The 56965-nt window shown below is 38.4% G+C and carries 50 protein-coding genes and 1 pseudogene; 12 read left to right on the forward strand and 39 right to left on the reverse strand.

Going from position 1 to position 56965, the window contains the following annotated elements:
- The first annotated feature begins 56 nt into the window (after nt 1-56).
- On the forward strand, nt 57-1826 hold the full coding sequence (locus CVT15_RS09525; protein WP_103577177.1) for an aryl-sulfate sulfotransferase: 1770 nt from the start codon (nt 57-59) through the stop codon (nt 1824-1826).
- A 35-nt stretch (nt 1827-1861) separates the two neighbouring features.
- On the opposite strand, the gene CVT15_RS09530 is transcribed toward CVT15_RS09525, so the two are convergent.
- A complete protein-coding gene (locus tag CVT15_RS09530) occupies nt 1862-2212 on the reverse strand; it encodes a hypothetical protein (protein ID WP_103577176.1) in 351 nt (116 codons plus the stop codon).
- 75 nt (nt 2213-2287) lie between these two features.
- Nucleotides 2288-2491 carry a hypothetical protein gene (locus tag CVT15_RS09535; RefSeq protein ID WP_141089757.1) on the reverse strand — a complete coding sequence of 68 codons (204 nt, stop codon included), beginning with the start codon at nt 2489-2491 and terminating at the stop codon, nt 2288-2290.
- 243 nt (nt 2492-2734) lie between these two features.
- Between CVT15_RS09535 and ilvD the strand changes: the two genes are divergently transcribed.
- Together ilvD and rmuC are read left to right on the forward strand one after the other, a co-directional pair.
- The gene (gene ilvD, locus CVT15_RS09540) at nt 2735-4408 is read left to right on the forward strand and encodes a dihydroxy-acid dehydratase (RefSeq protein ID WP_103577175.1); all 1674 of its coding nucleotides are present in this window, start codon (nt 2735-2737) and stop codon (nt 4406-4408) included.
- 79 nt (nt 4409-4487) lie between these two features.
- Nucleotides 4488-6056 carry a DNA recombination protein RmuC gene (gene rmuC, locus CVT15_RS09545; RefSeq protein WP_103577174.1) on the forward strand — a complete coding sequence of 523 codons (1569 nt, stop codon included), beginning with the start codon at nt 4488-4490 and terminating at the stop codon, nt 6054-6056.
- A gap of 30 nt (nt 6057-6086) precedes the next feature.
- Here the strand turns inward: rmuC and CVT15_RS09550 are convergent, their stop codons facing one another.
- From CVT15_RS09550 to CVT15_RS09610, 12 genes and pseudogenes are all read right to left on the reverse strand, one after another.
- Nucleotides 6087-6377: a DUF5339 domain-containing protein gene (locus tag CVT15_RS09550; RefSeq protein WP_002940734.1), complete on the reverse strand. Its 291-nt coding sequence runs from the start codon at nt 6375-6377 to the stop codon at nt 6087-6089.
- Between the two features lie 107 nt (nt 6378-6484).
- The gene (locus CVT15_RS09555) at nt 6485-7129 is read right to left on the reverse strand and encodes a ferritin family protein (protein ID WP_002940712.1); all 645 of its coding nucleotides are present in this window, start codon (nt 7127-7129) and stop codon (nt 6485-6487) included.
- Between the two features lie 93 nt (nt 7130-7222).
- Complete coding sequence (locus CVT15_RS09560; protein ID WP_316343201.1) at nt 7223-7405, reverse strand: DUF2798 domain-containing protein; 183 nt, start codon at nt 7403-7405, stop codon at nt 7223-7225.
- Nucleotides 7406-7443: 38 nt separating this feature from the next.
- On the reverse strand, nt 7444-8004 hold the full coding sequence (locus tag CVT15_RS09565) for an NAD(P)H-dependent oxidoreductase (protein WP_103577172.1): 561 nt from the start codon (nt 8002-8004) through the stop codon (nt 7444-7446).
- Nucleotides 8005-8143: 139 nt separating this feature from the next.
- A complete protein-coding gene (locus CVT15_RS10200; RefSeq protein ID WP_258033312.1) occupies nt 8144-8269 on the reverse strand; it encodes a hypothetical protein in 126 nt (41 codons plus the stop codon).
- A 41-nt stretch (nt 8270-8310) separates the two neighbouring features.
- Nucleotides 8311-8991 carry a putative quinol monooxygenase gene (locus tag CVT15_RS09575; RefSeq protein WP_107898107.1) on the reverse strand — a complete coding sequence of 227 codons (681 nt, stop codon included), beginning with the start codon at nt 8989-8991 and terminating at the stop codon, nt 8311-8313.
- A 16-nt stretch (nt 8992-9007) separates the two neighbouring features.
- Entirely contained in the window at nt 9008-10444 is a 1437-nt protein-coding gene (locus CVT15_RS09580) for a subtype B tannase (protein WP_103577170.1), read from the reverse strand.
- A gap of 71 nt (nt 10445-10515) precedes the next feature.
- The gene (locus CVT15_RS09585) at nt 10516-11286 is read right to left on the reverse strand and encodes an SDR family NAD(P)-dependent oxidoreductase (RefSeq protein WP_103577169.1); all 771 of its coding nucleotides are present in this window, start codon (nt 11284-11286) and stop codon (nt 10516-10518) included.
- The gene (locus tag CVT15_RS09590) at nt 11283-11924 is read right to left on the reverse strand and encodes an NAD(P)H-binding protein (RefSeq protein WP_103577168.1); all 642 of its coding nucleotides are present in this window, start codon (nt 11922-11924) and stop codon (nt 11283-11285) included. The genes CVT15_RS09585 and CVT15_RS09590 overlap by 4 nt, the downstream gene beginning before the upstream one ends.
- Before the next feature lie 29 nt (nt 11925-11953).
- Nucleotides 11954-13099 carry an iron-containing alcohol dehydrogenase gene (locus tag CVT15_RS09595; protein ID WP_103577167.1) on the reverse strand — a complete coding sequence of 382 codons (1146 nt, stop codon included), beginning with the start codon at nt 13097-13099 and terminating at the stop codon, nt 11954-11956.
- A 74-nt stretch (nt 13100-13173) separates the two neighbouring features.
- Nucleotides 13174-13848, reverse strand: a complete 675-nt coding sequence (locus CVT15_RS09600) for an anaerobic ribonucleoside-triphosphate reductase activating protein (RefSeq protein WP_107898108.1) — start codon at nt 13846-13848, stop codon at nt 13174-13176.
- Nucleotides 13849-13933: 85 nt separating this feature from the next.
- A pseudogene (locus CVT15_RS09610) lies at nt 13934-16216 on the reverse strand (ribonucleoside triphosphate reductase).
- A gap of 331 nt (nt 16217-16547) precedes the next feature.
- Between CVT15_RS09610 and CVT15_RS09615 the strand changes: the two are divergent.
- Nucleotides 16548-16955 carry a hypothetical protein gene (locus CVT15_RS09615; protein WP_087586535.1) on the forward strand — a complete coding sequence of 136 codons (408 nt, stop codon included), beginning with the start codon at nt 16548-16550 and terminating at the stop codon, nt 16953-16955.
- Between the two features lie 67 nt (nt 16956-17022).
- Here the strand turns inward: CVT15_RS09615 and CVT15_RS09620 are convergent, their stop codons facing one another.
- Nucleotides 17023-19398, reverse strand: coding sequence for a ribonucleoside-diphosphate reductase subunit alpha (locus CVT15_RS09620; RefSeq protein WP_103577164.1), 2376 nt, complete (start codon nt 19396-19398; stop codon nt 17023-17025).
- A gap of 218 nt (nt 19399-19616) precedes the next feature.
- Nucleotides 19617-20948 (reverse strand): adenylosuccinate lyase, encoded by a 1332-nt coding sequence (gene purB / locus CVT15_RS09625; RefSeq protein WP_103576764.1) that lies wholly within the window; start codon nt 20946-20948, stop codon nt 19617-19619.
- A 182-nt stretch (nt 20949-21130) separates the two neighbouring features.
- Between purB and CVT15_RS09630 the strand changes: the two genes are divergently transcribed.
- Nucleotides 21131-22045, forward strand: a complete 915-nt coding sequence (locus tag CVT15_RS09630) for a pseudouridine synthase family protein (protein WP_087586525.1) — start codon at nt 21131-21133, stop codon at nt 22043-22045.
- A gap of 272 nt (nt 22046-22317) precedes the next feature.
- Here the strand turns inward: CVT15_RS09630 and rlmN are convergent, their stop codons facing one another.
- The 4 genes from rlmN to CVT15_RS09650 are packed head-to-tail and all read right to left on the reverse strand — an operon-like array spanning nt 22318 to nt 28167.
- On the reverse strand, nt 22318-23454 hold the full coding sequence (gene rlmN, locus CVT15_RS09635) for a 23S rRNA (adenine(2503)-C(2))-methyltransferase RlmN (RefSeq protein ID WP_107898109.1): 1137 nt from the start codon (nt 23452-23454) through the stop codon (nt 22318-22320).
- A complete protein-coding gene (locus tag CVT15_RS09640; RefSeq protein WP_107898110.1) occupies nt 23451-24131 on the reverse strand; it encodes a purine-nucleoside phosphorylase in 681 nt (226 codons plus the stop codon). The genes rlmN and CVT15_RS09640 overlap by 4 nt, the downstream gene beginning before the upstream one ends.
- Complete coding sequence (gene hisF / locus CVT15_RS09645; protein ID WP_103576766.1) at nt 24131-24886, reverse strand: imidazole glycerol phosphate synthase subunit HisF; 756 nt, start codon at nt 24884-24886, stop codon at nt 24131-24133. The genes CVT15_RS09640 and hisF overlap by 1 nt, the downstream gene beginning before the upstream one ends.
- Entirely contained in the window at nt 24883-28167 is a 3285-nt protein-coding gene (locus CVT15_RS09650) for a DEAD/DEAH box helicase (RefSeq protein ID WP_103576767.1), read from the reverse strand. Before CVT15_RS09650 ends, hisF begins: the two co-directional genes overlap by 4 nt.
- 106 nt (nt 28168-28273) lie before the next feature.
- Here CVT15_RS09650 and rsmA point away from each other — a divergent pair, with 106 nt between their 5' ends.
- From rsmA to CVT15_RS09670, 4 genes are read left to right on the forward strand one after another with little or no spacing between them, the layout of a single operon-like run.
- Nucleotides 28274-29116 carry a 16S rRNA (adenine(1518)-N(6)/adenine(1519)-N(6))-dimethyltransferase RsmA gene (rsmA, locus tag CVT15_RS09655; protein ID WP_103576785.1) on the forward strand — a complete coding sequence of 281 codons (843 nt, stop codon included), beginning with the start codon at nt 28274-28276 and terminating at the stop codon, nt 29114-29116.
- Nucleotides 29082-31238 (forward strand): ribonuclease J, encoded by a 2157-nt coding sequence (locus CVT15_RS09660; protein WP_180998535.1) that lies wholly within the window; start codon nt 29082-29084, stop codon nt 31236-31238. The genes rsmA and CVT15_RS09660 overlap by 35 nt, the downstream gene beginning before the upstream one ends.
- A 9-nt stretch (nt 31239-31247) precedes the next feature.
- Nucleotides 31248-32201 carry a KpsF/GutQ family sugar-phosphate isomerase gene (locus CVT15_RS09665; RefSeq protein WP_103576768.1) on the forward strand — a complete coding sequence of 318 codons (954 nt, stop codon included), beginning with the start codon at nt 31248-31250 and terminating at the stop codon, nt 32199-32201.
- A gap of 2 nt (nt 32202-32203) precedes the next feature.
- Nucleotides 32204-32977 (forward strand): pseudouridine synthase, encoded by a 774-nt coding sequence (locus CVT15_RS09670; RefSeq protein WP_087586519.1) that lies wholly within the window; start codon nt 32204-32206, stop codon nt 32975-32977.
- Between the two features lie 398 nt (nt 32978-33375).
- On the opposite strand, the gene CVT15_RS09675 is transcribed toward CVT15_RS09670, so the two are convergent.
- The 15 genes from CVT15_RS09675 to pyrE form a co-directional block, all read right to left on the reverse strand.
- A complete protein-coding gene (locus CVT15_RS09675) occupies nt 33376-33855 on the reverse strand; it encodes a hypothetical protein (protein WP_230853936.1) in 480 nt (159 codons plus the stop codon).
- Between the two features lie 26 nt (nt 33856-33881).
- Complete coding sequence (locus CVT15_RS09680; RefSeq protein ID WP_103576769.1) at nt 33882-34835, reverse strand: hypothetical protein; 954 nt, start codon at nt 34833-34835, stop codon at nt 33882-33884.
- Nucleotides 34832-35500: an ABC transporter ATP-binding protein gene (locus tag CVT15_RS09685; protein ID WP_103576770.1), complete on the reverse strand. Its 669-nt coding sequence runs from the start codon at nt 35498-35500 to the stop codon at nt 34832-34834. The genes CVT15_RS09680 and CVT15_RS09685 overlap by 4 nt, the downstream gene beginning before the upstream one ends.
- Entirely contained in the window at nt 35497-36606 is a 1110-nt protein-coding gene (locus CVT15_RS09690) for an ABC transporter permease (protein WP_103576771.1), read from the reverse strand. Before CVT15_RS09690 ends, CVT15_RS09685 begins: the two co-directional genes overlap by 4 nt.
- The gene (locus CVT15_RS09695) at nt 36596-36781 is read right to left on the reverse strand and encodes a hypothetical protein (RefSeq protein WP_054197437.1); all 186 of its coding nucleotides are present in this window, start codon (nt 36779-36781) and stop codon (nt 36596-36598) included. The genes CVT15_RS09690 and CVT15_RS09695 overlap by 11 nt, the downstream gene beginning before the upstream one ends.
- A 1-nt stretch (nt 36782) precedes the next feature.
- Nucleotides 36783-37904, reverse strand: coding sequence for a nitrous oxide reductase accessory protein NosL (locus CVT15_RS09700; RefSeq protein ID WP_103576772.1), 1122 nt, complete (start codon nt 37902-37904; stop codon nt 36783-36785).
- 73 nt (nt 37905-37977) lie between these two features.
- Nucleotides 37978-38802 carry a tetratricopeptide repeat protein gene (locus CVT15_RS09705; RefSeq protein WP_103576773.1) on the reverse strand — a complete coding sequence of 275 codons (825 nt, stop codon included), beginning with the start codon at nt 38800-38802 and terminating at the stop codon, nt 37978-37980.
- A gap of 8 nt (nt 38803-38810) precedes the next feature.
- Complete coding sequence (gene ccsA / locus CVT15_RS09710) at nt 38811-41426, reverse strand: cytochrome c biogenesis protein (protein WP_103576774.1); 2616 nt, start codon at nt 41424-41426, stop codon at nt 38811-38813.
- Between the two features lie 14 nt (nt 41427-41440).
- Nucleotides 41441-42406, reverse strand: a complete 966-nt coding sequence (gene nrfD, locus CVT15_RS09715) for an NrfD/PsrC family molybdoenzyme membrane anchor subunit (protein ID WP_103576775.1) — start codon at nt 42404-42406, stop codon at nt 41441-41443.
- A gap of 1 nt (nt 42407) precedes the next feature.
- Entirely contained in the window at nt 42408-43079 is a 672-nt protein-coding gene (locus tag CVT15_RS09720) for a 4Fe-4S dicluster domain-containing protein (protein ID WP_021090331.1), read from the reverse strand.
- A gap of 20 nt (nt 43080-43099) precedes the next feature.
- Complete coding sequence (locus tag CVT15_RS09725) at nt 43100-43858, reverse strand: FKBP-type peptidyl-prolyl cis-trans isomerase (protein WP_021090397.1); 759 nt, start codon at nt 43856-43858, stop codon at nt 43100-43102.
- 44 nt (nt 43859-43902) lie between these two features.
- Nucleotides 43903-45969, reverse strand: a complete 2067-nt coding sequence (locus CVT15_RS09730; RefSeq protein ID WP_021090404.1) for a multiheme c-type cytochrome — start codon at nt 45967-45969, stop codon at nt 43903-43905.
- 96 nt (nt 45970-46065) lie between these two features.
- The gene (locus tag CVT15_RS09735; RefSeq protein WP_084041977.1) at nt 46066-47493 is read right to left on the reverse strand and encodes a c-type heme family protein; all 1428 of its coding nucleotides are present in this window, start codon (nt 47491-47493) and stop codon (nt 46066-46068) included.
- Nucleotides 47483-48172, reverse strand: a complete 690-nt coding sequence (locus CVT15_RS09740; protein WP_072595294.1) for a response regulator transcription factor — start codon at nt 48170-48172, stop codon at nt 47483-47485. Before CVT15_RS09740 ends, CVT15_RS09735 begins: the two co-directional genes overlap by 11 nt.
- 243 nt (nt 48173-48415) lie before the next feature.
- Nucleotides 48416-49024, reverse strand: a complete 609-nt coding sequence (gene pyrE, locus CVT15_RS09745; protein WP_103576776.1) for an orotate phosphoribosyltransferase — start codon at nt 49022-49024, stop codon at nt 48416-48418.
- A 119-nt stretch (nt 49025-49143) separates the two neighbouring features.
- On the opposite strand from pyrE, the gene CVT15_RS09750 reads away from it, so the two are divergent.
- The 3 genes from CVT15_RS09750 (at nt 49144) to thyX (ending at nt 53847) form a co-directional block, all read left to right on the forward strand.
- Nucleotides 49144-50511, forward strand: coding sequence for a Na+/H+ antiporter NhaC family protein (locus CVT15_RS09750; RefSeq protein WP_103576777.1), 1368 nt, complete (start codon nt 49144-49146; stop codon nt 50509-50511).
- 119 nt (nt 50512-50630) lie between these two features.
- The gene (gene flgE / locus CVT15_RS09755) at nt 50631-53099 is read left to right on the forward strand and encodes a flagellar hook protein FlgE (RefSeq protein ID WP_103576778.1); all 2469 of its coding nucleotides are present in this window, start codon (nt 50631-50633) and stop codon (nt 53097-53099) included.
- Nucleotides 53100-53217: 118 nt separating this feature from the next.
- Nucleotides 53218-53847: an FAD-dependent thymidylate synthase gene (gene thyX / locus CVT15_RS09760; protein ID WP_103576779.1), complete on the forward strand. Its 630-nt coding sequence runs from the start codon at nt 53218-53220 to the stop codon at nt 53845-53847.
- A 49-nt stretch (nt 53848-53896) separates the two neighbouring features.
- Here thyX and CVT15_RS09765 read toward each other — a convergent pair whose 3' ends face one another.
- The 4 genes from CVT15_RS09765 to ruvC all read right to left on the reverse strand — a co-directional run bounded on the left by CVT15_RS09765 (nt 53897) and on the right by ruvC (nt 56843).
- Complete coding sequence (locus tag CVT15_RS09765; protein ID WP_103576780.1) at nt 53897-55003, reverse strand: DNA adenine methylase; 1107 nt, start codon at nt 55001-55003, stop codon at nt 53897-53899.
- A 1-nt stretch (nt 55004) separates the two neighbouring features.
- Nucleotides 55005-55520 carry an S-ribosylhomocysteine lyase gene (luxS, locus tag CVT15_RS09770; RefSeq protein WP_103576781.1) on the reverse strand — a complete coding sequence of 172 codons (516 nt, stop codon included), beginning with the start codon at nt 55518-55520 and terminating at the stop codon, nt 55005-55007.
- 135 nt (nt 55521-55655) lie between these two features.
- Entirely contained in the window at nt 55656-56345 is a 690-nt protein-coding gene (locus CVT15_RS09775; RefSeq protein ID WP_103576782.1) for an MOSC domain-containing protein, read from the reverse strand.
- Between the two features lie 18 nt (nt 56346-56363).
- Entirely contained in the window at nt 56364-56843 is a 480-nt protein-coding gene (gene ruvC / locus CVT15_RS09780; RefSeq protein ID WP_087578096.1) for a crossover junction endodeoxyribonuclease RuvC, read from the reverse strand.
- Between the last annotated feature and the right edge of the window lie 122 nt (nt 56844-56965).

Below are 56965 nucleotides of genomic sequence, written 5' to 3' on the forward strand. Positions count from 1 at the left end.
GTTCTGTGTGAAATTTAGGTAGTAAGATATCATTAAATTTTATTAAAGGAGCGAAAATGAGCAAGAATTTCTTAGGTTCTGTTGCCCTTGCGGCTGTTTTGGTTAGTGGTCTTAGTGTAGGCATCACGCCACTAGAGGCTGGAGTCCTGGCTCATCACGTAAAGGTTCAAGGCGAACTTGGATCAGTCTTTATAAATCCTTACGACGTATCTCCGCTAACTGCGATCATCGATAGAGCTGGCAAAGATATCAAAGATATCCACGTCAAAGTAAAAGGCAAGCCAGATGGTGGTATCGATATCGACTACAATGTCTCAGAGCATGCCCTGCTTACGCATGATGGTGTGCCTATTTGGGGACTTTATCCTGACTATCTAAACGAGGTCGTGCTTAGTTATACATTTAACGGAGCTAAAAAGGTAGAAATATATAAAATTTACGCCCAGCCTATCGTCACATATAGCCGTGATTTTAGATTTTCTCACATGCAAAAGACTCGCGTCAAAAAGGTCGATCCTGCCTTTAAAAACAGGCTCTATCTCATAAATAACACGATCACAAGCGTCTATAAACCACTTGATTGGAAAAATGGCGGAGCTGCTAGCTGGAACGACTTTACCGAAAACTACATCGTAGATACCAAAGGCGAAGTCAGATGGTATCTTGACTATCAAAAATTTTACGACCGCAGCGAGCGCAGAGTGATGGATGGAGGCATGATGATGGGCTTTCATCAGCTAAAAAATGGCGATATCAGCTTTGGTATGGCTCAAAGATATCTAAGATATGACCTTATGGGAAAAGAAATTTATAACCGCCCGCTTCCAAGAGGCTACATCGATCTAAGCCATGAAGTTATGCCATTAAAGGATGATCACGCACTTCTTAGGGTTGGCAAATACAACTACCACCACAAAGATGGCAAAATTTCTCACACTATAAGAGACCACATCATCGAGGTCGATAGCACCGGTAAGGTGGTCGAAGAGTGGGATCTAAATGAAATTTTTGGTAACAACGTCTACCGCAGCAACCTCATAAAAGCGCTTGATGCTAGAGCTGTTTGCCTAAACATCGACATGGACGCAAAGGAGATAAAGATAAGTAATGATCTACCATTTGGCGACATCACCTCTACTGGCACAGGTAGAAACTGGGCTCACGTAAATTCTATCTCATACGATGAGAGCGACGATAGCATTATCCTCTCACTTCGCCACCAAGGTATCGTTAAAATCGGCCGCGATAAAAAAGTAAAATGGATACTAGCTTCGCCTGAGGGCTGGAGTGAAGAATTTAAAGCCAAAGTACTAACTCCAGTTGACAGCAAAGGCAATAAGATAAAATGCGAAAACTCAAAATGCGAGGGCGAATTTGACTGGTCATGGACTCAGCACACTGCATGGCTAACACCAAGATATGATAACAAAGGCAGTGTAAAACACCTAAGCGTCTTTGACAATGGCGATGCAAGAGGCATGGAGCAGCCAGCCTTTAAAGAGGATAAATATTCACGTGCGGTTGAGTACAAGATAGATGAGAAAAAGGGCACGGTTGAGCAAACTTGGCAGTTTGGTAAGGAGCGTGGCTTTGACTTTTATAGCGCAGTCACTAGCAACGTCGAGTGGCAAAAGGATAAAAATACCTACTTCATCTCAAGCTCAAATGTAAATTTGCTCCGTCCTGATAAGACTATCAAAATGGTCTTAGTTGAGATCGATCCAAAGACAAATGAGATCAAATTTGAGATGGACGTGGACTCTGCTTCAAGAGATGATGTTGCTTATAGGGCGATGGTTATTGATCCGGAGGTATTTAGTTATTAGCAGTATCTGGTGTGAGATTTTTCTCTCACCAGCTTTTAGTTGTTGTTTTGAAATTTATAGATTGCTTCTTTGATTCTAGTAAGGTTAAAATTTATCGCTCGCTCTAGCTCTGGCAAGTCTATATCTTTATCAGCTTCAAATGCTTTTACCATATCGCTTAGCTCTTTTGTTTCATCACTTGCAAGAACTGTGCTTTTAAAATCATCATCGTCTATCTGGTCAAATTTTAAAAAGATCGATGCAAATTTATCTTTTAAAATTTCTTTATTTAGCTTTCTATTTTCCAAAGCTTTCTTTGTTCCACCATTTTTATTACAGGTTCTAAATATAGAATCTATTGTTTCATTCACTTCATCAAGTAAAATTTCTGTTTTTTCACTTTGCATATAAAACTCTCTTAACTATAAATTAAATTTAAAATAAAAGCTAAATCGCTCTTGTTTTGGAGATTAGAAGTTGTTTTACTTCTTCGCGTAAAAAGGAAAAATTAAAGTTATATTTATGAAGTTATTTTCATAAAAGTTTGCGCCAGAATTTAAAATTTTAGTTTGCATTGGCATCACTTTTATGCCCTCTCTTTTTGCGATCATTTTCTCATCCTTGTTAAAAAATTTTATCGCATTGTATAAATTTTCATAAGTCTTGTAAATTGTACCAAGGTACAATAAAGCCCTATAAATCAATATTTATAACACATTGATAATATTTTTACGTTATTATTTTGCATACTGCTTTGATTAAAATTACCGAAATTTCGTAGCTATTTAGCTCATCCTTTTTGGATAAATTTTACAAATTTAATGTGTTATTTATGTAATAAAAAAATTTTTAAATTTGCAAAAATTTTTTAAAATCTTTGATACTTTATATGTGATAAAATCCTCTCAAATTTTAAAAAAGGATCAAATTTGAGAAGCGACATAATCAAAAAAGGCTACACAAGAGCCCCACACCGCTCACTTTTACGTGCGACTGGGCTAAAAGACAAAGACTTTGCCAAGCCATTTATCGGCGTTGCAAACAGCTTTATAGAGATCATTCCAGGCCACTTTTTCTTAAACAAATACGCTCAAATTTTAAAAGAAGAAATTCGCAAAAATGGCTGTATTCCATTTGAGTTTAACTGCATCGGCGTGGATGATGGCATCGCGATGGGGCATGGCGGCATGCTATATAGCTTGCCTAGCCGCGAGATCATCGCAAACTCGATAGAAACCGTGATGAACGCTCATGCACTTGACGCACTTGTTTGTATGCCAAACTGCGACAAGATCGTCCCTGGCATGGTTATGGGCGCTTTAAGAGTAAATGTACCGACCGTATTTGTAAGCGGTGGCCCAATGAAAAAGGGCTACACAAAAGATGGCAAGCCAATTGATCTTGCGACTGCGTTTGAGGCGGTTGGTAAATTTGAGACAAAAGAGATAGATGAGGCTGAGCTAAAAGATATTGAGTGCAACGCATGTCCAAGTGGTGGTAGTTGCAGCGGTATGTTTACAGCAAATTCTATGAACACACTTTGTGAAGCGATGGGCATAGCACTACCTGGCAACGGCACTATCCTTGCACTAACTCCGGAGCGTGAGGAGCTCATCAGGCAGGCTGCTCGCAGGATCTGCGAGATCGCCCTTGATGAGAAATTTAAGATAAGAAACATACTAAATGAAAAGGCGATCCGCAACGCGCTTGTCGTTGATATGGCAATGGGTGGTAGCAGCAACACCGTTCTTCACATGCTAGCCATCTCAAGAGAGGCTGGCGTAAATTTAGATATTAAAGAGCTAAATAAAATCAGCCAAAACATCGCTCACATCGCTAAGATCAGCCCAAGCTTGCCAAATGTGCACATGGAGGACATCGGCAGAGCTGGTGGTATGAATGCAGTTATAAAAGAAATTTCACGCAGAGATAATGGCATGCTAAATTTGGATAATCTCACAGTTAGTGGAGAAACTCTGGGAGAGCGCGTAGAGGTAAGTGACATCAAAGATGAAAGTATCATTCACAAAGTAGAAAACGCCTATTCACAAGTTGGCGGACTTGCCATTTTATTTGGAAATTTAGCCGAGCAAGGCTGTGTCATCAAGACAGCTGGCATAGTTGGCGAGCGTAAATTTAGCGGCAAAGCGGTCTGCTTTAACTCACAAGATGAAGCAATAGCTGGCATTTCAAGTGGTAAAGTAGATAAAGGCGATGTCGTCGTCATCCGCTACGAAGGTCCACGCGGAGGCCCTGGCATGCAAGAGATGCTAAGCCCTACTTCACTCATCATGGGACGAGGCCTTGGCGCAGACGTGGCGCTCATCACAGATGGTCGCTTTAGCGGGGCGACAAGGGGTCTAAGTATCGGTCACGTAAGCCCAGAAGCGGCTGAAGGCGGCATGATAGGCTTGCTGCAAGATGGCGACATCATCGATATAGACGTCGATAAATACGAGATAAACGTTCGCCTAAGCGAAGCCGAGATCGCAAAGAGAAGAGCAGAATTTAAGCCAGTTGATAAGGCGCTAACCTCCCGCTGGCTAAGGCAATACCGCAAACTAGTCACAAACGCAAGCAACGGAGCAGTGCTAGAAGCATAAAAATTTATTACAAAAGCAAGGAGTAGCCTCTTTGCTTTTGTAAAAATATAAAAATTTCTTCATTTTTTAAGGATACTAAATGCAACAAGATTTCTATTTTTATGCTGCCATATTTTTAGGACTACTATTTTTGATTGCGATATTTGTCATCTATTCATTTAATAGAGACAAACTCGAGCTAAAAAGAAATTTGGCGCAAAAAGAGCAAGAAAATTTTGAAATTTCATCAAATCTAACAAATTTAGTATCTAAAAATAGTGAAAATATGCAGCTAATCAGTGAGCAAAAAGCAAGACTTATGTCAAATCACGAGCGAATAGACGAGCTCATCAGTGAGATCGATGCGCTAAAAACCAAAATAGCACAAAAAGACGAAGCCGAAGATGCGATGGAGCGCGTGATAAATGAGCTTAAAGAGAGTATCGGTACAGCAAATGAAAGGGCCAAGAATAACGAGGCAAATTTCACTGCAACTCTAGCCGAGCTAAATCAAAATAAAAATGCTTTAGCTGAAGCAAATGAGAGAGAAAATAGATTAAAACGTGATATGGCTGTACTTAGAAATGAAATAGAAGCAAAAGAAAATAGCCTAAAAGAGCAAGAAGCAAATTTATTAAAAGTAAAAAATGAGTTAAATTTGGAATTTTCTAATCTTGCAAATAAAATATTTGAAGAAAAAAGTGCAAATTTCACGCAAAATAGCCAAAATTCTTTAGATCTTTTATTAAAGCCACTAAAGGAGCAAATTTCAACCTTTCAAGAGCGCGTAAATGCAGTCCATGACGAGTCAGTTAAAGGCATGAGCGCGCTAGGAACGCAGATTAAGCACATAAGTGAAATTGGTATCTCAATGTCAAAAGAGGCAAACTCACTAGCCACTGCACTAAAAGGTAGCAATAAAACACTTGGGAACTGGGGTGAAATACAGCTTGAACGCACATTTGAGGCTTCTGGACTTGTGAAAGATGAGCATTACTTGACACAACAAAATTTCAAAAATGAAGAAGGCAAACGTCTTATTCCTGATTTTATAGTAAAGATACCAGATGGCAAACACCTAATAGTTGATTCTAAAGTCTCACTTATAGCTTACGAAAAGGCTATCACAGCCAGCAACGAAGAGGAGCTAAATTTAGCATTGAAAGAGCATATTGCTTCTATGAAAAATCACACAGATAGCTTAAATAGTAAAAATTACGGTGAGATCGTACCTGATAGCCCTGATTTTGTATTGATGTTTATACCAATTGAGCCAGCATATATCGAGGCTATGAAATTTGATAGTTCACTTTTTGACTATGCATTTCAAAAGCGCGTAATACTAGTATCTCACACTACGCTTATGCCTATTCTTCGCACAGTGGCAAATTTATGGCGCATAGAGCGTGGCAATGAAGAGGCCAAAAATATCGTAAAGAGTGCGATTAAAATTTATGATAAAGTCCGCAATGTGGCCGAGCACATGAATAGGCTTAGCAATACACTAAATACTGCAAATAAACATTTTAACGCCCTTGCATCAAGTTTTAGTGGTAGAGATGGTCTTGTTAGTAGGCTTGAAAATTTTAAACGCTTGTCTCCAGACGATCAAAAAGATATAGAAGTAAAAGAGATCGGCGTAAATAACGAATTAGAAAAAGAGGATTAGGATATGGCTAGAAAAACTAGCCATAAAAATTTATTTTAAAAGACCTTGTTTTTTCATTTGATCCATTACTTGAGCAAACATCTCTTTAGCTTGTTTGCAAGTAGCGTCTTGTTGCTCTTTTGGTAAAGAAGCTAGTTGATCCATTGATTGTTTCTTTTGATCCTCATACATTTTTACTTGTTGCTCTTGACCAGCTTGTTTGTAAGCTTCGACCATTTTGTCGATGTCTGAGAAGTAAGACTTGCAAGTATCTGTAAGATCTGCAGCGTTTAGGCTTAGTGCAAAGCCAAGAGTAGCTAAAACTAAAAGTGATTTTTTCATCTCTTTCTCCTTGTGAAAATTTAAGGAGATTATATAACTTTTTTATTTTAAATAGATTTAAATTTATTAAATTTAGCCAAGACAAGCGCCTTGGCTATTTTGGCTTTTTAGCCTAAGAATTCGCGCTTGAAATACTCTTTTGGAGCTTTGCAAAGTGGGCAAGCGCCTGGAGCTTTTTTGCCTCTGTGAACGTGTCCGCACACCTCGCAAACCCAGATATCCTCTTCGTCGCTCTCAAAAAAGCCCTCTTCATCAAGCATCTTTTTAAGCTCTAGATACTCCCTCTCATGCTCTACTTCAACCTTGCCGATCGCGTTAAATAGCCTCTCAACATCTCTTAGCTCTTCTTCTTTTGCGATCTTTGCAAAGTCTGGATACATCGTCGTATGCTCGTAGTTTTCGCCAGCTGCAGCATCAAGTAAATTTTTATCCATCTTATCGATCGGATCGTTCATCATCTCGTGATATTTCTTAAATTCAGCCCTTGCGTGCCATTTTTCGTTTTCAGCTGCTTCGTAAAAGTGTCTAGCTATCGCGTGATAGCCTGCTTCTTTAGCTAGGTCGCCGTAAAGCTCATACTTGTTTCTAGCTTGTGACTCGCCAGCAAATGCCTTCATTAAATTTACCGCTGTTAAATTTTCAGTCACGCACTTCATCTCTTCGCCGCAACAGGTTAGTGTACCGCCGCCAACCTTTTGCACCTCGATCTCGTTGCCGCATTTTTCGCATTTGTATGTTTCGTACTGTCTCATTTTGACTCCTATTTTGATAAATTTTGAGTGGATTATAACCAAATAATTAAAATAAGTAAATAATAATTTTTATTGATAACGTATATTATTATTTTATTTTTTACATAAAATTTGTGTGAGTTTTGTTACAAATGGAGATACTAGCAAAAGCACAGGATACGCCACTACAAAGGCTTTTACATAAGCAGTTAGCCAAATTTTTACAAAGCCATCAACAAAGCCAAGATTTAAATATGTCAGCACAAATGACATAAAAAACGCCATAAATGCTGACATTATAAACGCAAAAACATATTTATAAAATTTCGCCGGTATCATGAAATTTTGCTTATCATCTCCTCTACTCTTTTTGCGTGATCAAGCGCCTTTTGCCTCATCAAAGCAAGCTTTGCCTCATCGTGCCTACTCTGATACGATAGCCCTCCGCTATAAACATATCCTGCAAACTCCATCCCACAAGTATTTGCTAGAGCCTTAAGTGGCAGCAAAAATTCCTCTATCTCATAGCGCTGAAGCGCTTCTTTTTTATAAAGCTCCTCAGGCGCGCCAGAAGTAAATGAAAGCACCAGCTTTTTGCCCCGTAGCTTATCTCCCTTGCTGCCATGAGAGAAGCCATGAACCAGCACATCTTCAAACCACTTTTGTAAAAGCGATGGCACGCCGTACCAGAAAAATGGATAAACAAGCACGATCACATCAGCCTTTACCAGCTTTTCTTGCTCGGCTTTTACATCGATCACGTAGTTTTTATAAAGCTCGCTTAGTATGTCAAATTTAGCCTCTGGTAAGTGCTTTTTTAGCTCGCCCAAGATTATCTTATTTGCAAAGGAATTTTCAAGGTCGGTATGACCTGATACAACTAAAATTTCACTCATTTTCTCTCCTTAAATTGACTTCTTTAAATTTATTTGCAAACAAAGCTACTAGCCTTGCTCGCGTCACCGCCCACGTATGTAGCCACCTTTGGATACGCACACACTAGAAATTCCTTGTCAGCATAGCTCTTGCTCTTAGCTAGCATACTCTTTGGCGCTTCGCCCCTTCATTCCACACCGTATCTATCATCTCGTTGTTTAAAATTTTCACATCTTTTAAGCTCTCGTATCCTGTCTTATCAATGATAAAAGCCGTGCTACACAAGTACTAGTGCGTAAAAAGTGAAATTTTATTCATAAAATCCCCTAAAATTTTACCTTACTAAACGAGATCTCATTTCTTAGACCAAAGCCGTCAAATTCATCTATTAGCCCAGCTCGCTCTTTAGCATAAGCTTTGTAGTTTTCGCTATGGCGGTAGCTCTCAAAGCTAGCCTCATCTTTGTAAATTTCAACCATCACCCACTTGTTAGGTGCGTCCTTTAGGCTAAATGTAAACTGGACAAATGAGCCATCATCTACGCTTTTTTGCATATATTTTTTCACTAGCTTTTCAAATTTCGCATCGCTTTTTGCCAAAAGGCTTAAATTTGTAATGTGAAAGTAGGCATCTTTTAGCCTCTCTGGCGTTAAATTTTTTGAAAATGCCGCCCGCTTTTTCAGGCTGATAGCCTTTTTGCTAGCCAAAATCTCAGCGCTCGTACTTGTAAATTTCTTAAAATGCGCCGAGTTTATATACTTTTTATAAGCCGCCTCATCCTCGTAAAACTCAAGCATGTAAAATAGCTCCGGCTTACTCTTTGCGCTCATGAAAAATATCGCCTGCGTGCCTGGCTCACTCTTTGAGCTAAGGATATTTTCCCTGCCAAGCTCTTTTAGCAAAGTCTTATTATTTGGTGTCGCTAGTAGCTCATAAAAGCCCACTTTCGCCTCTGCGCTAAAGGCAAAAGTTGCCAAAAATACTAATAAAAATAGCTTTTTTATCATCAAAACTCCTATAAATTTATCTTTCTACCACTCTTTTAATCCAAGCAAAAAGCTCATCAAGGTCGTAGTCACCGCCATGCCCTTGCCCCCAGGCTGCTTCAAAATCAACCTCTTTGCCAGCATTTTTAAGCGAGAGTGCGAGCATAGCAGGCACAGCAAGGGCTAGGTCTGTGTCGTTTGTGCCCTGCCTTATGCGGTAGAATTTCGCTGCGTTTTTGTTTGCGGTGTAGTTCATCGCATTCATCATTTTTATGATCTTCTCATCAGCCATCTCGCCCACGCTACGCTCTTTTGCAAATTTAGTAAAGTGCTTTGCAGGCGTTTTACTATCACCAAAAAGGTCGTTTTCAGCATTTTCAAGAGCAAGGCCGTCAAAGGCGACTACTGCTTTGGCACGTTTTAGTGAGGCAATGAAGTCATCAAATTTGACCACATATCCAAGCTCGCAGCCCTGCGTGTCAAGGGTGATAAATTTAGGCGTGAGCGTGCTTTTATCGCTGCTTTTTGTAGCGGTAAATGCCCTTTGTAGCAGTGAGTTTATATACTCTTTGAAGCTACCATCGCCATTTTCATCAAGGCTTAGCGCGTGGCCTTTGGCGTCTTTTAAATTTAGCGAGTTTAGATAGGCTGGAAATTTGGCTTTTAGCTCACGTGAGAGCTCTTTTTGCGTGGCGTTTAGCTCGCCTGATATCGTCTTTGGCTTTTTGCCCCTGTCGTTAAAACTAGCTGCGTCAAAGTTTGAAAAGTCTATCCTTTCAAATTTATCCAAATCCCCAAACATCCACTCGTAAGCCTCGTCCTCACGCTCTAAATTTGTCACAGGGCAGTAGGCTGAAGCGGCGTAAATTTGATCATCCGCCTTTGCAGCTCCTAGCTCTTTAAGATATGGCTCATACTCTTTTGCCCCTGCGCTAACGCCCAGAAGTGCTGACATCGCGCCGCCTGTGCTCGTGCCGTTTGATATGATCTTATTTGTGTCGCCTGGCATAAATTTGTCGTTAAATTTAAGATATCTAACAGCCGCTTTTAGATCGACTATCGCAGCTGGCGCTTTGCCGATAAATTTCTCGCCATCTTTTAGCGTCCTGCCTCTAGCGCCAACGCTCGCCACGATGTAGCCTCTAAGAAGCGCCTCAAGGGTGGCATTTGGCTTTTCGTTTTTAATTTCTGGCTTTTGAGGCATTGCGCTCATATAGCCACCAATAGCATTTGGCATAAAAATAGCTGCCTTTTGGTCGCTAAATTTACCCTCTGGCACATAAAAATTTAGCACCTGATAGTCACTAACTGGCTTTGCCACATAGACTATGCCCTCATAAGCTCTAAATTTAAGTATCCTATCGCCAACTTGCACGCTTTTTAGCTCAAACTTGGTCTCGTCAAATTTAAGTTCATTTCCAAAGCAAGCACCTACTAAACAAACCCCTAAAATAGCAACTCTAACGCCTTTCATGATCTGCCTTTTTATTTTGTCCTACTTTTTTGCTTTACTAGCCTTGGCGTAGGCTACCAGGGCTTTAGCGCCTAGTTATCTTTTGGTTCGTATTTGATCGCGTAGTCAAATTTTGGCTTGCTTAGGCTAAACTCAAAGCTATCTCTATCGACCGCGCCAACGCAGCAGTGGCTATCATAAAGACGAAGCAAAAACTCCGCCATCTGCTCGCTCGTGTGATACTTTTTAAACGCCTTGTCGTAGTCGTAGCTCTCTTTGCTAGTTGCCACCATGCCAAATTCTGTCTTTGTGGCAGCTGGGGCCAGCACTTTTGCCTGCATTTTCGCCTGCTTATCCTGCGCTAGCTCGTGGTAAAGTCCCTCGCTAAAGGCACTTACGAAAAATTTGCTAGCACAGTATGTGACGGCGTTTGGCACGATCTTGTAGCCGCCTATTGAGGAGATGTTTATAAGCTGCGTATCTTTGTCTTTATATTTTTTCGTAAAGAGCGTTGAGAGCGTGACAAGTGAGATGATGTTTAAATTTATCATCTGCGTGATTTTTTCTAAATTTTGCTCGCCGACCTTGTTATAATCGCCAAAGCCAGCGTTGTTTATAAGCGCTTTTAGCTCAAATTTTTCTAAATTACGCCAAAGAGAAAGGGCATTTTCTTGCTTTGAAAGATCACAAAGCTCTATAACCACATCGACACCCGAAAATTTAGCTATCTCGCTTTTTAGCTCTTCTAAAAGCTCGCCACGTCTTGCAATAAGGATCAAATTCTCCCCGCGCCTTGCAAATGCTTTTGCCACGGCCGCTCCTATGCCTGAGCTTGCTCCAGTGATGGCGATGTATCTTTTCACTTAGCATACTCCATAGGGCTATAAATTTTGACACCCTCGCTGTGGTCATCTTGCGCTACTTGCACGATCACTTTAGCGATATCAGCTGCTCTCATCGGACGATACTCGTCAAAAAAGCCTTTTGGGATAAATTTAAACGCCTTTATCGCTAGATACTCGCCAAGTCTAAATTCCTTTCTCTCAGCCTCGATAAGTGGCAGTCTGGCGATATGAAATGAGCTATAGCCAAGCTCTTTTATCTTTGCTTCTGCTTGACCTTTTGCCTTTAGGTAAAACGAGCCTGACTTTCTGCTAGCACCTGCGGCTGAAAGTAAAACAAAGCGTTTTGCCCCGCACTCTAAGCCAAATTTAGCGAAATTTATCGGATATGTCACATCGACTTTGTAAAACTGCTCTTTGTGCTTTGCCACTTTCATCGTCGTGCCAAGTGCGCAAAAGACATCATCAGCGATAAATGGCACCTCATCTTTTAGCTCGTCAAAATTTATTACTTTTACTTCAAGCTTTTCGTGAGTAAATTCTAGCTCATGCCTAGCAAGGGCAATAACCTTACTATAATGCTCGCTCACGCATAAATTTTTTAAAATCTCACTTCCCAAAGCACCGCTAGCTCCAGCTATAAGGGCGATCTTTTTCATATCTTTCCTTTATAAAATTTAGATAAATTCTATCTCGCTAAGGCAAAAATTTCACTTATGGCCTCTTTTGTATAAATTTGCTCCAAGCCCCTACCCTTGGCATAGTCATAAACTAGTGCCATTATCTCGTCTAAATTTGTCTCATCAACGCCGATTTCAATAAGGCTTGTTGGCGTGCTGATCTTGCTAAACCACTCTTTTAGCCTCTCTATGCCTGCGTCTGCGTCATCCACGCCAAAAATTTCTTTGCCAAAACGCTTAAATGCCTCTAAATTTCTACTCTTATACCACTTCATCCAAGCTGGCATCACCACACTTAGCCCAGCCCCGTGCGCGCAATCAACCACCGCACCTATGGCGTGCTCGATCATGTGATTTGGATAAGAGTAGCCAGCTGTGCCAACGTAAGTTAAGCCATTTAGCGCCATCGTAGCAGCCCAGGCAAACTCGCTTCTAGCGGCGTAGTTTTCTGGCTCTTTTAGCAAAATTTCAGTCGTTTTCATAACGGTTTTTATATTTGCTTCGATGTATAAATTTATGATCTCAGGCTGAATGCTCGCCGTAAAGTAGCCCTCGATGCTGTGAGCGATGATGTCTGAGGCTGAATAGACCAAGTACTCCTTGCTAACGCTTGCTTGAAGAAGCGGATTTATCACTGAAACTTTTGGGTAAAGACAAGCGCCGTGCATGGCAAATTTCTCTTTTGTGGCTTCGTTTGTGACGACTGAGCCGCCGTTCATCTCTGAGCCAGTTGCTGCAAGCGTTATGATGTCAAAGATCATAAGTGCTTCGCTTGGATCTTTGCCGGTAAAAAAGTCCCAAACGTCGCCGTTATATTTAACTCCAGCGGCCACAGCCTTTGCCGTGTCAAGCACTGAACCACCACCTATTGCTAGCACGCTATCGACACCTTGCTTTTTAGCTAAATTTATAGCCTCATTTACCTTGCTTAGCACTGGGTTTGACTTCACACCGCCTATCTTGCAAAACTCGATACCATTTGCACTTAGACTCTTTGCTGCGACATCAAAAAGGCCATTTTTTATAATCCTATCGCTACCATAGATGATAAGCGTCTTTTTAACGCCAAATTCTTTCATATATCTGCCGATATTTTGCTCTTTGTCTTTGCCAAATTCTATTTTTGTAGGGTTTAAAAAGCTAAAATTTTGCATAGTTTCTCCTTATTAGTTTTAATGATTATAGTTTTGCAAAGCAAAAATTTTTGTTAAAAATAATGAGTAGAAATTTAAAAATTTCTTAGTTTGATAGGAAGTTTTGAGATGATTTTTTTAGGATCAAAGCTACTTTTAGCATCAACTAAATTTCCAAAATTTTCACCTGTGCTAAGAAATTTTTGCAAATAATAATTGCCTCTATATCCAAGGCCATAAAGAATTTCAGACATCAAAGAAATATCTGCTTCATCTAAAAAATCTGCATGCACGGTTGTTCTTACTTCAAAATCAAAATTTATCTCAAGCAGATATTTTAGTGTGCTAATAAATTTTTCATATAAATTTGAGCCAGTTATGCCCGTAAATTTCTCTTTTGGCGCTTTAAAATCAAGTGCGATATAGTCGATCAGCCCTTCGCCTATCGCCTCTTTTAAAATCTCAATATGAGAGCCATTTGTATCGACCTTTAGACAAAAATTTCTTGACTTAACCTCTCTTGCAAGTTTTAAAAACAAAGGATTTGCCGTGCATTCGCCACCGCTAAAGACGATGCCATTTAGCTTACCTATGCGGCGATCTAAAAAGTTACAAACCTCAGCCATTTCTATATTGCCATTTGAATTTACAACTTCTATATTGTAGCAATACACGCATCGCATATTACAGCCTGCAAACCAAACTACCGCAGCCACTTTGTCTGGATAATCAAGCGTAGTAAATGGCGTTATACTAAAGACTTTATGCAAATTTATGGACCTTTTGAGATTTAAAAGGCACAGAAGATTGTGCCTTTTTTATTTGAGTTTTTGTATTTTTTATTGGCTGCGGTGATTATCTTTTGCAGCAACTTGCGTATTCATCAAATTTAATACGCTCTTTATGCTCACCTTTTTTACCAAGGTTAAAGCTCTCAACTGGGCGATGATAACCCATAACACGAGTATAGACTACGCATTTTGTGCGTTTGTCTTGTACTTTTTCTAAAATTTCTTTTTCTGTCATTTCCTCTCCTTATTTGGAATTGTTTTTCTCTTTTTCTATTAATTCTGCATCGCAAAGCGGACAAAATTCATGTTCTCCAGCAATGTAGCCATGTTTTGAACAAACGCTAAATACAGGCGTTATAGTGATATATGGAAGCTTATAATTTGAGATTATGCTCTTTACAAGCTCCTTGCAAGCTTTAGGTGAGCTGATCCTTTCTTTCATATAAAGGTGAAATACTGTGCCACCAGTATATGAAGTCTGAAGATCATCTTGCAAATCAAGTGCCTCGTAAGCATCATCTGTAAAATTTGCTGGAAGCTGGGTTGAGTTTGTATAGTAAATATTCTCCCCGCCACCTGCTTGGATGATGTCTGGATAGCGCTTTTTATCCTCTTTAGCAAAGCGGTAAGTTGTGCCTTCAGCTGGAGTCGCCTCAAGGTTGTATAAATTTCCAGTCTCTTCTTGAAATGTCCTTATCTTATCGCGCAAAAACTCAACCATCTCAATAGCAAAATCACGTCCAAATTTTGTTGAGATATTCTCTTTATCATTTGTGAAATTTCTAAGAAGCTCGTTCATGCCATTTATACCGATCGTGCTAAAGTGGTTATTAAAGTGCTTTAGATATCTAGCTGTATAAGGATAAAGCCCTCTATCATACATCTCTTGGATAAATTTACGCTTCTTTTCAAGTGTCGATTTAGCAAGCTCCAAAAGATAGCTAAGCCTGTTATAAAGTGCGACTTTATCGCCTTTGTAATTGTATCCCAAGCGAGCCAAATTTATAGTCACAACTCCGATCGAGCCTGTCATCTCAGCACTACCAAAAAGACCACCACCTCGTTTTAAAAGCTCTCTTAGATCAAGCTGCAAACGGCAACACATAGAGCGAACATGTCCTGGTTTGTAGGCTTTTTCGTTTTCTATCTTGTTGCCATTTTCGTCATAAGTATATTGTGAGCCGATAAAATTTTGAAAGTAGCTTGAGCCCATTTTGGCGGTGTTTTCAAAGAGCACATCCGCCACTTCACTATCCCAGTCAAAATCCTCTGTAATATTTACCGTTGGTATCGGAAATGTAAAAGGCTGCGAGCACTTGTCACCAGCTGTTAAAACCTCGTAAAATGCCTTATCTATGCGTGCCATCTCAGGCTCGAAGTCCTTGTAGGTCATATCAATCAAATTTTTTCTGCCACGCTCATTTGCTTTTTTCAAAATTTTCTCGTCTTTTACGTTTGTAAAAAGGTGTATATCATCACTCGTTGGGATCTGATCTCTTAGGTCGCTTGGGCAAGTGATGTCTATTGTTACGTTTGTAAATGGACTTTGTCCCCAGCGTGCAGGCACATTTAAATTAAAAATAAAGCTAGTGATCGCCTTTTTGATCTCAGCGTCACTTAGATCATCTTTAAAAACGTAAGGCGCAAGATAGGTGTCAAAGCTAGAAAACGCCTGAGCGCCGGCCCACTCGCTTTGCAAAATTCCTAAGAAATTTGCCATTTGATAAAGTGCTTCTCTAAAATGCTTTGGAGCTTTGCTCTCAACTCTGCCACGAACGCCGTTAAAGCCCTCGTTTAGTAAAGCTCTTAGGCTCCAGCCAGCACAATATCCTGTAAGGCAGTCAAGGTCGTGGATATGGTAGTCGCCATTTCTGTGAGCTAGGCCCTCTTCTTTGCTATAAACAGCGTCTAGCCAATAGTTTGCTATGACTTTACCGGCGGTATTATTGATGAGTCCCGCATTTGAGTAGCTTGTGTTTGAGTTTGCAGAAATTCTCCAATCAGTGCCGTTTATATACTCATTTATCGTTTGAGTTGAATTTATGTAAGTCGTATCGTCATTTAGGCCTAAAATTTGCTCACGCTGAAGCTTATGCGTGTGGCGGTAGAGCATAAAGCTTTTTAAAACGTCAAAATATCCGCTATTAAATAGCTCTTTTTCGATCGCATCTTGGATGTCTTCGACTGTTATCGCGCTTGATTTTTGAAAGATATCTTGGACAACATTTGTAAAAACTTTCTCATCATAAGCTAAATTTTCGCTAGCAAATGCTTTTTTTATCGCATCTACTATCTTATATGCTACAAATTCTTGTCTTGTGCCATCTCGTTTTAAAATTTCACGCATCGCCCACTCTTTCCGATTTTTTAATATGGAGTTTTAAAGTATAGGACAAGAAAGCTTAAACAATAGACAACTATTTTATTTTGTTTAATAATATTTATCAAAAAATATAAAATTTTATGAAGTTTTCTTAAAGGATAAATTTACGTTATTTAAGTATTTTAAATTAATTTTTGATTATTTTACTTAAATAATTATTTTAGTTTTACTTTTTAAAATAGTATATTTAAATTTTTCTTTCATATAGATCTTTATTTAATTTATGTCAATACTCGCCGGTTTTCAATAAAGGAGTTTAAATGAAAAAATCACAACCCTCGCTCTAGGTCTACTTTTGGCTGGCTATACAGCATCAAACGGCGTAAAATCACCCGAAGATGGCATGATGAAAAGCTTTGCAAAGTGCGCCTTAAAATCAGATAGCACAGTCATTATGCTAGTACCAAGTCGTGGCTTTCTTGCTGACACGATAGCTAGCGCAACAACCAGTGTTTCAAACAATGACGGAGGCTTTTATAACAATCTAACAGCTGAAATGCAAAAGGGCGTAAATGCCTTTGTGATCTACGGCGAAAGCGGCATGAAAACGGAGTCACTTATGGCAAATGTCTTTACAAGGCTAAAAGAGCATAATGTAAATGGCATGCAGTTTTGCATATCAGCAGGACTAGAAAATAGCGAGAAGCTAAGCAAGCTAGCAGATGAACTTGGTATAAAATTAAGCTTTGTGACACTTCCTTAAATTTATAAATTATAAATTTAATAGACAATTTAAAAATTTAAGAGAGAAATTTCTCTCTTAAATTTACCTACTGACAACCCTCGCATTCGATCGAGCGGTCAGCTACGTCGTTTAGTTTTTCGCTGTCAGGCGACTCTGAGCGTAGATAATAAGTCGATTTTAGTCCGAGCTCCCATGCAAGCGTGTAAATTTCACTTAGATATCCGCCGCTTGCCTTATCTAGGCTCATAAATATATTTAGACTTTGACCTTGATCGATCCATTTTTGGCGGATCGCACCTGCTTTTATAAGAATTCTTTGATCAAGCTCGTAAGCTGGCGTGTAAAACTGCCAAGTATCTGGGCTTAAATTTGGCACGACATTTGGGATCATGCCACTTAAGTTGTGCTCAAACCACTTGCGTTTATAGACTGGCTCGATAGTCTGAGTGGTTCCAACTAGGATCGAGATCGAGCTAGTTGGAGCGATGGCCATTAGGTAGCCGTTTCTCATGCCGTCACGCTTGACCTTCTCTCTTAGCTTGTCCCAGTCGCAGACATTTTCGTCAAATAGCCCGCCTTTGTCGTTTAAAAGAACCTTTGCGTTCTCGTTTGCAGTGTCTATCGGCATGATGCCTTTACTCCATTTTGAGCCTTCAAATTTTGGATAGATGCCCTTTTCTACGGCTAAATTTGAGCTAGCGTAGATCGCGTTGTAGCTTATGTTTTCCATTATGCTATCTATCAGCGCCAAATGCTCATAGCTGCCCCATTTTACGTTTTTCTCGGCTAGCATTTGCGCCTCACCCATGACACCAAGGCCGATCGAGCGAGAAGCTAGGTTTGTGTGTTTTACCTTTTTGTGTGGGTAGAAATTTAGGTCTATAACGTTATCAAGCATCCTGATGGCTATCGGCACGACACGCTCGATGTCCTCTTTGCTGTTTATCTTGCTTAAATTTATACTTGCAAGGTTGCAAACTGCCGTTTTGCCCTCGATGCTCTCTTTTTCTACGATAAAAATTTGCTTGCCTTTTAGGCTATCAAGCGCGCTAAGCTTTTTGGCCTTTTTAGTTATGCCACTATCGACAGTGACGTCTTCTTCTTCGTCAAATAGCTCCTCACCACCATCTTCGTAAGTGATCTTGATCTTATAGTAGTTTGGCGCTGTGTTTTGGAAAATTTCAGTACATAAATTTGAGCTTCTGATGATGCCCTCGTGGTCGTTTGGATTTGCCTTGTTGGCATTGTCTTTAAAGCACAAAAATGGCATGCCAGTTTCAAAATAGCTAGTTAAAATTTTCTTCCAAAGCTCTTTTGCAAGGATGGTATTTTTCTGGATATTTTCGTCGCTTTCATACTCCAAGTATCTCTTCTCAAACTCCTCGCCGTAAAGGTCGCAAAGATCACTTACTTGAGCTGGGTCAAAAAGACTCCAGCGGCCATTTTCTTTGACACGCTTCATAAATAGATCGTTTATCCAAAGCGCAGGGAAAAGCTCATGTGCACGGCGTCTCTCTTCGCCTGAATTTTTACGAAGATCAAGAAAATCACTCACGTCCATGTGCCAAGGCTCGATATAAACAGCGATCGCACCCTTTCTAGTGCCTAGCTGATCGACCGCTACTGCGATGTCGTTTGTCACTTTTAAAAATGGGATGATACCGCCAGCTGCGTTTTTGTGTCCGTCGATACTGCCGCCCATCGCACGCACCTTGCTCCAGTCCCAGCCGATACCGCCGCCAAATTTTGAAAGTAATGCCATCTCTTTGTAGCTATCAAAAATTCCCTCGATATTATCAGGCGTACTGCCTACGTAACAGCTGCTTAGCTGGTGACGCGTCGTACGGGCATTTGAGAGCGTCGGAGTGGCTAGCATCACTTCAAATTTAGATATAAGGTCGTAAAATTTCTTCGCCCAGCCTTGGCTGTCTAGCTCGTTTTGCGCAAGAAACATCGCTATCGCCATAAACATGTGCTGCGGTAGCTCGATCGGCATACCATTCTTATCTTTGATGAGGTAGCGATCATAAAGCGTTTTGATACCAAGGTATGCAAACTGGAGGTCACGCTCAGGCTTAATGTAGGCGTTTAGATCCTCTAGGTCGTACTTCTCTTTTAACCCAGGGATGATGCGGCCTACTTTTTCGCCTTTTACTAGGTAGTCTTTTAGGTGGTTGTAGCCGTTAAAGCCGGTCACTTTGTGATAAAGGTCGAACAAAAATAGTCTCGCAGCGACAAATGTCCAATTTGGGCGATCGATGTCGATCTTATCAACTGCTGTTTTTATAAGAGTTTGCTGAATTTCCTCAGTCGTTATCATATCTCTAAACTGAATTTTTGCATCTACCTCGAGCTCGCTAAGGCTTACATTGTTAAGCCCTAGAACCGCTTCGTTCGTGTATTTTTTGATCTTGCTGATATCAAGCTCTTCTGTTCTGCCATTACGTTTTACTACTTTCAAAAATATCTCTCCGTGTTAAATTTTAATTTGGGATTTTATCTAAAAGGAGATAAAAACTCTCTTTGTTAAAAAAGTGCTCTTAAATATAAAATTTGACTCAAAAAATAATATTTTATATTTTAAAAATTAAAAAATTTGATCTTATTTTAAAATGATTGCAAAAATTTTTGAAGCGATGTCTTGAAGCAAGAAGCATAAATTTGCTTCTTGCATTTAAATTACTTACCAAAGACTCTGGCAAAAATTTTGTCTACGTTTTTGGTGTAGTAGTTGTAGTCAAAGCACTCTTTGATCTCATCTTTGCTAAGGCTCTTAGTTAGGTCTTCGTCGTTTAGCAAATTTTGCAAAAATAGGCTGTGACCTTGCTCATCGATCGCTTTTTTGCCCTCTTGCAAGTCTGCCCAGACCTTCATAGCATTGCGCTGAACGATCTTATAGGCGTCCTCTCTAGAGATTCCACGCTGTGGTAGCTGTAAAAGCACGCGCTGAGAAAATACCAGGCCACCTGTCAAATTTAAATTTTTCATCATATTTTCTGGATAGACGACTAGATTTGCTATTAAATTTTTGATACGAACCAGCATAAAATCAGCCGTGATAAACATATCTGGCAGGATAAATCTCTCAACCGAGCTATGGCTGATGTCGCGCTCGTGCCAAAGGGCGACGTTTTCAAGCGCTGGCGTGACGTATGAGCGTAGCACCCTGCAAAGACCGGTGATGTTTTCACTAAGAACTGGATTGCGTTTGTGTGGCATAGCGCTTGAGCCCTTTTGTCCTGGGCTAAAGTACTCCTCCGCCTCATAAACCTCTGTCCTTTGATAGTGTCTGACGGCGACTGCGATCTTCTCACAAGTAGAGGCTAAAACTGCGATAGCACTTACCACATGAGCGTAGCGGTCGCGCTGGATCACTTGATTTGACGCTGGTGCGGCTTTAAGGCCGAGCTCAACGCATGTTAGCTCTTCAAATTCCATTGGAGCGTGGGCTAAATTTCCCATAGCACCTGAGAGCTTGCCGTAACTGATCGTATCTTTTGCATCTTTGATGAGCTTTAGCGCCCTTGCAATCTCATCGTACCAGATGGCAAGCACAAGGCCAAAAGTTATCGGCTCGCCGTGGATGCCGTGACTTCTACCGACCATAAGCGTATGCTTGTGCTCGATTGCTCTGTTTTTAACCGCCTGCATGAACTCCTCTACGTCGCTGATGATGAGCTCTAGGCTCTCTTTCATCTGAAGTGCGACGGCTGTATCGATGCAGTCGCTTGAGGTCATGCCGTAGTGCACGAACCTGCTCTCATCGCCAAGGCTCTCGCTGACGCTTGTTAAAAATGCGATGACGTCGTGCTTTGTCGTCTTTTCTATCTCGTCGATGCGAGCCACTTCAAAATTAGCGTTTTTGCAAATTTTCTCACAGTCGCTGTCGCTTATAAAGCCAAGCTTATTCCAAGCTTTAACAGCAGCTTTTTCTACCTTGAGCCAAGCGTCGTATTTTGCTTGTATGCTCCACTTTTCAGCCATCTCTTTGCGTGAGTATCTTTCGACCATTGTTGAACCTTTTTGTATCAGTTTTCTTTATCATAAAAGTAAATTTCAGCCTTGAAAGCTAAAAATCACATCGTATAATTTTATAAAATTTAAGTTTGGATTATATAAAATCCGTGCTGAAATGTCGGTTATATACTTATAAATTTGTGCTTAAGATAGCTCACTTGTTTAAAGGATCATTTTTGCCCTATGTAAATAAATTTATCGCTACTTCAGATCATCAAAAAGCTTACGAAATTTTGTTGCGAAGTGGTTTTAACATGAGCCAAACCCAGCGCCTTATAGATAAAGGTAGGCTGATATGTGACGGTAGTGTCGTGAGTGAGAAAAATGCCATTTTGTGTGGTAATGTTTTTTTGATCGACTATGAGGCGGAGCCAAAGGGACTAAAACCGATCTTTGAGTGTGAGAGCTTTGCCGTATTTGATAAGCCAAGTGGAGTGCTAAGCCACCCAAATGGCAGACACTGCGACTACTCACTAAATGATGAAATTTACACACTTTTTGGACGAAATGCGAGCGTGGCACATAGGCTAGACTTTGAGACAAGCGGCTTGATAGTCGTGGGCAAAGATAGAAATTCTACGACTAAACTAAAGAAAATTTTTGAAAATAGAGAGATTTCTAAAAGCTACGTCGCGATGGTACAAGGCAAGATCGAGCGAGAAATTACGATCGATGCCAAAATGGATCTAGCAAATAACTACGACGATGTGAAAATGAGGATGCAAATTTGTGAAAATGGCAAGAGTGCTATGACTAAAATTTTACCGATCAGATATTTTGACGATATCGATACGACTTTACTTCGGGCTATTCCTCTCACTGGCAGGCAGCATCAAATTCGCTTGCATTTGTTTCATGTGAAACACAAGATACTTGGCGAACCACTTTATGGTTTATCACGTCCGCAGATCGAGAAAATTTTAGATAAAGAGATAAGCGAGCGTGAACGGATAAATTTAACTGGAGCAAAAAGGCTCTTACTCCACTCAGATGAAATTTCTTTTAAATTTGATGAAATTTTTTATAACATAAAAAGTAAATTTGACGCTGAAAGCGAATTTCATAGGTATGCAAAAGAGAGTTTACTTTAGTCCAAAATTTTTTAATAAATTTCTATTTCTCATAAACCTTTACCTACATTTTGCCAAAGTTTATTGCTTTTAGATATCACAATAATAATTTTGTAGTTTATATAATTAATGCTCCACTTTATTTCTTTATGAGAGCTAGATTTTTTCTTAATATTAAGGCTTAAAATTTATGCCTATCTTTTTCATCTTTTAAAACTTTTAAAATAAGCCCCAATCCGAGTAAAACCACAACAGCAACAAAGACTATTTCGGCTATATCAAGTACACTCATTTTAACTCACACTGGCTTTACTATTATCTTCAAGCGACTGTGTTTTTAAATTTTTATCACTGACAATAGCTTTAAATTTTGCATTTTCATTACGTTGTTTTAACTGCCCACAAGCCGCACTTATGTCAAGGCCTTTACTCTGTCTGATCGTGCAAGTAACACCGTGATCTCTTAGATATTCTTGAAATTTTAGCATGCTGGTAAGCTCAGGTCGTCCAAATTCACTGCCCTCATGTGGATTAAAATATATAAGATTTACCTTCGCTTTTATGCCATGAAGTAATTTTACCAACTTTTTAGCATCACTCACGCTATCGTTTAAATCCTTGATAACAAGGTATTCAAACATCACACGCTTGCGCATATCGATAGGAAATCCCCTAACAGCATCCATAACAGCCTCGATATTATAAGCCTTATTTATCGGCATCAGGCGACTTCTAAGTTCATTAGTAACAGCATGAAGCGATATGGCCAATAACACACCAAGATCCATCTCGCCAAGCTTTTTTATCTGGCTACCAAGGCCACTAGTTGAAACGGTTTGACGACGTGGCGATATGGCTAGACCCTCGTTAAGAGCTAAAATTTTGATCGCTTTACTAACGTTAGTAAGATTATCGAGTGGCTCACCCATACCCATATAAACGACATTTATACGTCTTTCATAAGGTATTTTATTTTCTCTTTTTATCCATAAAATTTGCCCTACAATCTCGCCTGCAGTCAAATTTCTAACAAGCCCGCCCTTTGCTGTTAGACAAAAAGCACAGCCCATTTTACAGCCAACCTGCGAACTAACACAAATCGTATAACGAGCATGGCGACTGATCTTTCCATTCTCATCACTTATCTCCTCTTTCATCGGTAGCAAAACACTCTCTATCTTTAGCCCATCTTTTAGCTCAAAAAGATACTTGATCGAACCATCACTACTTTGTTCAAATTTTACACATTTTAAAGGATCGATATAAAATTTCTCAGCCAGATCTTGACGCATATCTTTAGGTAAATTCAGCATCTGGCTAAATTCGGTTGCATTTTTTTTATATATCCACTCGTAGATTTGTGTTGCTCTAAATGGTGGAGAAACTAACTCTTTTAGCTCATCGATACTAAGATCAAGCAAATTTATCACATATTTTCCTTTATATATTTTGTTAGAATTTTCTTGGCCTCTGCGTGATTTTTTACAAAATCAGCATGTGCATCTTTATTACAAAAATTTGTCGCTACGAAAATTCCATAAGCTGGAATTTTAAAAATTTGAGCTACTTTTAGAACAGAAAAAAACTCCATATTTTCTAAAAAATAGCCTTTTTCAAATATCTTATGAGCCAAATTTTTGTCTGTCGTTATGAAATTTGACGAATTTATTTTGATAGTTCCACGTGAAACAATAGAAGAAATTTCACACTCAATTGGTGAATAAGATCTATTTTCTACGCTAGAAATTTCAATATTTGCCCCAACCGAACTTTCATAAATTTGTAAAATTTCACCATCTTTATAAAGACCAGCTGAGCCAACGAAAACTATCTTTTCTGGCATCTGATATAAATTTCGTTCAGGATTTTTTGACAAATTTTGGCTTAGATTTTGTAGCTCTGGATTTGATGAGTTTGCAAATTTAGCTTCAATCTTTGCAAGATAGTGCGGATCGATATTTTTTAAATTTATACCCTTTTCATCCGCTCCAATACATGCTCGTTTCTGTAAAAATTTTGTCAAATTTATCGCCATATCGACTAGCCCCACGCCCATCGGCAAGGCAAAGTCAAAAATTTCGTTTTTTCCAGCTGAGATAACTAGCATCAAAGCCTGACCTCAATACTATTTGTCTTGAGATACTCTTTTAGCTTTTTTATCTCGATCTCACCGAAGTGAAAGATCGAAGCTGCTAAGCATGCATCAGCCCCGGCTTCAAAAGCCTCTTTAAAGTGCTCAATCTTACCTGCACCGCCACTTGCGATAGTTGGTATGGAAAGCGTGCTAAATACCTTTGTTAGCTCAAGGTTAAAACCTTGTTTGACACCGTCATTGTCCATAGAGGTTAGCAATATCTCCCCTGCTCCACGCGACTCAACTTCTTTTGCCCAAGCAAATGCATCTTTTTTAGTATCGATCCTGCCGCCATTTATAAAAACACTATAACCATTCTCGATCTTTTTAGCATCGATCGCTACTACAACACATTGCGAGCCAAATTTATTAGCTGCCTCATCAATCAAATTTGGATCTTTTATCGCCGATGAGTTTAGGCTCACTTTGTCGCAGCCAGCATTTAAAAGGCGTGATATATCATCTAACGTGCGTATACCACCACCAACTGTTAGTGGGATAAAAAGCTTACTTGCGACCTTTTTTACGACATCAACTATCGTATCACGCCCAAGATGAGAGGCAGTGATATCCAAAAAGCAAAGCTCATCAGCACCCTCATCATTGTATCTTTTAGCTATCTCAACAGGATCTCCAGCATCGACAAGCCCTACGAAATTTACGCCTTTTACGACTCTGCCATCTTTTACATCAAGGCATGGGATTATACGTTTTGCAAAATGATTCAAATTTGTCCTTTATCTATTTTTCTAGCTGCTACCTCAAAATATGGCAAATTAGACCAATTTTCTCGGTTACCAACTATATAAATAACCTCTTTTGCTCTTGTTAGTGTTACATTTAGTAAATTTGGCGTACTAGCAGCCCATGCTCTAGCACCTTTTGTAGCACCTCCAAGGACAAAGATAACAACATCAGCTTCTTTGCCTTGCATGGTGTGAATAGTACCGGCCCCTTTTAAATTTTTACAAACATCTTTAAAAGGCGTTATTATTTTAACACTATCTTTTAGCTTGGCTAGCTTACCATCTAAAAGCTCTTTAACGATCATGCCTTCGGCTTTATTATAGTTACCTATCCATTCATCACTACTAACATCAATCCATTCTGTTTTGATATTAGGATCACTAAGTTTACTTTCACTATTTCTACCAAGTATCATCATATCATCATATGTTGTCTCGTTTGAAATTTTAAACATAGGGTTAGCGCACCTTCTATGAACGATAAGTGGTGAACCAACCCAAATGGACTTACCCTCTCCTTTTATATATGTACCAATATTTTGTACTTTATCGGCTCGAAGTTGAACTGATGATTTTAGTAGATTAAACTCATCCTTTGCATCACAGTAGCGTAAAATAGCGTTATTTAAAGCTGGTGGTAATGTTACAACAGGCTCAAGTTGAAGTGGATCACCAACTACAACAGCCATGTTTGAACGAAGCAGTGCACCTAATGCGTTAGTTAAATTTGCCTGCCCTGCTTCATCTATTAAGAGCAAGCCTATATCACCATTTAGTAGCTCTTTAAAGGTATTATTAAAAGATGCGAAAGTAGAACTAACAACTGGCGTTAGTAAAAATAATCCTTTTATTATTTCACGTCTATATTTAGCCTCAAGCCCGTTTTTCTCAGCCATCTTTTCATCATTAAATATAACGCTAAGAGCTCGTAAATTTGTTCTAACAGCTTCTTTGCAAGCAAAGATAGTGGCTTTATGCAAATTAAGCGCTTCTTTAAAAAGCTTGATTCTTGCGTTAAAAAGCTTCGTCTTGTGGGATTTTCCATCAAGATCACGCTCCATCATAAATGGCATACTCTTTTGTATTTCTTCATTACTCTGGTTAAAACTACCATTTAAAAAGCTATCAAGCTCTTCGCTTCTACCAATTAATTTTTGACGTCTAACAAAGTCATCATTAAGCTTGTTTAGATGGTCTATCTTGGTGTTAAGTTCTAAAATTTTCTCTTCAAGCTGAGTTATTTGAGCTTTTAGTTCGTTTAATTTTGCTTCATTCTTCTCTTTATTTTCACTATTTTGCTTGCTTGCTTTCAAATTTTGCTCAGCTATTTGGCGATTTATCTCACTAACTTTTTGCGCTTCATTGTTATATTTTTCAAAAGCTTGTGTCCTTAAAATTTGCTGGAAAATAAAAAATGATGGCTTTATAGGCGCACTTAGATACTCTTGTAAAATTTCATTTTGTCCAATAAACTTTGTTAGCTCGTTAGCTTCCGTAGCCTTTTGCTCTAGCTCATTTTTGCTCAAATCCAGTTCATCTATTAGTGGCTTTAAAAGCTCGTCTATTTGCCTTGCTGAATTATAGTTATCAAGTCTTTTATCGATATTTATAAGCTCGCTATTTATACTTTTTAGCTCCTCTTCTTTGATCCTGATCTCACTAAAAAGTAGATTTACTTCATGTAGGGCTTGATTAAATTTCTCCTTTGCCTCGTCGTAATCATCAATTTCTTCGCCAGTAGCCAAGTATTTGCCAAGCCCCATTAAAAAGCCATCTTTTTCTATAAATTCTTTAAATTCTTTTGAAATATCTTCAAACTGACTATGTGTTTTTTCGATCTTTACGCCATTAATCGCGTTAAAAACAAAATTTGACTTATTTTGCTTTGAGCCAAGAGGTATGCAAAAAAGCCCCCATGCAGGTTTTGAGATAAAAGATTTTTCTCCAAAATTTGTCTTTTCATCGGCCGAGAGAAGCCTTGTAGCTATAAATTTAAAATAATCAATCTCGCCTGCGTAACTACCGATGCTTTTTAGTTGGCTAAGCTCTTTACTTAAAATTTCAACCGCACCGTTATTACAAGAGCTAACAACCATCTCATAGCCCTGAAGTTCTTTATTTAGAGTAAAATAAAGCACCTTATCGCTACTATCTCGAACTGGTGCAAAGATATCATGTCTACTCATTTGTGCGAGCTTCATCGCTCTAAGCGTAACAACTTCAGCCATTACGTCTTTTAAAAGCGTTGTTTTGCCAGTGCCTGGAGCACCATTTACGCTATAAATTCCACCACTTTTTTCTTTAAATTTTTTAATGATGTTATTAACAGCAATTTGCTGCGAGAAATTTAAAGCAAAGTCGCTAGCAAAGGCCGATCTTGGATACTCTTCTGCTTTAAAAAAATCTCTAACAAGCCTTTTATTTTGCTCATCTCTTACATCAAGTCTTTCAAATTTATTCTCACTGTCCTCGTCCAAAAACTGATCCGTTAGCTCGTGCGTCCTACCTGACTCGTAAAATTTGATGAGTAAATTTATATCATCTATAAAAAAGCTATTTAAAAGGCTATCATTTTCTTTAAAATTTGGATTTATGATCTTTATTTCAAGCCTTAAGAAATCATTACAAAATGGAGTTTTAAGCGCACTTTTTAGCTCATCGTTTATAAGCTTTATATATTTGCCAAATTCCATTTTTTCTTTATGGATAGATAGCTTGTCTTTTATACGCTCACACTCTTTGCTAAAGTCACTTTGACTTATCTCTTTTAGATGATTTAGGCGGGCCATTGCCCAAGGAGCTGTTGAGATGAAAAGATCATCAGACGAGTTTGGTGTAAAAAACGGAGTTAAATCATCATCTAAATTTATATCTTTTAAAGTAAAATTTTGCTCATTTTTGCAAAATACTAGATCGCCTGAAAGCTTAAATTTATAACAAAACGCCTTTTCAAAGCTGGTTTGCTCAGAGCGCAGCTCGTCTAAAATTTGCTCTTTTTGAAATTTCACCTTTGCTAGCTTTGATATCGCAAGGGCAAGTAAGTCAGTTTCAAAAATGCCACCATAAATTGAAATTTCTATACCATTTTTTAAAAGCGAGCTATCAAATGCCCTTAAAATTTGTAGAAATTTCTCATCAAAATTTGTAATGTCAAGGTCTATTGATTTTTTAAATTTGGTATTTGTCTTTTTTGGCTCGTCTAAGGTTTTTGGCTCTAAATATTGTGATAATAAAAAGTATTTTAAGGTATTTGCCCTACTCAAATTTGTGCCTTATTTTGTTGTTATTTAGTGATTATAGTCCATTTTATATATGATTAAACTAAACTTGTAATCATTGTATAAGTAATTTTTGGCTAATATCGCGGCTATGATAAAGGCAAAAAAGCACTTTGGACAGAATTTTTTACAGGACAAAGCGACACTAGATAAGATCATCCAAGCGATACCCAATGACGTAGAAAACGTTGTTGAGATTGGGCCTGGCTTAGGTGATTTGACATTTAGACTTTTGCAAATTTACAAGACGACCTGTTTTGAGATAGATTGTGAGCTGTTTCAAATTTTAAAGGCCAAATTTGCAAATGAGATCCAAAATGGACAATTAAAACTTTTTTGTAAAGATGCATTAGAACAGTGGCAGCAAGAGGGCGGACTAAGTAGCGAGAACTACTTTTTAGTCGCAAATTTACCCTATTACGTTGCTACGAAAATGATACTAAATGCGATAGATGACGAAAAATGCCTTGGACTTATCGTGATGATACAAAAAGAGGTTGCTCTTAAATTTAGTGCAAAGAGCAGGGATAAAGAATTTAGCGCTTTATCGATCCTCGCGTCGCTCCAGAGCAGGTGTGAGCTCTTGTTTGACGTGGATGCAAAGCTTTTTAGTCCACCTCCAAAGGTCACATCTTCAGTCATCAAACTACAAAAAACAAAAAAGATTTTTGGCAAAGACGGGATTTTCAAAGATGCAAAACAATACGAGGCTTTTAAAGTATTTTTAAGAGCTGCGTTTGCTTCTCCAAGAAAGACGCTTTTGAAAAATTTATCCACAAATTTTGACAAAAGGGCGCTAGAAGAAATTTTTGAAAGTATGAACTTAGCCACAAATTTACGTCCGCATGAGCTAGATGTCGATTCTTATCTAAAGATATTTGAGATTACAAAGGAAGATAATGAGCGACAAAAACGAAGAGAAAGTTGTAACTAACCAAAGCAAAAACAATAAAAGACGAAGATTTAGACCAAAAAACAAGCCAAAACAAGAGGGCGAAACTACCGAACAAACTTCACTGGCAAGCAAAAGCGTGATAGATAACTTCTTTGCAGCAGAGCAAGCTGAAACTGAAATACACGCCGAGCCAAAAAGCCAAAATTCTCGCCCCAAAAAACAAAGAAACAATAAAAATCAAAACAAAAATGAACAAAATGGCAAAGCAAAAGAGCAAAAGCCTAAGCAGCCACAAGAGTCAAAAAATGACAGCGGAAATGAGACTAAAACTGAAGTAAAAGAGTCAAAAGATAAACCAAAAAAGGCTAAAAAGCCGAAGAAAAATTTACCAGCTAAGCTAAACGGCAATGAGCAATGGCAGCAAGATATCGCAAGTGCAATGGTGGCAAACAAGGCCGTTCACGAGCTTCGTCTGGAGCCGATGAAGTATCTAAACTCAAGTGAGCATAAAATTCGCATAACTCCACTTGGCGGTCTTGGCGAGATCGGCGGAAATATGACTATCTTTGAAACTGAAACCAGCGCGATCATCGTGGATATCGGCATGAGCTTTCCAAGCGAGAGTATGCACGGCGTGGATATACTAATCCCTGACTTTGACTATGTTAGAAAAATAAAAGATAAGATAAAAGGCGTCATCATCACTCACGCACATGAGGATCACATCGGTGCAGTGCCATATTTTTACAAAGAGTTTAAATTTCCGATTTACGCTACGCCTTTGCCGCTTGGTATGATAAACAATAAATTTGAAGAGCATGGCTTAAAGCAGGAGCGCTCGCTTTTCCGCTCTGTCGAAAAGCGCAAGCCATATCTAATAGGCGACTTTGAGGTTGAGTGGATACATATAACTCACTCTATCATCGACGCTAGCGCGCTAGCCATCACGACAAAGGCGGGCACTATCATCCATACGGGCGACTTTAAGATCGACCATACGCCGATCGACGGCTATCCAACTGACCTTGGCAGACTTGCATACTACGGCGAAAGAGGCGTATTATGTCTAATGAGCGATAGCACGAACAGCTACCGAGAGGGCTTTACTAAAAGCGAAAGTAGCGTGGGCAAAACCTTTGATGCGATTTTCTCAAAGGCCAAAGGACGCGTGATAATGAGTACGTTTAGCTCCAACATCCACCGCGTTTATCAGGCGATCGAGTGGGGGCTAAAATACAACCGCAAGGTCTGTGTCATCGGTAGATCAATGGAGAGAAATTTATATACTGCAATGGAGCTTGGCTACATCAAACTTGATAAGAAAATTTTTATCGATGCAAACGAGGTTGGCAAATTTAAAGATAATGAAGTGCTGATCGTTACCACTGGCTCTCAGGGTGAGACTATGAGCGCACTCTACCGAATGGCTACCGATGAGCACAAATACATCAAAATAAAGCCAACCGATCAGATAATAATCAGCTCAAAGGCGATCCCTGGTAATGAAAGCAGCATCTCAACTGTATTAAATTTCCTAATAAAATCAGGTGCAAGTGTCGCTTATCAAGACTTTAGCGAGATCCACGTCAGCGGTCACGCAGCACAAGAAGAGCAAAAGCTGATGCTACGTCTTATAAAACCAAAATTTTTCTTACCGGTGCATGGCGAGTATAACCACATCGCAAAACACAAAGAGACAGCTATAAGCTGCGGCGTAGACGAGAGAAATATCTATCTAATGAGCGATGGCGATCAAATGGAGATCTGTCAAAAATACTTAAAGCGTGTAAAAACAGTAAAAACCGGCAAAGTCTTCATAGATAATCAAATAAATAAACAAATCTCAGACGATGTCGTCATCGATAGACAAAATCTTGCCGAAGCAGGCGTCGTCATGATAATCGCTCAAATTTCACGTCATGGTGCAAAACTTATAAACAAGCCTCGTGTCATTAGCTACGGCCTTGTGGGCAATAAACAAGATGCGGAGTTTAGCAAAGAGATGCAAGAAATTTTGACGCAGTTTTTAAGCAATGTCAAAGAGGAGCTTTTAAAAGATGGCAGACTGCTCGAGTCACAAGTACGCCAAGTGATTAGAAAGCATATCTTTAGAAAGGTCAAAAAGTACCCAACTATCGTGCCGATTATCTATCTAATGTAAGGGAAATTTATGCAAACAATCAACCAAATCGCAGCCGAAGTCTTAAAGATAGAAGCAAACGAGCTTTTAAGACATGCTAAAAACTTAGAGATAGAAGATGCTGTAAATTTGATATTTAATACAAAGGGCAAAGTCATAGTCACAGGCGTAGGTAAGAGCGGTCATGTGGGCGCAAAGATCGCTGCCACACTTGCAAGTACTGGTACGCCAAGCTTTTTCTTGCATCCAACAGAGGCTATGCACGGCGATCTTGGCATGATAGAAAAGGATGATGTTTTGTTAGCTATTAGCTTTAGTGGCGAGAGCGATGAGCTTATCAAAATTTTACCTCATGTAAAGCGCTTTGGCGTAAAGATCGTCGCAATGGCAAGGAGCAAAACAAGTTCACTTGGTAAATTTAGCGATGCATTTATTAGCATAGATGTAGAGAAAGAGGCCTGCCCACTAAATGCCGCTCCAACAGCATCAACTACACTAACGTTAGCTCTTGGTGATGCCTTAGCTGTTTGTTTGATGCAAAGGCGAGGCTTTAAAAAAGAGGACTTTGCAAATTTTCATCCAGGTGGCAGCCTTGGCAAGAGGCTATTTTTAAAGGTAAAAGATGTGATGAGAAGCGAAAATTTACCGATAGTTCGCTGGAATGCAAGCCTAAAAAAAGCAATCGATACTATGACACATGGCAAGCTTGGCACGGTTTTAATAGTCGATAAAGATGGTGCGCTAGACGCTCTTTTAAGTGACGGCGATCTTAGGCGTGCGCTTATGCGAGAGGACTTTGATCTAAATGGGCCAGCTATGAAATATGCCACTTTGCATCCAAAAGAGATAAATGATAAGGAAATGTTAGCTGTGGATGCGTTAGCCCTCATAGAAAAGTATAAAATTCAGCTTCTTGCCGTTGTTGAAGATGGCGTACCTGTTGGAGTTTTACACATCCACGACCTTGCAAATTTAGGACTATAAAAATGAAAAAAACAAGACTAAATAAATTTATTTCACATAACACAAACTACTCACGGCGTGAGGCAGATGAGTTGATAAAAGCTGGCAAGGTTAGTATAGTAGGGCGTGTGGTTAGCGATCTTGCAACGAGCGTCGATGAAGATGACAAAGTGCGCATAAACGGCCGTTTGATAAAGCTAAAGAAGGAATTTACCGTAATCGTTTATCACAAACAAAAGGGTGAGCTAGTTAGCAAGAAAGATGACCGCGGACGAAAAACGATATATGACACGTTAGATAAGAAATTTGCCAAATTTGTTAGTGTGGGGCGCTTAGACTACGCGAGCGAAGGACTACTTTTGCTAACTGACGCCCCAGCTATCGCCACAGCACTAATGAATAGCGATATTGAAAGAGAGTACTACCTAAAGGTAAAGGGCGAAATTTCAAAAGAGGTCATCGAGGCGATGACAAATGGCTTTTTTGCCAAGGACGCCACCAAAGGCGCTCACGCAAAAACCACTATAAAATCAATGGAATTTAAGCCTTTCCTAGCCTATAAAGTTTTTGGCTCAAGCGGCGGTTACACAAAACTAAAGGTCATCATCAATGAGGGTCAAAACAGAGAGCTTCGCCGCTTCTTTGGATACTTTGACCTTGAAGTGATGGATCTAAAACGTGTTAGCTTTGGACGTGTTAGCCTTGATATGTTAAAGCCTGGCAAATGGCGCTACTTCGAAAACAGCGAATACGAAGATCTAAGAGACTTTTTAAAAGTTAATAACGTTAGATATTAACATTTTAGTTTGCCTTCTCTAATAAAGAGAGGCAAGCTAAACATTTCTATTACAAACACTTGCCAAAACCGCAAAAGTATACTTGAATGATAGATAAATTGTTTTGAAAGGCTATTAACCAACAATAGTCTAAGCCTAAAAGCCAATTTACACAAAAAGCAAGCAATAAAAAAGGTGATATTTTTGTCCATCTTTGTCATTAGGTATTGGTTTTTGCATAAGAGAAAACTATAAAAATAGCAGCAAAACAATTAAAAATTTGTAATGGATGAGCTGATGATGATTGTTGTGATTTAGAAGATCAAAAAGGGTACGATTTTTACAAAAAACTAAATGAAAAAGGCTTTTAATACCAAAAACAACCTAGCGAGCTCTAACAAATTTAGAGCTTCGCAAATTTATATCTTATTTTCTGAAAGCAAGATGTTTATGTATGGATTTAGTAGCGTCTCACCACGTGCTGCGTATAGTAAGACCTCTTTAAAGTAGTTGTCATTTATGCCGTAAGTGTGAAACTCATACGCCCCTATGCCATATCCCATCGGCGTGATATCGACCCTCGAGTACCAGGCATCTTGCGCTAGGATGTAGCGGTTTGTATCTCTTGAATAGACATATAACTTGATCTTATCTTTGCTCTTTTGCGCCATATACCAGATGAAAGAATTTGTGATGTCGTTAAAGAAGTAGATGTCGCCATTTGGCATGATGGCTTGGGCTGTGTCGTTGTTATCAGCGATAAGCGTCCTACTCTCATAACATATAAATTTATTTGGCGTAAGTTGCTCGATCGGCTCTGATTTGCCGTTATTTAAAACTAAAATTTTATCGTCGCTTATGTCGGCATTATAGGCGAGTACGGCTAAAACTAGAGCCAACAAACACAAAGAAAAAATTTGCTTTATCAAAATAAAAATCCTCTTAGCAAATAGTATTTGAGTACATAAAGCGAGCATATCAGCACGCAAACTCCTAGCCAGATCGATGAAAATTTAAGCTTGTGTGAGTAGTTTGTCTTTGTAATGATCTCAACAAGATACGGCATAAGACCGTAAAATACACCGAGAAACAAACTGCCCCAGATAAGGTAGCCAACGTAAAAATAGTCGCCTTTTAGCATGCAGTATGGGCATTTATGGTTTGGTTGCTCGTAAACATAAAGGCCAAAAAAGTAGGTGATGGCGTAGTAACTAAGCACCAAAAACAACAAATTTGCCACAAAGCTCGCCATACTTTGCTTTAAGAAATTTAGCACCAAAATGACAAAAAATAACACGTAAAATGCGCTTACTAAGCCAAAATTTGTATAGCCAAATGGTAGCTTTGGGGCTTGAAAAGTGACAGAGCAGCAAAAGACCGGTACTTTTAGTGGGATATTGTAAAAAAACGAAATTTCTATACCAAGCTCAAGTAGTATCATAACAAAAAGGCAGATGAAAATGGCATATTTTTTCTTTAGATAAGGGAAATTTAGAGCCTGCAAGTCGAGTTTGTTTATAACCAGCCAGATACCAAGCCCAAAGATCAGTAAAATTTTAGTGAGCATCAATATGCCACCAAATTTATTTGAGCCGATCACGCCAGCTGAACACATGGCACCAGGTACGATGTCAGAGAGTTCATTTAGGCAAAGTGCAAAGAATATAAACAATACGATCTTGATACAGACGCAAAAAAGCAAGATCGTATTTACAAGATAGTTTTGTTTTTCAAGCGAGTATTGAAGCGATGTTAGTGCGTTGTAGTCCCACGACCTCACGATCCTAACGACGTAAAAGAGCGAAATACTCATCAAAACTAACAGTACAAACTCCGCTAATAAAAAGGCAATAACGGCGTTTGATAAAAAGACACTCATACTATCTCTCCGTTTTGTAAAGAAACAACCCTATCTGTTGCACTTAGCTCATCAAAAATACTATCGTGAGTAGCGACAATAATACTCTTTTTTAGAGCTTTAAAAGACTCTAGCAAGCCTAAAAATGCACGTGCGTTTTGTCTGTCTAAATTTGCCGTTGGTTCATCAGCCAAGATGATTTTAGCATCCATAGATAAAGCCCTAGCTACCGCACATCTTTGACGCTCGCCACCACTTAAATTTGATACGTTCTCATCTTTTTTATGAGAGATATTTGCTAGGCTTAGAGCCTTTTTTATCATCTCATCTCGCACATTTGCCTTGAAATTTGTTAGAGCAAATGGAGCTAGTAAATTCTCATAGACACTTAAGCCCTCGATAAGGTTAAAATTTTGAAAGACAAGTCCAAGCCTTTTGTGTCTAAGCTCAGAGCAAAAAGCATCAGGCAGCTTCGCAATGTTAGTGCCATCTATTAAAATTTCTCCACTAGTTGGCTTTTGAAGTAGGGCGATAAGCGAAAGCAAGGTACTTTTACCGCTTCCACTAATGCCTTTTAGTATCACTAGCTCGCCGTCATTAATATCTAAATTTATATTTTTTAAAGCACAAAACTCATTTTGTTTGTTTTGGTTATAAACTAGGCTAACACCTCTTATATTTATCATTTTAGCCCCTCATTTATGTCACTACTTGCTACTCTCCATGAAGGTATGAGCACAAACGCCAAAAATGGTATCACACCAAAAACAAAGATCAAAAAGAGCTTATCAAACTCTAAAATAGGCGTGAAATCTATAAAATTTAAAAGCTCATCACCTAAAAATATTCCTTTTAGAAGTGGAGCGTTTAATACAAAAACAAAGAGATAAGCCAGCATAACACCAAGTAAAAAAGCACTAACACTAACGATGAAATTTTGTATAAATTTTAAAAATATAATGTCTTTTATACAAAAACCAATGCTTCTTAAAATAGCTATTTCGCGCTTTTTACTACCATAGGCAAGTGAAATTTGGTTTTTAAGCAAGACAAAGAATATGAGCATAACACTAACGTAAATGCTCATAAAAATTCCACCCTTATAATAGTAAAGGTGCCTAACTTTAGCCACCTCATCTTCTATACTAAGAGCGAAAGAATTTGGATATAAATTCTCTATCTTTAAAGCTACTTCACTGATCTCATCGGTATTTGGCACCTCAACATAGAGCTTTGTATACTCTTCATCTTTTAAATTTAAGATAGCCCTTAGCGTATTTGGATGCAAAAATATAGCGTTATTTGAGATTAAGCCACTTTGTGCTGGCATGGTCTTTAATATCTTTACTGGTATCATGCGCTCTTCAGTCAAAAAATTAAAGCTCTCATCGTAGTAAAGCTCATTCATCGCTGCCTTGACACCTTCTCCGACGATCATCTCATCCTCTTTTAAGCTATCATCTTCATATAGATGAAACCAAACACGCTTTTGAACGAAGTAGTACTCTCCATCAACTACACCCCTAACGTCAGCCACGCCATCAATCTTTGAGATGTCGTAGATATAGCCAGGGTGCATGAGATCATTTTTGCCAGCACGAAATGCGCTTACTACGATACTTGATCTATCTTTTACTAAATTTATAAGATCATGTTGGATCGATCCAGAGATAAAAAGTACCGAGCTTAGCACAAAGATAATGAGTGCAAAGAGGCAAAAGCTAAAAAGGTGATCCTTCCTATCTTTAAAAAGCAGAACCACAGCATAGTTTATAAAATTTTTACCTATCATAGACAAAGCCTTTTTGCCCCTTTTGGTTAAAACTAAAAGCAGCATTTGCTCTTGTTATCTTAGAAATTTCTCTTAGCTCATCTTGCTTTGCTTTATGATCAAAGCTAAGATAGTGTGCCGCTAAAAGCGTATAAGAAAGTCCAAAAAATAACGCCAAAAAAACTAGAAATTTCACACTATTTACCGATAAAATTCTTTATCTCGTCAAATCTTATGACACCTTTGCCAGCATGATCTTTTAAAAAGTTCTCTGCCTTTGCTTCATCTTTAAATGGGATAAACTCATCACCCATTGGTCCATAAACGTTTGAGCCATGAACATAAAACGCATCTTTTGCATCAAGCTTTTCTAGCGTGTAATAATCACTCACATAAGCATCTTTCATTTTGCCATCCGCAAAGTAAAATTGTGCCATATCTTTTACACCATCAAAATAATAATCCTTGCCATCTGCTTTGATGAGTGTTGCCCATGGAGAATTTTTGACAAGCATGCCACATACCGCACATCTTGTGCCCTTTGGTACGACTATTCTCTCAGGTTTTTTTATTTCTTGTTTAGGTTTTGAGACTTGATTGCTCGAGCTTAAATTTGCCGGAGCGTCCCATAGATACAAAGCGGCAGCTTGTAGGTGTTTGTCGTACTCTGGAGCTTTGCTGGCCTCTTTTGAGTCACATACTTGTTTAAGATGAGCTTTTAGCTCAGAGATAGCTTTAAAGCTTTTTGGATCAGTTTTATCGCAGTTTGCCTCGTAAAATTCCTTACCATGTGCGTAAACGCCGTCCTCACGTTTAGCTTTTATCATTTTATTATCACCCTCGAAATCCTGTCCAGCGATCTCGTAAGCTTTAGCAAAATTCATTATCTCTCCGCCGTTTTCTGCTTGAAATTCTTTTGCGTCAGCCTCGGTTGAAAAGGCGTATTTGCTATTTCTAGTCATTGTGCCTTTAACACTACTGCCAACGACATAGAAGGCTTTATTTACATCGATCAAATTTAGATTTTTAGTATCTACAACTTGTGCGTCGCTTGGGATCTTGCCTTCTGTTAGCTCATATAAGCAGTGAAGTGATGCTACTTGCTTGCCGTTATATACGTGATTAGTCTTATAAAATTTAACCAAATTCATTCCACAAACAGCACAATACTCCTTGCCCTCGCCATTTCCTACTAGTGTAGCCTTGCTAGGATCCACGCTTTGAAACATCGGTTTCATTTTGACGGCTTGTTCATTTGTAGAAGCACTAAAAAGTATGGTTGCTAGTAGTGCTGAACTCAAGATAGAACGTAAAATCATAATTATCTCCTTTAGTATTTTTTATTTTTATATTTATAAGCTTTAAATGCCACTGGGCTAACTTTATCAAGCATCAATGCTTTCCTAAAATTTCTAAATTCTCGCACGCTTCTTTTAAGCCATTTTTGCAGCTTCTAGTAAAAATTTCACGTGCTTTCTCCACGTCTTCTTTTACGCCTTTACCTTCAGCTAGCATGATAGCGTAATTATTGCAGCCCTTTTCATATCCATATATACACGCTTGCTCATAAAGTTTTGTGGCTTTTGTGAGGTTTTGATCAACGCCTTGTGCATAAACATATAAAAATCCAAGATTATCACACCCTATGCCAGCTTCGTTTGCACAAGCCATTTCGTAGTTTGCTTTGGCTTTTGCATAGTCTTTTTCTACACCTTCACCCTGCGCGTATAGATAGCCAAGGTTGCTACATCCTATGCCATCACCTGCCTTGCAAGCCTTTTCGTAAAGCTCTTTTGCCTTTTTAAGATCCTTTGTCACGCCGGTGCCATTTGCATAAAGCAAGCCAAGCTCTGTACAACCCTCATTATCCTTGCAAGCCTTTTCATAAAATTTAACTGCTTTTGCTAGGTCTTTCTCCACGCCTTTGCCTTTTTCATAGGCGTAGCCAAGATTGCTGCAAGCCATAGAGAAGTTTTGATCACAAGCTTTTTCATAAAGCATTGCTGCCTTTGCTTCGTCCTTTTTGACGTTGCCATCGCCTCTGCTGTAAAGCACAGCTAGATTGTAGCTTCCTGACGCCTTTTTCTCTTTATCGCAAGCGTCTTCATAAATTTGTGCTAGCTTGTTGTGATCTTCTTTTGCGTTTAAAGCCTCTTTGATATAGCCAGCATTTAATAGTCCCAAACAAGCAAACAATAAAACCAAACTCTTTTTCATCATATCTCCTAAATCTCTTTTATATCCTTACCTCTATAAGCAAAGGCGATTAGCAAAGCCAAGAGCGTTAAAAACAAATAAAGCAAATTTGAAACGCTAAATCCATCGCCATTTGCGTATGAGTGAAGTCCGCTTAGATAGAAATTTACACCAAAATAGGTAAAAATAACTGAACCAAAAGAGAGTACACTAGCTACTAAAAAGGTAAAAATATTTTTTAATCTTGGGATAAATCTTAAATGAAGCGCAATGGCATAAATAATTATCGTAATGTACGACCAGCTCTCTTTGCTGTCCCAGCCCCAGTATCTGCCCCAGCTCTCGTTTGCCCAGATGCCGCCAAGAAAATTTCCAATAGTTAGCAAGCTAAGTCCTATGATGAGGCTTAGCTCATCAGTTGCAGCGAGGTATCTTATCTGCTCACTAAGCTTTTGCTCGCTTTTTTGATTTTTTATAGCCATTAAAAGAAGCCCAAGAAGCCCAAGCACAAAGCTAAAGCCCAAGAAGCCATAGCTTGCCGTGATGACACTTACATGCACACTAAGCCAAAATGACTTTAAAACTGGGACTAGATTTGTTATTTGCGGATTTATAAAATTTAAATGAGCTACCAGCAAAGATATAGCCGCAAAGAGCGACGCAGCCGATAGTGCAAAGCTTTGCTTTCTAAAAAATAAAACTCCAGCTAGTACACTTGCAAGCGAGATATACACTAAGCTCTCATAAGCATCACTCCAAGGTGCATGTCCTGAGATATAAGCACGAAGAGCTAAATTTAACAAATGCACCGCAAAGCCAAAATAAAATGCAAGGCTTAATGCGCTTTCAAATCTAAATTTCTTTCCAGAAAATAGCCTATAAAAACCAAGAGCGAGCGAAACTAGTCCAAGAATCATGTAAAAATATATAAGAAATTTAAAAATTTCCATTTGGTTATAAAGCACTTCAAGCTCCACCTTTGCCTCGCTTGGCGCAAGAGAGCCTAGAGTGCTTCTTTGATAGCTTGAAATTTTCTCCAAATTCCTATCAGCCTCTTTGCACTCGCCACTTTTTACGCAAGGGCTTAAATTTTCTATATAAGTGCCTAAAACGCTTTTAAGCTCACTTGAAATTTCGCTTGAGCCAAAGGCTTCATTTACGCCTAGCCATGTTAATTTATCGCCATTTTTAGCTGGTATAAATTTTAAAATTTCTCCCTTTAGTGCAAGGTATAAGATATTTAGCCTCTCGTCAAATTTAATGACATCGTTATCAAATTTATCTCTTTTAGAGGCGGATTTTTCATTTGAAACTTCTACAAATTTAGCCAGCTTATACTCGCCATTTTCGTTAAAGACATCGTTAAAACTAGCAAATTTCTCATTAACTCCCAAAAGCTCGCCCACACGCTCACTTGTGATCTTTACTATCCTTTTATCCATCCACTCTTTTGGCGAGATGGCAAAAGATAGCATTAGCTCCTCGCTGCTAAGCCCAAATAGCGTAGTTTTGGTTGAAATTTTACTTATCACAGCTCTTGAGTAAGAGCTTACTGGAGCGATTCTACTATCAGCTTGAGTCAAAATTTTGGCAAATTTGCTTGCATGTGCCTCTAAATTTTTATTATTTTCATTAGCAAAATTTGGAGTAGCATTTAAAAGCAAAATAGCCAAAAATGCGATTTGCGAACCTTTTATAAAATTTAGCAGCCTAAAAAATCGGCTCTTTTTGCTAAATAAATTTGCCACAAAGCCAACGCAAAGCAAAAAATATCCTATATAAGTTGGGATTTTGCCAGGATCACGGCTGATCTCAAAAGCACTTCCAAGCTCGTCAGGATCGTATGAAGACTGAAAAATTTTATAGCCATCAATCGTTAGTGGATTATTTAGCGAGATGTCGTACTTGTTGCCAGCGATACTTACTTTACTTGTATAAGATGATGGAGTATTTAGCCCTGCATATCGCTCTAAAATAAACTCGTCAAGCTTTAATGAAAATGGTAAATTTAAGGCCTTTGAGCTAAAGTAAAATTTCGCCTCTTGTCCACCAAAACTTAGCACACTAGGCTCCAGCTCATATCCAGCTCCGCCTTTTAGCTTAACACTCTTTTTTTCGCCGTTAAAACTTATCTCTAAACTAAGCGTAGCTGGAGCATTTTTCTCGTCTTTTTTATACTCAAGTAAGTTAATTATAAATTCTTTGCCAACTATAAAATTTTTAAACTCAAAGTCGTTTTTACCAAATAAGCTTAATTTTAATGGATAACTAAAATTTTCTCCAAGCATTTCGACTCTAAGATAAGGCTTAACGCTTTGCATTACATTTGAGCTTTGCAGAGCTCTAAGATGCATAACGCCCTCTTCGCCAAAATACCTTGTAAGTGCAGCCCCGATGAAGATAACGATAAAAGCAAGATGTATCAAAAATGCGCCAAATTTTTTATACATCTTGGTTTTTACGATACTAATGGCTAAACAAATGGTGCAAGCAAACATAACACACTCGTACCAAAGCGCTTCGTAAACAAGCATTCTGGCCGTTTGTGTGTCATAAAAATTTTCTAAAAAAGTCGCGAGTCCTGCACCAAAAGCAAGAATAAATAATAATATCAAAGACAAGCGGTAGATATTTAAAATTCTCATCGCTCGCCTCTGCTTTAAATGCTATAAGTTTGTCCCGCATAAAGTATAAACACCCTAAGCAGTAAAACACCGATAACAGCCGCTAATGAACTGATATAAAAGCTAAATTTTAGACTAGCTACTTTTTTGCCAAATGCAAAATTTAAAACAAAAGGCACAATAAAGCCAACTAGCACAACACCAAGCCAAAAGAAATTTGCCCAAACGCCACTATAAAAAGCAACAGCTGCATTTTGCTGATAACTTGAACCAAGTAAAAGCGATACAAAAAGCATTAAAATGAGTAAAATTTCAGCTCCCAAAACGCTAAATTCTACGCTATGAAGCGAATGAAGGTCGCTTGAATGTGGATCTTCTTTAAATAAAACTGCTGCAACCAAGCTACTGCCACTTATACCAGCACTTAGTCCTGAAGCTATAAATAAAGCTGGAAGCACAGCTGTGTTTAAAAGTGGAAATCTAATCAAAACTGAGATCAAAAATCCAGTATAAGCGCAAATTATTACAGCAAAAATAAGACAAATACGACTTAAAAATGGATAAAGCGGTATTAAAATTTTCATTATTAATGCAAAAAGAGTGCTAAAGGATTTTAAACTTTTGGCTAAGAAATTTGAAATTTCATCATTAAATGCATAAAGGCACATCAAAAAGCTAAGCGGTATAAATACACAAAGTCCAGCAACACCGATAGACATAACTGATGTGAAATTATAATTAATCAAAATTTTCCAAAATAAAAGCGGCTTTTCAAGATCAGCTATCAGGCAAACCATACCAAGCATGATACTAACAAATGCTAAAAGCGAAGCAGCCTTAAAAAATGGGCTAAAGCTCTCTTGCTTTTTATAGTGTTTTAAAAGTATGGCAGCGATTAGCGCTCCACCACTCATACCAGCTAGCAAAAGATAAACAGCGATCGGCCAGCCCCACTCTACTCCATGCGAAAATGTTGCAGTAAAATTTAATGCACCATCCATCTTACACCCCCATTTTTACTTTAGGAATATATCTAAGACTTGGTTTTGTGCCAAGCTCTGCTCTTAGCCTTATGCTATCTTTTACGGCTAGTAGCTTGCTGATGTGCGAATTTTCATCGTTAAGGTCACCAAAGACGATCGCCTCATATCTACAAGCTTCTACGCAAGCTGGCTCTTTTTCGTCCTTTAAATTTGTATCTACGCAAAAGTTACAGCTTTGAGCTGAGTGCGTAACCTTATCGATATATCTCACGTCATATGGACAGGCTACGATGCAGTATTTACAGGCGATACAATCATCTATATTTGTAGTTTGTATGCCAGTTTTTTCGTCTTTATGACAAGCCTTGGTCGGACAAACAGCTACACAAGGCGCATCGACGCACTGTTGACAAGATACTCTTACAAATCTTTTATCGAGTAAATTTTTAGGATTAGTCTTATCTTCTATAAAAAGTCTCATCTGTCCTTTTGGGACTAAATTTACCTTTCTGCAAGCTATCTCGCAGTCTGTACAGCCAACACATTTATTTTGGTCAAATATCATACCAAAGTGTGGTTTTTTTACACTTTCTTCACTCTTAAAAGCAAAACCACTACTTGCCGCACCAGCACCAGCAGCCACAACTACCATGCTTTTTAAAAAGGCTCTTCTATTTTTTTGATTTTGCATTTTTAACTCCATTTTTTATCTTAATGAGGCTTTTTAATGCCCTCATTTAGTTCTTTTTCATGAATTTTCTTTGCAGCCTCGGCTAATTCACCTGGCTTTAAGACCTTAACAAGCTCTATCTCAAAAACAATAGTCTCGCCTCCAGGTATGCCCTCCATGCCGCTATTGCCATACGCAAGTTCTGGCGGGATAACAAATTTAAACTTATCGCCCTCTTTCATGAGCATTAAGCCCTCTTCAAGACCTGGGATCAAATTTAGCATAGAAAGATGAGCTGGAGCCTCTTTTGTCTCATCAAAGACCTTACCATCGATAAAGCTAGCTTTGTAGTTTGCTATGATGATACTCTCTTGTTTTGGAGTTGCTCCTTTTTTGCTTGATTTTAAAATTTCATATTGTAATTTTGATTTTGTCGTTTTTACATTTTTATTTTTTGCATTTTTATCCATAAAAGCCTTGCCTTGCTTTAAATTCTCTTTAAGTATGGCAGCTTCTTTTTCTTTTACTATCTTGTCTAAATTTTCAGCTCTTTTGTTTAGTAGCTTTGCTATCTCATCATCGCTTAGTTTTAGCTCTCCTTTTAGTGCATCACTAAAACCTTTGATAACGGCCTCAGCATCGTAGCTAATACCTATTTGTTTTTGTTCAAGTAACCCTTTTAAAACATATCCACCACTTGTTGCTCCCATAGCATAAGACTCATTTGAATCTACATTTGCAAGCAAACCAGAAGCACTTAAACTAAGAAGTAGCGTAAATTTTAAAACCTTATTTTTCATATCAAACCCTTAATATTAAAGGGGCTAAAACTAGCCCCTAAATGCTATAAATTTTTATTCAAAATTCTTTGAGCTTCTTTTATATACTCTTTTGATGCATCGAGTTTTTGTTTAGTAAATTTAAATCCGTGCATACCCCACGAACCATCTTTTTCAACCATATCGATGATCTCTTGAGCATTTTGAATTAGCTCATAAACTCTTACTTTATCACTTGCATCAAGTTTTTTAGTCTCAAGTAGTGAGTAAAGCCCTTCAATACCAATCTTAACTTCAGAGAATTCATTCTTAACTGGAGTTTGCCATCCCATAACTTCATCATAAACTTGTTTTTGGTTTTTGAAGTGAAGTGTTGGTTTTAGCTCAGATAATACTGGGCTGTGGCAGCCTTTGGTATCTTTCATATCTTTATCAGCCCAAGATGTTCTAGCGCACGCCCACATCAAGTCAACGTAGTTATGGCCATTTTTATCTCTCTCAAAGTGCCAATCTTTAGCATCTCTTGGACCTTTAGCAGCATCGCCTGGTACTAGAGATTTCTCTTTTGGATCAACCATAATCTTCCAGATGTGAGATCTTCTTTGAGTATCAAAGCCAGCGTTGTCTTGGAACTGAACAGCATAGAAATTCTCACAACTCATCATAAATGGCATGTGGCAAGATGCACAAGTGTTGTCTTTGTGAGTATCTGCTTTAGATGCGATATATGCTTGAGTCTCGTGGCAATCTTTACACTCTTTTCTAATTTTTGGCTTAGTATAGAATGAGCTTAGATAGCCTTGCTCTGAGTTATAGTTCATACCTGTTACGCTCTTATCGCCTACAACTGGACCTGTGTTGTCGTGTGGATCGTGACAAGTAACACATCTCATACCTTTGTCATAGTGAGCTGTAAAGTATGATTGTGAACCTTCAGAACCACATCCTGGTCCCATTGATTTAAATTTAGAGCTAAGTGATAGATCAAGCTTGCCGTTATTAAGAGGATTAGCACGAGCTAGATCTGGACTAAAGTTAAATCTTTGGTGGCAGCGTTCGCAGTTTGATGTTCTAAAATTTGTAGCTCCATCAAGGTGACCGCCAGCTCCGTGGCACTCCTCACAGCTTACGCCTTTTGAGATAGTGTGTTTTTGAAGCTCTTTAGCATTACCAAGTGCTGCGTAAAATTCTGCTTTTGATTTGAAATCGAATTTAACTGGGTGACAAACTTCACAATATGATGAGTTTGCTTGGAAAAACATTGATTTTTTATGTTTTGCGGCGTATGAAGCTAGACCTCTAACATATCCGCCATTGTCGCCATACTCTTCAAGCGTGCCAGGAAATTCTGGAACAAGCTCTTTTATCTTTTTAACAGTTGCGTCGTCTAAATTTAACGCCCATGTTCTTTGCCATTGGTTACCACCAGCTACGATCTGACCTGTACCATCTCTTAGCAAACCGCCCTCAACGTAGTAAGTACCACGAAGTAGCCACGCATCAACGTAGCCCATTTTGGTTCTTAAGTGACCAACAGTTGCGTAGATAACATCTGGAGTGATACCTTTTGGAAGGATAGAAGCCGTATCTTTGTCAAATACTGGCTCAGTTAGGTTGTTATTAACCTCTGGGTGCTCACCAGGGAAACGCATAGTAGTTGCGTGGCGAGATCTGCTCCAGACCTCATACTGAGCTGGGTGACACTCACCGCACTTTTCTGGTCCTACAAATTTGTTAGGAAACTGAAGTGATGAAGTGGCTGGAATTCTATACATCATAGAGCTATAGCCCTTACCGCCATCTCTTTTACTAAGCTTTGACATATCAAAGCCATGTCCCTCGGCAAGCCACTCTAAGCCACGGTCGTGAACGACCATTTTACCGACGGTTTTACCACCATATTTTGTAAAAATAGGGTGGTTTTTAAATAACCAGTTATACATCTCTTGCTCTTCTACAACGTAGTCTTGCAAGGAGATAACGCCTCTACTTTGCAGTGTGCCTTTAGGATTTGCGATAACATCACGTGCTTTATCGGACATCTGCATATTATGCTCTTCGCAACAGGCTTGTGAAGCGAAGATGCTAACACCCATGAGCAAACCAGCTAAGGCTTTTTGTAGATTTCTCATGTGCCCTCCTTTAAATTTTTTATCCTAAAATCAAAATGATTTCATACTGATAATACTAACACCAAAAAAGGGTAGAAAAGGGGGAATTTTAATAAATTATAAATTTTCAAAACTAATTGTAAATGTAATACTATTTTCATCTACATTTCTAGCAAAGATTAGCGCGTTATTTTTGTTAGCGATTAGCCGACTCATATATAGACCAAGCCCACTGCCAGACTCTTTTGTGCTAAAGTGTGGCTCAAAGATAACTTTTAAAAACGAAGTCTTTATCGCTCCTGCATTATTTTGCACGCATAAATTTTTACGATTATCTTTTATAAAAGTATAAATTTTTATTACTCTTGGCTTTACATAGCTTTGTTTAAATGCATCTTTTGCGTTATTTATAATATTTATTAAAATTTGGATTATTTCATTAAAATTTGCAAAAATCGTAAAATTTTCTCTTATATCGATCTCTATTTCTATTTGATATTTCTTAAGTGAGGCATTTAGAATTTTTATAGTCTGATTTATCACTTCCTCTACGCTAAACTCCCTTTTTAAAGTATTTGGCTTAAAAAAGTTTTTAAAATCATCAACCGTTTCAGACATAAAATTTATCTGCTTGCTAGTCTCTTCTATAAACTCATAAATTTTTGCTTCATCAAGCTTTTTTCGCTCCTGATAGAGCTCTAAATTTATTAAAGCTGAGCTGATTTGAGCTAAAGGCTGTTTCCACTGATGTGAGATATTGCCTATCATCTCGCCCATTGAGGCTAGGCGGCTTTGATGTATCATTAGCTGCTCAGTCTGTCTTTTGCTCTCTTCACCACGCCTATGCATCTTATAAACAAGTAGCAAAAATATCCCAAACACAAAGGCTATCGCGCTCATTATGATGACAACCTCTTTTAAATGGTAAGAAAAAATGGCACGTAGTGGGATTTTAAAAGATAGCATTGCCATCATCTCACTTGCTTCAGAAATTTTTCCATTTGAAATTTCATAACGATCTAACATCTGTTTTGGAGCACTTTCGCTATTGTGACAGGCTAGGCAAGATGTATTTTGACTTCTTATAGGAAGCCCTACAAAAAATTGTGAGCCGTTTTCATCTTTTATAATCTTTGAAAACTCACTAAATTTATTCTCTTTAAAGCCTCTTAACACCTGCGCTTCAAATTCATTTGGCTCATGAGCTTTATTTAAAGGCGCCATAGCGACTAGCTTGTAGTCAAAATCAAGATTGTATTTTTTCTTTTGGATATTATAAATTTCACGGCTTATATATGAAGATGAGAGCAATCTCTCGTCAAAAAAATCCTCTTTTATAATGCCATCACGCTTTAGCTGCTCTATTAGCGGACGCTGAACGCCTGCGATGTACTCTCTTACAGAATTTATACTCTCAAGCACATAATACGCCTCTTTTTTGGCATCTTTCATTGCAAGATTATTATAAAAATTTAAAACAAGTGCGGATATTAAGAGATAAACAAAGATAAAAACACTTACGATTAGCTGAAATTTATATTTCACAAAGATAACCTACACCGTATAAATTTTTAATCACATCTTTGCCAAGCTTCCTTCTAAGCTCTTTTACGATCGTCTTTATCGCCTCTTTACTTGGCTGCTCATACTCCCAAATATAATCAAAAATTTGTTCATAAGTTATAGTTTGATTTTTGTTGTTTAAAAAATACTCTAAAAGCCTACTTTCACTCTTACTTAGATGAGAAATTTCACCATTTATATAAAGTACTTTTTTACCAAAATCGTATTCTAATTCATCATTTAGCCTAAGAGTCGGCTTGCGTCCAACAAGCTCTAAAGCAACGTCTTCTAGGGCTTTTATAAATGACTTTTTATCATATGGCTTTGCAAGATATCTTGTGATCTTTAACTCAACAGCTCTCCACAAATACTCTTGCTCGACGTGGCTTGATAAGATCACGATAGGAATTTTTTGATTTATAGTTCTTACTTTTTTAGCGATCTCTAGACCATCGATATTTGGCACGCTTATATCAAGCACCAAAACATCATAAGCATCGCTCATCGCTAGCTCAAGTGCATCATAGCCATCTGTTACGCCATTTACTTCGGCAAAAAATAGTTCCAAAGAAGCACAAATATTTTTTAAAATCGCCTCTTCATCTTCAAGGCAAAGGACCTTTTTGTTTGATAAAACGTCTAAAATATCATATTCTTGCATAGCTTCATCTCGCTTTTTGAGCAGATATTATCACTTGGTAGCTTAAAAAATAAGATTATCTAAAAAATAATTCATACCAATATAAAAGACAGATTACTTTTAAAAATTAAACTATAAATTTTTGCTGAAGTGATTTGAAGTCTTGATTAAAATTTTATATGAGAACTATTTTTGGATTTTTCTAAAGATTTTAGCTATCAATCAATTTGAAAAAGAAAGATAGCTATATTTATAGTATAAATTTTAGTTGCCTCTGCTTCCAGGTTTGATCGCTTTGCTTCCATTTTTACAAAGTGGGCAATGCTCAGGCTCATAAATTTCAAACTCAAAATTTCCTAAAGCAAAAAACGGCTTATCGCTTGGTAGTTTGGCATTTGGCTTAGCCTTATTGTCTAAATTTGTAACCTTACAAAAGCCACGGTTCGCAAGTGCTGCAAAGCCAACTACCTCACCGCCAAGGCTCTCTATCACACGTGCTGCTTCAAGTGCCGAGCCGCCAGTCGTGATAATGTCCTCACAAACGATAAATTTCTCACCCTTTTTTACCTCAAAACCACGCCTAAGACTCATTACCTTTTCAACTCGCTCTGTAAATATAAATCGCTTCTTTGCTGCGCGAGCTAGCTCATAGCCAGCTAAAATTCCTCCAAGTGCAGGCGAGCAAACGCTATCAAATTTAATGTCAAATTTCTCTATCACACGAGCAAGCTCGTCAGCTAGCTTTCCAGCCAAAGTTGGGTCTTCAAGCACCTTTGCACTTTGGAGATAAAACTGCGAGTGATTGCCACTGCTTAGTAAAAAATGTCCCTCCAAATATGCCCCAGCCTCTTTATAAATTTTCTCTAAATCCATCGTTTTTTCCTTTTAAAATTTACTCAAAATCTTAACACAAGCCCACTTAAGCCACTCTTTTTAAAATTTAATAAGCCACACATTTGTATAATCTCTCAACACTCACAAAAAGGACGCTCATGCTTATATTTAACCCTGTTGTTTTTAGCATTTTGATAATGACGATACTTTGTCTATTGCGCTTTAACATCTTGCTTTCTATCCTTATCTCTGCTCTTGTTGCGGGAGTAATGTATAAGCATGGATTTAGTGGATTTGAAAGTGGTATTGCAGGTGGGATAGATAGCCTCTTTACAGCCCTAAAAGAGACTACACAAAGCCTTATAAGCGGTATGCAAGGCAATCTTGAGACATCACTTAGTTATATTTTGCTTGGTGCTTTAGCAGCCGCCATCGCAAATACAAATTTAACTGCTATCTTGATAAACGCTTTGAGTAAATTCCTTAGCTCAAATAAAGTGATTTTTACACTAACCATCGCATTTATAGCGTGCTTATCTCAAAATTTAATCCCAGTTCACATAGCTTTTATACCTATTTTGATCCCACCACTTCTTGCTATTATGAACAAAATGGGGATAGATAGACGTGCAGTGGCTTGTGCTTTGACATTTGGTCTTCAAGCACCTTATGTAAGCCTTAGCGTTGGCTTTGGTCTGCTTTTTCACAATATCTTAAAAAAAGAGCTAGCAAATAACGGCATAACCACATCTATTTCTGATATCTCTTCTGTTATGTGGATAGGTGGTGCTTCGATGCTTATCGGACTTATCCTTGCCATACTTTTTTACGGCAAAAAAAGAGCTTATAAAACTTCAAAATTCGAAAAAGAAGAGCTTGATGAGATCGAGCGCGCAAAAAGCCTTGAGATGACTAAAAAAGAGTGGGCGGTTTTAGCTGGTGCAGTTGTGGCTTTTGGTGTGCAAATTTATACTGAGCTGCTACCTCTTGGCGCACTACTTGGACTTTTGGTTATGGTTGTTTTTGGCGGTATAGAGTATAAAAAAGTAGATAAGATCATGGACAATGGCCTTGCTATGATGGGATTTATCGCTTTTATCATGCTAGTTGCTGCAGGTTATGGCACTATCTTAAGAGAGAGTGGTGGAATAGACGAGCTTGTAAAATACGCTAGCTTGGTATCTGGCGGTAAGATAGGCGGAGCATTTTTGATGCTTCTTATCGGTCTTTTAGTCACGATGGGCATAGGCACTAGCTTTGGTACGATTCCTATCTTAGCTTCTATCTACGTGCCACTATGCGTTAGCCTTGGTTTTGGCGTACCAGCCATCATCTTGTTAGTTGGCATAGCTGCGGCTCTAGGAGATGCTGGAAGTCCTGCAAGCGATAGCACACTTGGGCCAACAAGCGGTCTAAATGCTGATGGTGAGCACAACCACATATATGATACTTGTGTACCTACATTTATATTTTTCAATATCCCACTTATCATCGGTGGCATCGTTGGAGCTATGATACTTGGATAAAATTTGGCGTAATTAACGCCAAATTTCTTTTTTTCTTCTACTTTTTATCAATATAAATTTTGGAACATCTTTTGCTTTTAAAAAAATATAAAAATTTAAAATGCAAAAAGGATAAGTCAATGATGAGATCACTTTGGTCTGGTGTTTCAGGCCTACAAGCCCACCAGATAGCCATGGACGTAGAAGGCAACAATATCGCAAACGTTAATACTTATGGTTATAAATACAACCGTGCAAATTTTGCTGATATACTAAGCCAAACTCCAAGAGTCGCTACTGCTCCACAAGGTCAGCTAGGCGGTCAAAATGCTATGCAAATAGGTCTAGGAACGACTATAAACTCAACTACAAGAATTTTCTCACAAGGCACACTAACATCTACTGATAAGCAAACAGACCTTGCACTTCAAGGAAATGGTTTCTTCGTCGTATCTCCAGATGGCGGAACAACAAGATACTATACAAGAAATGGTGACTTTGTCCGTGATAAAGCTGGAAATTTTGTAAACAATAGTGGTTATATCGTTCAAGGCTGGACAAGAGATGAAGAGACTGGCACTATCGACTCAACTGGACCGATAAAAAATATTGTGATCAAAGAGGGTCTTACTACTCCAGCAAGAGCGACAACAGAAGTAAAGATAAAAGGCAACCTTGACTCAGGCAACACCATCGACCAAAGAAGCACTCCTATTTATTCACTAGACTCTGTTGCTGGCGGACGTGACTATAACAATGACGGAATTTTAAATGCAAACGAAGTCCATAACGAGAATGATACAAATAACGATGAGTTTTATACGAACTCAAGAAAAGAACAAAGCTTAACAGAGCGTGGTGTCGATCTTGGTGTTACATTTGATGAGCTTGGAAATGGCCTTGCTTTAAGAGATGGACAAGGTATCTGGGTAAGCTATGCAAATGCTAAAACTGAAAAATTTACAGTAGGAAGTGGATTACCACAAAGTATCGGACAGATAAATCCAAAAGCAACACTTAATATCACAATAAATGGCACAAACATCAAATCTCAAGATAATGCAATATCAAGTATCAGTGATGTTGCAGCTGCGATCAATGCTCAGTATAATAAAACTGGCGTTAGAGCTGAAATTTCAGAAGGCAATAAACTAACACTTATAAATAGAAACAACTCAGGCACTACTGAAGAGACAAAAAATATCCATCTAAAATTAAATGGTGGAAATACTGTTACTGGTTTAGCTGATAAAGATATCATCACAGCTTATCAATATGTCTATACAAGCTCACAAACAACAGCTGTTCACCCAAATAACGATAAAATCGCAAGACAAGTAACAACAACAGAAGATCTTCGCGCTGCTATGCAAGAAGATGCTAGAAACCACGTTGACTACAACGGAGATGGCCAAATAAACGCAAACTCAGATGCACTTGACGCTGCAAAACTAGCAACCGCAGCACATAGAATAGCGCCTGGGACTGGCGGGGCAGCCATAACTAACACTGCATATCGAACAGCTTATACCACTGCTTATACCACTGCTTATAATAATACAACTGGTACGGTGGATCAAAAGCAAGCTGCTGGTCATGCAGCTGGTGTAGCGGCACTTCAAGCACTTGCAGGTGATGATACAAACGATGGTGTAAAGGTTACTGTAAATAAATTAGGCCAGTTTCAACTAGAAAACCCAACAAACGAAATAGCTGATCAAGCCCTTTATATGACAACAACTGCTCTTACAAAGCCAGCTCAAGGTACAAATAATTCAGCTATAAATGAAAATGTTAGACTTACAACTATTATGAAAGCACTTGATGGCGCACTAAGCCCGGGCCAAGCTCTAAGAGCAAGTGGAAAGATGATGATGTCAAGCCACGGCTCAACGGCAGAAATTTTTGACTCACTTGGCTCAAAACACACAGTTAGTATCAAATGGACAAAGACAGGCACTACAACAGATGGTGGAACTGAGTGGAGTATGGTTATACAAGTACCAGAACCAGCTAAGATAAACTACACAGGCGAAGGCCCGGATAACGTTATAACTGGAACAGCTAGATTTAACGCAAATGGCTCACTTGCAAGTTTCCACCCAGCAACGATAACATTTTCAGCTAACAACGGCTCACAAAGTGGCCAAAACATTAGTTTAAATTTTGGTCTTGGAACTGACTTTAACGGCTTAACAAGCTTTGATAAAGACTCATCAACTGAATCAATCTCGCAAGATGGCTACACAGGCGGCACATTAAACGGCATAAAAATAGATGAGACTGGAACGATAATAGGCTCATTTTCAAATGGTCAAAGCTTTGGCCTGGCTAAAGTAGCACTTGCTACCTTTACAAACAACGAAGGTCTTCAAAGCGAGGGTGGAAATGTCTTTTCACAAACCGCAAACTCAGGCGAGGCAGTTATCGGTGCAGCTGGTACAGGCGATAAGGGAACGATCGCAGCTTCAAAACTTGAAGCTAGTAACGTCGATCTAAGCCGTGCGCTAACAGATCTTATCGTAATCCAAAGAGGTTTCCAAGCAAACTCAAAAACGATCACAACAAGTGACGAGATGCTAAATACACTTCTTCAATTAAAACAATAATAACTAAGACTTTTACAAAAGGGAGCGTTTGCCTCCCTTTGAAATTTATGCTTTAAATTTACAAATAAAATCAGCCTTCTTTTTGTAAAATGTTAAAAAATTTTACAAAAGAGAAAAAATGCAAGTAACACTACTAAATCACACTCCACTAAATATTTGCTCTCACGCTATCCGCACATGCTGGCAAAGCTTTGATAAAAGCGATAACGGTGGCGAAAAAGATGTTGAGCTAATAGATAGAGTAGGCAATAAATTTAAACACGCCTCGACCTTAGAGCACCTATACTACAACTTCTACATCCAAGGTATCTCTCGTGCGCTACTTCAAGAGCTAGCTCGTCACCGCTTGGCAAGTCTAAGCGTCAAATCAACTCGCTACACGCTAAAAGAGCTAAAAAAAGAGGAGAAATTTGAAGTAGGGCAGTTTGAACGTGCGGCTAAATTTATCGTACTAACAAATGACGAGCTAGTCGATAACGCAAGCATAAAAGCACTTGAAAATTTACGTGAAATTTTAGCCTCAACTACAAAAAGCCTTGATATAGTTAAATACTGCTTGCCAGAGTGCTATAAAACTGAGCTTACATGGAGTATAAACGCTAGAAGCTTGCAAAATTTCATCTCTTTAAGAAGCTCAAAATCAGCCCTTTGGGAGATAAGAAATTTAGCAAATGCCATCTACTCTGCCTTACCTGATGAGCATAAATTTATATTTGAGAGATGTTTGCCAGATGATGAGTCAAACTAACACTTATGTTAGTGCGGTTTGTGGTTTAGAAGTGATGAAATAGGCAAATTTACTTTTGTAAAATGTAAAGAAGTTCGTCTACGTGGATATTTCTAGCTTTTAAATTTCTGCTACCACGGTAGGCGTTGTATTTTTTACGAAGCAGATGAACCTTGCCCATTTTGTTTAAATTTTTATCAAACTCATCTTGGTTGATAAAGCCTTCCGAGTTAAATGAAATCAGAACAAACTTCGACTTTAAATTTGCTATCAGCTCGAAAAATGCCTCGCTTGCTGATGATTTTTTATTAAAGACTGATCTGTTCCAATCCTTTGCAATGCCTGAAACTTTTGAAATTTTACTTGGCTCTTCGTAGCTTGCGATGAGATTTAGCATGAAGTAGTTTGAGCCGTATGGGTGCTGGTTATATGGCGGATCAAGATAGACTAGATCAAGCCCATCAAGCTCTTTTGCGAGCAAATTTGCATCCTTTTGATAGACCTCAAATGGCACACTAAAATTTGAAAAAATTGGCTTAGTCAAATTTATATCAGAAGTGATCCTTGAGATGGCATTTTGTCCCCTGCCACCAAACTGACCGATGCCCTCTTTATTTTTATGAAAACCTTTAAAAATTCCACTTGTATTTGCATGCACGCTTGCATTATAAAGAAGTGGAGCTATGAAGAAATTTTTCATTTCAGCTGGCACTAACTCATCTATGAGCCTTCTTGCTGTATCAATAAAAATGGCATTTTTTCTAGTATAAAAAACCCTCTCACCCTCGGTAATATTTTTATCATCTTGTGGGGCGTAAAGCCTTGTTATAAAGCCCTCAAAAAGGTTGTTTTCTATCTCTTTTTCAAGCTTTTTTTGCCAGAAATTTATCTCATTTCTTAGCTCATTTGTGGCGTTTTGCAGGTAGCATGAGTTTGTGATAAAGCTATAAAACTCCAAGTCGTTTGCGACTAAAAATTCGCTATTTTGTTTTAAAAACCTAGCCACCACGCCACTTCCACTAAAGAGGTCGCAGCAGCTAAGCTTATCTTTTTTAAGCTCGTCTTTTGCGTATTTTACGCCTAGATCTATAAAGCCTAAAAGAGAGCGTTTATTACCAAGATAGGTTAAAATTTGCTCTTTTAGATAGGCTTGATTTTCTTGTTTTATTGGCTTCAAATCAGTGCTTTTTTAGTCCCATAGCATCAACGTCAAGCTTGATCTCATCGTTGTTTATGATGACTAAGCCGTGATCTAAAATTTTCTTTGCTATGGCGTGTGCTTCATCAAGTGAGTGCATCTTGTAAGTACCGCATTGAAATTTATTTAGCTCTGGGATTTTATCTTGGTCTTTGACTTCTAAAATATCTTTCATAGAGGCTAACCATGCCTTTTTTACGGCTTCTTCGCTAGGTATGCCGATCACACTCATATAAAAGCCAGTTCTACAGCCCATCGGCGATATATCAATGATCTCCACGCCATTGCCGTTTAGGTGGTTTCTCATAAAGCCAGCAAACAAATGCTCTAATGTGTGAGTACCTTTTTCTGGCAAAATTTCTTCATTTGGCTTGCAAAACCTCAAGTCAAAAACGCTGATATCATCGCCCTTTGGCGTTTTCATACTTTTTGCTAGTCTTACTCCTGGGGCTTGCATTTTTACATGATCTACACAAAAACTATCAAGTAATGGCATATCTTCTCCTTTAAATTTTTGGTAATTCTATCGTAAAAAATGTTTAAAAATTTAAAGGCTCATGCAAAATTTCACATAAGCCTTGTAATATTTGAATGTTTGTGGGTATCAAAATAATAAAAATTTTACTTACTATTATAAATTTCTCATATATTCTGTACTATAAATACCTTGAATACGTCTTTCCATGTCACCATACCAACTTTTTGGAAGAGTGGTAAGAGAGTTAAATTTCTCTAGTAAATTTAAATTTTCATTTGGTGCGCAAAAGAGCCTATTTACCTCCAAAATGCTCATGCCAACTTCATCCTTTTTGATGATCTCTATGGTGTCACCTGCCTTGCATGATCCTGGAGTGATGACGCGGTAGTACCAGCCAGTTAAGCCAGTTTCAAAGATGTGAGTAGCCATATTTTCATTGCCCCATCTTTTTGAGAGCTTAAAACAAGGCTTTCTTGGCTGCGATACTTGAAGAACTAGTGAGCCGATTTTATGTATATCACCTACACAGACACTACTCTCATCAAGACCGCCAATGCATAAATTCTCACCCATAGCTCCATAAGCTAAATTTTTAAATCCCAAAAATTTCTCCCACTGGGCATAGTTTGAAAACGAATTTGCAAATATAGCTTTTTCTGGGCCTCCATGGTGCTTTGTATCAGCGACGCTATCGCCCACAAATCCAAGTTCATTTGCGAAAATTTCACCATTTTGAGCCACTTTAAATATAGCTGAGCTCCAAGGTGTATTTAGCTTGTCAGTCGCACTTTGCGAGCCGTAATTTTTTACCTCGCCAATTAATAATGCTTTTACTATTGCCATCTTTTTCCTATCAAAATTTTAGCTTATTCTTAAATTATTTGCGTGAGTTAGCGCGATCGCGATCGCGTCGGTTATATCAAGCGGTTTTATCTCTTTGTTTATGCCTAAAATTTTCTTCACCATAAATGCCACTTGCTCTTTGTCAGCTTTGGCCTTGCCAGTGACAGTTTTTTTCACTTGAAGTGGTGTATACTCGGCAAAATCACCATGAAGCTGTAAAATTTTAAGGCTAAGTGCTCCACGAAACTGAGCGAGCTTTAAAACCGTTTTTGGATTGTAAGCAAAAAATATATCTTCGATCGCGACCTCGTCAAATTTATGATTTTTAAAGATGAGGTCAAGCCCCTCGCAAAGCTCAGTAATCTGATATTGAAGTGTGTTTGGTTTTATTTTTATGAGTCCTGCTTCAAGAAGAGTAGTTTTAAATTTAGTTTTTTCAAGTATCGCATAACCGCAATTCTTCGTTCCTGGATCGATTCCTAAAATTTTCATCACTATCTTTTCAATACTTTTTCACGACTTTTTCACGATGTGAAAAAGTTTGTCAGAGTTTAACAAAGGTTTTATTAAAATTAAGATAGTATCACTATAAAAATTCTCGAAATCTAAGGCATGAAAAT

The organism is Campylobacter concisus (assembly GCF_003048595.2).
In the GTDB taxonomy this organism is placed as follows: Bacteria; Campylobacterota; Campylobacteria; order Campylobacterales; family Campylobacteraceae; genus Campylobacter_A; species Campylobacter_A concisus_L.

Coding starts and splice junctions, on each gene's coding strand:
- CVT15_RS09525 (WP_103577177.1), top strand. CDS start 57: ATGAGCAAGAATTTCTTAGGTTCTGTTGCCCTTGCGGCTGTTTTGGTT.
- CVT15_RS09530 (WP_103577176.1), bottom strand. CDS start 2,212: ATGCAAAGTGAAAAAACAGAAATTTTACTTGATGAAGTGAATGAAACA.
- rmuC (WP_103577174.1), top strand. CDS start 4,488: ATGCAACAAGATTTCTATTTTTATGCTGCCATATTTTTAGGACTACTA.
- CVT15_RS09550 (WP_002940734.1), bottom strand. CDS start 6,377: ATGAAAAAATCACTTTTAGTTTTAGCTACTCTTGGCTTTGCACTAAGC.
- CVT15_RS09555 (WP_002940712.1), bottom strand. CDS start 7,129: ATGAGACAGTACGAAACATACAAATGCGAAAAATGCGGCAACGAGATC.
- CVT15_RS09560 (WP_316343201.1), bottom strand. CDS start 7,405: ATGTCAGCATTTATGGCGTTTTTTATGTCATTTGTGCTGACATATTTA.
- CVT15_RS09565 (WP_103577172.1), bottom strand. CDS start 8,004: ATGAGTGAAATTTTAGTTGTATCAGGTCATACCGACCTTGAAAATTCC.
- CVT15_RS09575 (WP_107898107.1), bottom strand. CDS start 8,991: ATGATAAAAAAGCTATTTTTATTAGTATTTTTGGCAACTTTTGCCTTT.
- CVT15_RS09580 (WP_103577170.1), bottom strand. CDS start 10,444: ATGAAAGGCGTTAGAGTTGCTATTTTAGGGGTTTGTTTAGTAGGTGCT.
- CVT15_RS09590 (WP_103577168.1), bottom strand. CDS start 11,924: ATGAAAAAGATCGCCCTTATAGCTGGAGCTAGCGGTGCTTTGGGAAGT.
- CVT15_RS09595 (WP_103577167.1), bottom strand. CDS start 13,099: ATGCAAAATTTTAGCTTTTTAAACCCTACAAAAATAGAATTTGGCAAA.
- purB (WP_103576764.1), bottom strand. CDS start 20,948: ATGGTCGAAAGATACTCACGCAAAGAGATGGCTGAAAAGTGGAGCATA.
- CVT15_RS09640 (WP_107898110.1), bottom strand. CDS start 24,131: ATGCTAGTTATCTCAGCTGGAAAAAACGAAATTTTTGACTTTGCCTTG.
- rsmA (WP_103576785.1), top strand. CDS start 28,274: ATGATAAAGGCAAAAAAGCACTTTGGACAGAATTTTTTACAGGACAAA.
- CVT15_RS09660 (WP_180998535.1), top strand. CDS start 29,082: ATGAGCGACAAAAACGAAGAGAAAGTTGTAACTAACCAAAGCAAAAAC.
- CVT15_RS09665 (WP_103576768.1), top strand. CDS start 31,248: ATGCAAACAATCAACCAAATCGCAGCCGAAGTCTTAAAGATAGAAGCA.
- CVT15_RS09670 (WP_087586519.1), top strand. CDS start 32,204: ATGAAAAAAACAAGACTAAATAAATTTATTTCACATAACACAAACTAC.
- CVT15_RS09680 (WP_103576769.1), bottom strand. CDS start 34,835: ATGAGTGTCTTTTTATCAAACGCCGTTATTGCCTTTTTATTAGCGGAG.
- CVT15_RS09685 (WP_103576770.1), bottom strand. CDS start 35,500: ATGATAAATATAAGAGGTGTTAGCCTAGTTTATAACCAAAACAAACAA.
- CVT15_RS09690 (WP_103576771.1), bottom strand. CDS start 36,606: ATGATAGGTAAAAATTTTATAAACTATGCTGTGGTTCTGCTTTTTAAA.
- CVT15_RS09700 (WP_103576772.1), bottom strand. CDS start 37,904: ATGATTTTACGTTCTATCTTGAGTTCAGCACTACTAGCAACCATACTT.
- CVT15_RS09705 (WP_103576773.1), bottom strand. CDS start 38,802: ATGAAAAAGAGTTTGGTTTTATTGTTTGCTTGTTTGGGACTATTAAAT.
- ccsA (WP_103576774.1), bottom strand. CDS start 41,426: ATGAGAATTTTAAATATCTACCGCTTGTCTTTGATATTATTATTTATT.
- nrfD (WP_103576775.1), bottom strand. CDS start 42,406: ATGGATGGTGCATTAAATTTTACTGCAACATTTTCGCATGGAGTAGAG.
- CVT15_RS09720 (WP_021090331.1), bottom strand. CDS start 43,079: ATGCAAAATCAAAAAAATAGAAGAGCCTTTTTAAAAAGCATGGTAGTT.
- CVT15_RS09725 (WP_021090397.1), bottom strand. CDS start 43,858: ATGAAAAATAAGGTTTTAAAATTTACGCTACTTCTTAGTTTAAGTGCT.
- CVT15_RS09730 (WP_021090404.1), bottom strand. CDS start 45,969: ATGAGAAATCTACAAAAAGCCTTAGCTGGTTTGCTCATGGGTGTTAGC.
- CVT15_RS09740 (WP_072595294.1), bottom strand. CDS start 48,172: ATGCAAGAATATGATATTTTAGACGTTTTATCAAACAAAAAGGTCCTT.
- pyrE (WP_103576776.1), bottom strand. CDS start 49,024: ATGGATTTAGAGAAAATTTATAAAGAGGCTGGGGCATATTTGGAGGGA.
- CVT15_RS09750 (WP_103576777.1), top strand. CDS start 49,144: ATGCTTATATTTAACCCTGTTGTTTTTAGCATTTTGATAATGACGATA.
- flgE (WP_103576778.1), top strand. CDS start 50,631: ATGATGAGATCACTTTGGTCTGGTGTTTCAGGCCTACAAGCCCACCAG.
- thyX (WP_103576779.1), top strand. CDS start 53,218: ATGCAAGTAACACTACTAAATCACACTCCACTAAATATTTGCTCTCAC.
- luxS (WP_103576781.1), bottom strand. CDS start 55,520: ATGCCATTACTTGATAGTTTTTGTGTAGATCATGTAAAAATGCAAGCC.
- CVT15_RS09775 (WP_103576782.1), bottom strand. CDS start 56,345: ATGGCAATAGTAAAAGCATTATTAATTGGCGAGGTAAAAAATTACGGC.